The organism is Vibrio lentus (assembly GCF_002875945.1).
Lineage (GTDB): Bacteria > Pseudomonadota > Gammaproteobacteria > Enterobacterales > Vibrionaceae > Vibrio > Vibrio apostichopi.
Genome location: NZ_MCZK01000115.1, coordinates 1 through 46,634, shown reverse-complemented (window position 1 = coordinate 46,634; position 46,634 = coordinate 1). Strand labels below are relative to the sequence as shown.

The 46,634-nt window shown below is 41.7% G+C and carries 51 protein-coding genes; 29 read left to right on the top strand and 22 right to left on the bottom strand.

Annotated features, from left to right (window positions below; translation table 11 throughout):
• Window positions 1–401 precede the first annotated feature (401 nt).
• From BCT49_RS12290 to BCT49_RS12260, 6 genes are all read left to right on the top strand, one after another.
• Window positions 402–2,099, top strand: coding sequence for a DUF3560 domain-containing protein (locus BCT49_RS12290; RefSeq protein ID WP_102435479.1), 1,698 nt, complete (start codon window positions 402–404; stop codon window positions 2,097–2,099).
• Between the two features lie 699 nt (window positions 2,100–2,798).
• The gene (locus tag BCT49_RS12280; protein WP_076678492.1) at window positions 2,799–3,182 is read left to right on the top strand and encodes a hypothetical protein; all 384 of its coding nucleotides are present in this window, start codon (window positions 2,799–2,801) and stop codon (window positions 3,180–3,182) included.
• 40 nt (window positions 3,183–3,222) lie between these two features.
• The gene (locus BCT49_RS12275; protein WP_016799661.1) at window positions 3,223–3,609 is read left to right on the top strand and encodes a DUF7659 family protein; all 387 of its coding nucleotides are present in this window, start codon (window positions 3,223–3,225) and stop codon (window positions 3,607–3,609) included.
• A 78-nt stretch (window positions 3,610–3,687) separates the two neighbouring features.
• Window positions 3,688–4,023, top strand: coding sequence for a hypothetical protein (locus BCT49_RS12270; RefSeq protein WP_016766862.1), 336 nt, complete (start codon window positions 3,688–3,690; stop codon window positions 4,021–4,023).
• Between the two features lie 55 nt (window positions 4,024–4,078).
• On the top strand, window positions 4,079–4,522 hold the full coding sequence (locus tag BCT49_RS12265) for a lytic transglycosylase domain-containing protein (protein WP_372165901.1): 444 nt from the start codon (window positions 4,079–4,081) through the stop codon (window positions 4,520–4,522).
• A gap of 556 nt (window positions 4,523–5,078) precedes the next feature.
• Window positions 5,079–5,438 carry a hypothetical protein gene (locus tag BCT49_RS12260; RefSeq protein ID WP_102383324.1) on the top strand — a complete coding sequence of 120 codons (360 nt, stop codon included), beginning with the start codon at window positions 5,079–5,081 and terminating at the stop codon, window positions 5,436–5,438.
• A gap of 17 nt (window positions 5,439–5,455) precedes the next feature.
• On the opposite strand, the gene traI is transcribed toward BCT49_RS12260, so the two are convergent.
• From traI to BCT49_RS12150, 22 genes are all read right to left on the bottom strand, one after another.
• The gene (gene traI / locus BCT49_RS12255) at window positions 5,456–11,230 is read right to left on the bottom strand and encodes a conjugative transfer relaxase/helicase TraI (protein ID WP_102435475.1); all 5,775 of its coding nucleotides are present in this window, start codon (window positions 11,228–11,230) and stop codon (window positions 5,456–5,458) included.
• Window positions 11,231–11,422: 192 nt separating this feature from the next.
• Window positions 11,423–13,522, bottom strand: a complete 2,100-nt coding sequence (traD, locus tag BCT49_RS12250) for a type IV conjugative transfer system coupling protein TraD (RefSeq protein ID WP_102435473.1) — start codon at window positions 13,520–13,522, stop codon at window positions 11,423–11,425.
• A complete protein-coding gene (locus BCT49_RS12245; protein WP_102435471.1) occupies window positions 13,519–14,136 on the bottom strand; it encodes a PQQ-binding-like beta-propeller repeat protein in 618 nt (205 codons plus the stop codon). Before BCT49_RS12245 ends, traD begins: the two co-directional genes overlap by 4 nt.
• Complete coding sequence (locus BCT49_RS12240; RefSeq protein ID WP_102435469.1) at window positions 14,130–14,618, bottom strand: PadR family transcriptional regulator; 489 nt, start codon at window positions 14,616–14,618, stop codon at window positions 14,130–14,132. Before BCT49_RS12240 ends, BCT49_RS12245 begins: the two co-directional genes overlap by 7 nt.
• A gap of 12 nt (window positions 14,619–14,630) precedes the next feature.
• A complete protein-coding gene (locus tag BCT49_RS12235) occupies window positions 14,631–15,194 on the bottom strand; it encodes a hypothetical protein (RefSeq protein WP_241908066.1) in 564 nt (187 codons plus the stop codon).
• An 88-nt stretch (window positions 15,195–15,282) separates the two neighbouring features.
• Window positions 15,283–18,084 (bottom strand): conjugal transfer protein TraG N-terminal domain-containing protein, encoded by a 2,802-nt coding sequence (locus BCT49_RS12230; RefSeq protein WP_102435467.1) that lies wholly within the window; start codon window positions 18,082–18,084, stop codon window positions 15,283–15,285.
• Entirely contained in the window at window positions 18,084–19,475 is a 1,392-nt protein-coding gene (locus BCT49_RS12225; protein ID WP_102435465.1) for a conjugal transfer protein TraH, read from the bottom strand. Before BCT49_RS12225 ends, BCT49_RS12230 begins: the two co-directional genes overlap by 1 nt.
• Window positions 19,472–19,864 (bottom strand): type-F conjugative transfer system pilin assembly thiol-disulfide isomerase TrbB, encoded by a 393-nt coding sequence (gene trbB / locus BCT49_RS12220; protein WP_241908068.1) that lies wholly within the window; start codon window positions 19,862–19,864, stop codon window positions 19,472–19,474. The genes BCT49_RS12225 and trbB overlap by 4 nt, the downstream gene beginning before the upstream one ends.
• A 119-nt stretch (window positions 19,865–19,983) precedes the next feature.
• Complete coding sequence (gene traF / locus BCT49_RS12215; RefSeq protein WP_102435463.1) at window positions 19,984–20,754, bottom strand: type-F conjugative transfer system pilin assembly protein TraF; 771 nt, start codon at window positions 20,752–20,754, stop codon at window positions 19,984–19,986.
• Window positions 20,755–20,756: 2 nt separating this feature from the next.
• On the bottom strand, window positions 20,757–22,493 hold the full coding sequence (gene traN, locus BCT49_RS12210; RefSeq protein ID WP_102435461.1) for a type-F conjugative transfer system mating-pair stabilization protein TraN: 1,737 nt from the start codon (window positions 22,491–22,493) through the stop codon (window positions 20,757–20,759).
• Window positions 22,493–23,185 carry a type-F conjugative transfer system pilin assembly protein TrbC gene (gene trbC / locus BCT49_RS12205; RefSeq protein ID WP_102435459.1) on the bottom strand — a complete coding sequence of 231 codons (693 nt, stop codon included), beginning with the start codon at window positions 23,183–23,185 and terminating at the stop codon, window positions 22,493–22,495. Before trbC ends, traN begins: the two co-directional genes overlap by 1 nt.
• Before the next feature lie 150 nt (window positions 23,186–23,335).
• Entirely contained in the window at window positions 23,336–24,346 is a 1,011-nt protein-coding gene (gene traU / locus BCT49_RS12200) for a conjugal transfer pilus assembly protein TraU (protein ID WP_102435457.1), read from the bottom strand.
• Between the two features lie 2 nt (window positions 24,347–24,348).
• Window positions 24,349–25,011, bottom strand: coding sequence for a type-F conjugative transfer system protein TraW (traW, locus tag BCT49_RS12195; protein WP_102435455.1), 663 nt, complete (start codon window positions 25,009–25,011; stop codon window positions 24,349–24,351).
• Window positions 25,008–25,364, bottom strand: a complete 357-nt coding sequence (gene trbI / locus BCT49_RS12190) for a type-F conjugative transfer system protein TrbI (RefSeq protein ID WP_102435452.1) — start codon at window positions 25,362–25,364, stop codon at window positions 25,008–25,010. The genes traW and trbI overlap by 4 nt, the downstream gene beginning before the upstream one ends.
• Window positions 25,361–27,937, bottom strand: a complete 2,577-nt coding sequence (gene traC / locus BCT49_RS12185) for a type IV secretion system protein TraC (protein WP_102435450.1) — start codon at window positions 27,935–27,937, stop codon at window positions 25,361–25,363. Before traC ends, trbI begins: the two co-directional genes overlap by 4 nt.
• Window position 27,938: 1 nt before the next feature.
• Window positions 27,939–28,307: a type IV conjugative transfer system lipoprotein TraV gene (gene traV / locus BCT49_RS12180; protein ID WP_241904653.1), complete on the bottom strand. Its 369-nt coding sequence runs from the start codon at window positions 28,305–28,307 to the stop codon at window positions 27,939–27,941.
• Between the two features lie 33 nt (window positions 28,308–28,340).
• Entirely contained in the window at window positions 28,341–29,828 is a 1,488-nt protein-coding gene (locus BCT49_RS12175; protein ID WP_102383339.1) for a TrbI/VirB10 family protein, read from the bottom strand.
• Window positions 29,815–30,561 carry a type-F conjugative transfer system secretin TraK gene (traK, locus tag BCT49_RS12170; RefSeq protein ID WP_102383340.1) on the bottom strand — a complete coding sequence of 249 codons (747 nt, stop codon included), beginning with the start codon at window positions 30,559–30,561 and terminating at the stop codon, window positions 29,815–29,817. Before traK ends, BCT49_RS12175 begins: the two co-directional genes overlap by 14 nt.
• Window positions 30,554–31,126 carry a type IV conjugative transfer system protein TraE gene (gene traE / locus BCT49_RS12165; RefSeq protein ID WP_102435448.1) on the bottom strand — a complete coding sequence of 191 codons (573 nt, stop codon included), beginning with the start codon at window positions 31,124–31,126 and terminating at the stop codon, window positions 30,554–30,556. Before traE ends, traK begins: the two co-directional genes overlap by 8 nt.
• 9 nt (window positions 31,127–31,135) lie before the next feature.
• Window positions 31,136–31,438 carry a type IV conjugative transfer system protein TraL gene (gene traL / locus BCT49_RS12160; RefSeq protein WP_102383342.1) on the bottom strand — a complete coding sequence of 101 codons (303 nt, stop codon included), beginning with the start codon at window positions 31,436–31,438 and terminating at the stop codon, window positions 31,136–31,138.
• Window positions 31,439–31,458: 20 nt separating this feature from the next.
• Window positions 31,459–31,767 (bottom strand): type IV conjugative transfer system pilin TraA, encoded by a 309-nt coding sequence (traA, locus tag BCT49_RS12155; protein WP_102435446.1) that lies wholly within the window; start codon window positions 31,765–31,767, stop codon window positions 31,459–31,461.
• Window positions 31,768–31,815: 48 nt separating this feature from the next.
• Window positions 31,816–31,992, bottom strand: a complete 177-nt coding sequence (locus BCT49_RS12150) for a TraY domain-containing protein (protein ID WP_102435444.1) — start codon at window positions 31,990–31,992, stop codon at window positions 31,816–31,818.
• A gap of 159 nt (window positions 31,993–32,151) precedes the next feature.
• Here BCT49_RS12150 and BCT49_RS12145 point away from each other — a divergent pair, with 159 nt between their 5' ends.
• The 23 genes from BCT49_RS12145 (at window position 32,152) to BCT49_RS12030 (ending at window position 46,319) form a co-directional block, all read left to right on the top strand.
• Window positions 32,152–32,775: an XRE family transcriptional regulator gene (locus BCT49_RS12145; RefSeq protein ID WP_102435442.1), complete on the top strand. Its 624-nt coding sequence runs from the start codon at window positions 32,152–32,154 to the stop codon at window positions 32,773–32,775.
• A gap of 433 nt (window positions 32,776–33,208) precedes the next feature.
• A complete protein-coding gene (locus tag BCT49_RS12140) occupies window positions 33,209–34,033 on the top strand; it encodes a hypothetical protein (RefSeq protein WP_102435440.1) in 825 nt (274 codons plus the stop codon).
• A 1,275-nt stretch (window positions 34,034–35,308) separates the two neighbouring features.
• Window positions 35,309–35,938: a site-specific integrase gene (locus BCT49_RS12135; RefSeq protein ID WP_102435438.1), complete on the top strand. Its 630-nt coding sequence runs from the start codon at window positions 35,309–35,311 to the stop codon at window positions 35,936–35,938.
• Between the two features lie 69 nt (window positions 35,939–36,007).
• Window positions 36,008–36,202, top strand: a complete 195-nt coding sequence (locus tag BCT49_RS12130; protein ID WP_102435436.1) for a hypothetical protein — start codon at window positions 36,008–36,010, stop codon at window positions 36,200–36,202.
• A 76-nt stretch (window positions 36,203–36,278) separates the two neighbouring features.
• Window positions 36,279–36,548 carry a DUF1640 domain-containing protein gene (locus BCT49_RS12125; RefSeq protein ID WP_070965044.1) on the top strand — a complete coding sequence of 90 codons (270 nt, stop codon included), beginning with the start codon at window positions 36,279–36,281 and terminating at the stop codon, window positions 36,546–36,548.
• A 48-nt stretch (window positions 36,549–36,596) separates the two neighbouring features.
• Window positions 36,597–36,902, top strand: coding sequence for a hypothetical protein (locus BCT49_RS12120; protein ID WP_102435434.1), 306 nt, complete (start codon window positions 36,597–36,599; stop codon window positions 36,900–36,902).
• A 218-nt stretch (window positions 36,903–37,120) separates the two neighbouring features.
• Entirely contained in the window at window positions 37,121–37,489 is a 369-nt protein-coding gene (locus tag BCT49_RS12115) for a hypothetical protein (protein WP_102435432.1), read from the top strand.
• Window positions 37,489–37,878: a hypothetical protein gene (locus tag BCT49_RS12110; RefSeq protein ID WP_102435430.1), complete on the top strand. Its 390-nt coding sequence runs from the start codon at window positions 37,489–37,491 to the stop codon at window positions 37,876–37,878. The genes BCT49_RS12115 and BCT49_RS12110 overlap by 1 nt, the downstream gene beginning before the upstream one ends.
• A gap of 22 nt (window positions 37,879–37,900) precedes the next feature.
• Window positions 37,901–38,236 (top strand): hypothetical protein, encoded by a 336-nt coding sequence (locus BCT49_RS12105; protein WP_198595850.1) that lies wholly within the window; start codon window positions 37,901–37,903, stop codon window positions 38,234–38,236.
• Between the two features lie 130 nt (window positions 38,237–38,366).
• A complete protein-coding gene (locus BCT49_RS12100) occupies window positions 38,367–38,564 on the top strand; it encodes a hypothetical protein (RefSeq protein WP_032548257.1) in 198 nt (65 codons plus the stop codon).
• A 12-nt stretch (window positions 38,565–38,576) separates the two neighbouring features.
• Window positions 38,577–38,903 carry a hypothetical protein gene (locus BCT49_RS12095; protein ID WP_102435428.1) on the top strand — a complete coding sequence of 109 codons (327 nt, stop codon included), beginning with the start codon at window positions 38,577–38,579 and terminating at the stop codon, window positions 38,901–38,903.
• Window positions 38,904–39,285: 382 nt separating this feature from the next.
• Entirely contained in the window at window positions 39,286–39,414 is a 129-nt protein-coding gene (locus BCT49_RS26285; RefSeq protein ID WP_277869420.1) for a hypothetical protein, read from the top strand.
• Between the two features lie 12 nt (window positions 39,415–39,426).
• On the top strand, window positions 39,427–39,720 hold the full coding sequence (locus BCT49_RS12080) for a hypothetical protein (protein ID WP_102435422.1): 294 nt from the start codon (window positions 39,427–39,429) through the stop codon (window positions 39,718–39,720).
• Between the two features lie 72 nt (window positions 39,721–39,792).
• Entirely contained in the window at window positions 39,793–39,990 is a 198-nt protein-coding gene (locus tag BCT49_RS12075; RefSeq protein WP_102435420.1) for a hypothetical protein, read from the top strand.
• 182 nt (window positions 39,991–40,172) lie between these two features.
• Window positions 40,173–40,970 (top strand): ParA family protein, encoded by a 798-nt coding sequence (locus tag BCT49_RS12070; protein ID WP_016787194.1) that lies wholly within the window; start codon window positions 40,173–40,175, stop codon window positions 40,968–40,970.
• Window positions 40,967–41,941 (top strand): ParB/RepB/Spo0J family partition protein, encoded by a 975-nt coding sequence (locus BCT49_RS12065; protein WP_102435418.1) that lies wholly within the window; start codon window positions 40,967–40,969, stop codon window positions 41,939–41,941. Before BCT49_RS12070 ends, BCT49_RS12065 begins: the two co-directional genes overlap by 4 nt.
• Window positions 41,942–42,104: 163 nt before the next feature.
• Window positions 42,105–42,335: a hypothetical protein gene (locus BCT49_RS26160; RefSeq protein ID WP_241904656.1), complete on the top strand. Its 231-nt coding sequence runs from the start codon at window positions 42,105–42,107 to the stop codon at window positions 42,333–42,335.
• A complete protein-coding gene (locus BCT49_RS12055) occupies window positions 42,322–42,786 on the top strand; it encodes a hypothetical protein (protein WP_102353092.1) in 465 nt (154 codons plus the stop codon). The genes BCT49_RS26160 and BCT49_RS12055 overlap by 14 nt, the downstream gene beginning before the upstream one ends.
• Entirely contained in the window at window positions 42,783–43,154 is a 372-nt protein-coding gene (locus BCT49_RS12050) for a hypothetical protein (protein WP_102353091.1), read from the top strand. Before BCT49_RS12055 ends, BCT49_RS12050 begins: the two co-directional genes overlap by 4 nt.
• A gap of 22 nt (window positions 43,155–43,176) precedes the next feature.
• Entirely contained in the window at window positions 43,177–43,890 is a 714-nt protein-coding gene (locus tag BCT49_RS26155; RefSeq protein WP_241908064.1) for a hypothetical protein, read from the top strand.
• A gap of 1,105 nt (window positions 43,891–44,995) precedes the next feature.
• Window positions 44,996–45,427 carry a hypothetical protein gene (locus tag BCT49_RS12040; protein ID WP_102435416.1) on the top strand — a complete coding sequence of 144 codons (432 nt, stop codon included), beginning with the start codon at window positions 44,996–44,998 and terminating at the stop codon, window positions 45,425–45,427.
• Window positions 45,428–45,478: 51 nt separating this feature from the next.
• On the top strand, window positions 45,479–45,964 hold the full coding sequence (gene radC / locus BCT49_RS12035) for a RadC family protein (protein ID WP_016799664.1): 486 nt from the start codon (window positions 45,479–45,481) through the stop codon (window positions 45,962–45,964).
• 103 nt (window positions 45,965–46,067) lie between these two features.
• Window positions 46,068–46,319: a hypothetical protein gene (locus BCT49_RS12030; RefSeq protein ID WP_016766833.1), complete on the top strand. Its 252-nt coding sequence runs from the start codon at window positions 46,068–46,070 to the stop codon at window positions 46,317–46,319.
• Window positions 46,320–46,634: the final 315 nt, after the last annotated feature.

Here is a 46,634-nt window from a genome sequence, read left to right as displayed (position 1 = left end):
CCCTTCGGGCAAGGCTCATCTATGGCCTAAGATTGGCATCACCCTGGTGAGTCACTGCGTGCCGCCCCAGGATGTGCCTCTCTACAGCCCCTATCTAAAAGGATATCGCTGCAATCCTGAACGCCTGCGCCTCGTCATTCTTCCTCGTTGCCGCTCGTCGTGCCTCCTCACTCCTTTCACTGACTGAACGAAAGAATCTGTAAGATGGATTTTGTTTTTCGCCTGTCCTTTTTCCTTTGATTTCTCATTACCGTGTCGCGGTCTTCCTGCTTAACGTCCCAAATCAGAACCCCCAAAACAAGGGTATATGAACGCTTCGCGCCCTTGTTTTGATGAACCGTGATTTTGGGTCGAGCAGTCAGGCGACAACGGGAATGAAAAATTAATCAAAGGAAAAACTTATGACAGACTCAATCCTTAATCCATCAACAGCTTCTAACGTTCAATCCGCGACAAACGTATCCCCGTTTGAGCCGTCAGGCTCATCCAAGAATGAATTTTTGAAGCGCTTCTCTGGTCATAAGTTGCGTAAAAATGCGAAGGCTAAAATTACGAAGCTGTTGGAATATGCTGACACGTTGATCTTAAAAACTCAGTCAATGGGGATGGATGATTGCTTTAGAAGTAATGAGCCTGTCACGATGGATAAATCCGAATTTTGGGATTGGTACGAAAAGAACTACAGCGACATGGTTATTTTATTAACCATCCGTGAAGGCGCTCTAGTGAAAGTGCAGGTCTGTGATTGTATCTATCATTTTTCTAATGATGTGGTGATGACATTCTCTTTGGATGGAGAGGAACCGCAAAGCACGATTATTGAGGGGGAATGCTCAGAAGTGGAGGGCACCGAAGAAGTGAAAGAGCCGGTGCAGCTTGCCCCGTTCGACCAATACGTACACCTGGAAAAGACCGCCGTTGTGAAGCAAGTGATTATTGATTGGAGTGAATCCAATTTATTATCTGATGGCAATGCGTACACCCTTGATGATTACAACAAAAAAGCAAGTCAAGAAGCTATGGAAGTGGGCCGCAATAACGGTTACACCAAGACGATGATGTATATCGAGTTTGAGAATGGTGACTTGGAGCGATTTAGACATGATATTGATGCGGATCACCCAACGCTGAACCACTATTACGCTGCTGTGACTGAGACAAAATTGATGGGCTTGTCTAAAGTGCGCTTTACGTTTGAGCAAGTGACAAAGGCATTGATTGACGGTTATCTTTCCCCGCTTAACAGTGATGAGAAAAAGCCAACACCGCCACCACAAGATAACACCCGAAAAGTGGTAGCGCTGGGAGACTATCAAGAGCGACAAGAAGCGAAGCGCGATAGATTAGAAGAGCGTGCCGCTAAAGCTGAAGCGGTCTCTAATGAGCGATTTAATACCGCGAGTACATTAGGGAAAATGTTACCGTTCGGTCAGCCAATCCTGGTTGGTCACCATTCAGAAGCGAAGCACCGTAAACACGCGGAGAGCATCAATACCAACATGCGTAAAAGCGTAGAGGCTCAGGATAAAGCGGAATATCTGAGCCGTCGCGCTGATAGTGTAGGCTCTGCCGGTATCGCGTCAGACGACCCAGAAGCGGTTGAAAAATTGAAGAAAAAGCTCGAGGGTTTGATTAAAAGTCATGAACTCATGAAAGCCGTTAATAAGATCGTTCGCTCTAGTCATATGACCGAGGAAGACAAGATCGAATATTTGGTTAATACACAAGGACAGACAGAAGAAAGAGCAAAAAAATTATTACGCCCGTGTGAGTTTTTTGGAAAGTTTGGCTTTGATGCATACGCACTACAGAATAGTAATGCCAATATCCGAACAACTAGAAAGCGTTTAGAGCACTTGGAAGCGTTGCACAACGAAGCGCCATTACAGGGTAACGGCGAGGCAATGGGGACGGCTTGGGAGCTGTACGAAGAAGAGGGCCGCATTAAGTTTTCATTTGACGGTATTCCAGCCGAAGAGGTGCGCAAAAAATTAAAAAGTAACGGTTTTAAATGGTCACGATACTCTAAAGCGTGGGTGCGTAAACTGACGCCCAACGCGGTCTTTGTGACAAAAAGACTCATTACTTTATTAGCTTAAAACCGAATGAGATGCCTCTTATCCTGGAGGCATTAGTTTCCTTTGTGATTTCCGTGAACGCTGTGGTCGCGCTAAAAGACGTTGAGCCAAAGGCTCGACCGCAAGCGGTCGTCAAGCTGGCTCTCAGTAGGGCTGTAGACCCATTGGCTCGGTGCTTGATTGTATTGCAGTGTATTGATGTCAATTTGTGGTTGCGTGGCTGATAGGGCTTAATTGACGAGTTTTTTATGATGATAGTTTAAAGCGGATTTGAAGCACAGCGTCGTGATAAGGGCTTAACTTGGGCGTTACCCTTCGGGCAAGGCTTTTCGCTTGTATCTTTTATCTATGGCCTAAGAGTGACATCACCCTGGTGAGTCACTGCGTGCCGCCCCAGGATGTGCCTCTCTACAGCCCCTATCTAAAAGGATATCGCTGCAATCCTGAACGCACTCCTCTCACTGCGTTCGCTACGCCTCGTCGTACCTCCTCGTTGCTTTCCCTACCTTTGAATAAGTTCGAGTAAGGCTTGTTTTCTTATGCGCCGATTTCCTTTCACTCGCATCATTTACGGGCTCGCAGGCTGTTAACCGTCTCTCCCCACAACCTGATTTGCAAGGGTAAATGAACGCTGCGCGCCCTTGCAAAGCAGAACGATGGTGAGAGAGCGGACAGCCAAGCGGCTCCGAAAAGTGATACTCAAACAAAAGGAAAATCCTCATGGCGCAACAAAATTCAAACCTAACTCTCTCTAATTCAAATTCAGTGACCAGCGTTTCGCCGCTGGAGCACGAAAGCTCACCAAAAAATGATATCTCTAAGCGCGTGCACCCAGTAGGGCTAAGTCGTGATGTTGTCCTATCAGGAACAACCTCTGTGGAAAATATTATCGTGATTGCCGCTCATGTAAAAGCAAGAGCCAGGCATTCCAGTGTTTGGCTAGAACTGACGGTTTTATTCCCAGAAACAGAACTCAATAAGCCGTACTGGGGGCAAGGCATCGCGAGAGGTCATGTGATTACTGAAACAAATAAGGTAGGGCTGAATAGTCGTGCTGTCGTCATGGGATGGGTGACAGATAGCCATCAATATATCGAAGTATAAAGACTTGATACCCCTTAGTTATAAAATGGAGACTTAAATAATGAAGTATCTCTCACACTATATTCAAGACAAACAAACTCAGGCTTTTAATGATGCTGGGGCGTTCTTTGCTTTTTCTAATCAACAGTTCGATGAGGCAAAAAAAGAGGGCGTGAAATACGCATCACTAGGTATGGGGTTAATTTGCCCAGTTGATAATGCCAAGCAATTAATGACTCGTTTGGATTCCATCGCTCAAGAAGGGATCGCCGAAGATATCAAAGAGAACGGGAAAAAGGCGATCATTCGTCGTGAGTTATTTAATCACGAATGTTTCTACACCAATGATATTTGTGACTGTGTGGAAAAGCTCGAAGGCTATGGCATTTCATACGATGAGATTTATGAAGTGTTTAATCACATTCGTAAAACGGAAGACGTTTATTAAACGTGAAAATTAAAGCGCCTTGATATTTGTTCCATCAAATATCAAGGCATGTTCAAGTCAATTATGGTGAATATTCGAATGAACATTCTGAATGCTACACAAGATAGAGAAGAAACGAAAGCAAAATGTTACGTTTGTACGGCCGTGCCGTTTTCGTTGGGTAAAGTGGTCTATACGCAAGGTATTGAGCAGTTATTAGATAATAATGTCGGTGCTAACTTGTCGATTTATTTGCAGCGTCACCAAAGTGGAGATTGGGGAGAGACTTGCATTGAAGATAAAATCACCAATGACGAAGCAACCAAAACAGGCGAGAGAGTGATATCGAATTATACGATTTGTGATCAATCGGTTTGGATAATAACTGAACGTGACCGCAGCGTGACAACAATTTTATTACCTTGTGAATATTGATATCTCAATGGGATGGCATAAAATGAGAGTCCTATTATTAGGGCTCTTTTTTATGATGAAACCATTACTTTATCTTTCGTTGTTATCGCCGTGTTTCAGTTGGGCTTTTTGCTTTGATGAGGCAGGGCGATTTTATAATGTCGATCCACAGCTTTTAAAATCCATCGCCACGGTAGAAAGTAGCCTAAAGCCGAACGCGTACAATGAAAATAAAAACCAATCCGGTCAAGTCATCAGCCGTGATTTTGGATTGATGCAAATTAATTCCCATTGGTTTGAGCGACTATCCGAGTTTAATGTGAATGAAACAAATATCTATCATCCTTGCTTTAATGTTCATCTTGGCGCGTGGGTATTAAGTTCTAATTTTTCTAGTCATGGTTATAACTGGAACAGTGTCGGCGCGTATAATGCGGGTTTTTCCAAACGCACCGAGAGCGCCAGAAAAATATACATCCAAAAAGTCCAATCGGTTTATTTTAAGATGAACGTTCAATAAAAGGCCTTGCACTATAACGGTGCAAGGTCTTTAGCTTCTCCTCTCGCTTTCTTCCTTCAATTTCCAGATCCCCCGCATCCTTCGTTCGTCAGATTCATTCGCCACCTGGTCGGCTTTTGTCTTTCGCTGTCAGTTTTTCCCGTCGTTTTGATTAAGGAACTCAGATCATTCGTTCTGAGTTGTTGGTTAGTTGAGTTGGTGACCACACCCTACGGCACATTGATTCTCAATGTGAGTGGTTGTCTGTTGATTAAAAAATGCATTTAAAACAATAACTTAAATGTTTGTGGTTGGTTTTTTTTTGTGTTTTAAAATTTTTATATTCTGTACTAATTAGCCGATTTTAGTGTATTTGAAAAAAAGTGAAGTGTATTTGATATACATTTAGCCTAGTTGGGGTATGGCGTGAGAGACGATTAATTGGGAATTAAGTGTGTTTGTATTTGATTTCAATTTAGCCCTTATATACCAGTGTTAATAGACGATATTGAAAAATTAGTGTATTGTGATGGTAATTGATATCAATTCTATTTGTATTGAATAAATGGAGGCTATTTTGGCAAGAAGTCGAGTGTTGCAATCAGCAATCAAAGGGAAATTAGAACAAGATTTTTCAGAGTTTCAACGTCAAACCGGTATGAATGATGCGGATGCCGTTCGCGATCTTCTGACGCTGGCGCTTCGCATTAAACTCAATGACAGTGATGATGACCGACCATCGAATCGAGAGTTGATGGAGGAAATGTATCTTCGTATTAGACAAGTTCAAGGGACAGCTAACCTAACCCATACCCAAACTTTTGATGGTGAATCTTTTTATAAAAACAAAAATGATTCGGCAGAAATGAGGCAATTAGTTATTACTGATGTTGATAAGAAAGTTGAATCTTATCTTGCGGGTGAAAAAAAAGGGTAGCGTATGCTACCCTTTTTTTATCTTTCAAACTCTCTATCGATTTCTCTATCTTCTCTGTGCGGTTCTTTGTTTATATCCAAATCTAATTGCGGTGATATGTCTTTTTGCTCAAAGTATTCTAGAGCTTTACTGTCAATATTGTTCTTCTCGTTGTATGTTGAAGAACTATTTTCTTTCACATCACTAACCTCTAAATGGTCATTGATTTCTTGTGTGCCTGGGCCTTCTTTCCTCTCAATGTCATTCACACATTGGATTATATCGTGTTTCAAGTTTTCGCTTGATATAAACTGAATGTCACGGTTTGAAAAGTTTGCCATGATTTTTTCAATGTTGTTTGGATTTAAATCGTGATTGCCTTGACCAAGTACAATAATTATATTTTGTCTCAATTCATCGATTGATACGTTTTGAATGTCATTTTTATGATTCACATTGATAATATCAATTTGACCTTTTGTTTCCTGATTTATGATGAATGAACTTTCAATGTCAGTGCTAATAATAGTAGTGCTTCGATGTTCACCATTGTTGAATTGAGTTAAGTTTTTCGATTTTGTTCCTAACGTTCTAGGGTTTATATCAAGTGCGCTATCTTTTTCACCTTGACCATCTAAATATGTTACCTCAATAGCTTTTGTTTCTCCTTGCTTGTTGTGAATGTTAGTTACTATTGCAGGATGAAAAGTTCTGTCTTCTGAGGAGTATACTGATGGATGGAATCTAACATTTTTATTCTCCACATCACTAATCCCAAGTTTATTTAAATATTTTTCAGCTAATGTACCAGTCATAGGCTGGCTTTGTTCGATGTACTCTTTTGCTCTTTCTTCAAACTGAGCAATATGTCTCGGGGTGGTTTTTAATAGTTTTTCGTGTTTTTCATTAGCATCAATTTGATGCTTATCTGGTTCGTTTATCATTTCATTAGCATTATTCATTGCTTCTTTGTAGCTAATGTCTTTATGGCTCATGATGAGGTTAATAAGGGAACCTTTCTCGCCTGTAGTGTAGTCTTTGAAGTATCCGCGATATTCACCAGTTAGACTCACTTTAATAGCAGATTTGCCGATTCCAAAAGTTAAGTAATCACGGTCTGATTTGGAAAGATTTGGCTTTCCTAATAATTGCTTAGCTAGACTTTCTGTATATTTTGGTAGTTCGGTGTTGATTCGTTCTTTAAATAAGTTGTAGTCAAATTCACCGCTTTTGTTTTGATAGCGAACGTCCTCATGAGGTAGAGCATTTCGATTAAAGTACGTTGTTGATTGTGGTGGTATTTGATTAACCGTTTCAATGGCACTGTGCTTGTTTGACTCTTTAGATTGCCAGGTCTTTACCATTTGCTTTGGGTTGTCGGTATAGAGGGTTAAGTGTGTACTCGCACGCGTGAGATCGATATATGCGCGTCTCAAATTAGTTAACCCTCCTTTACCTTGAATCGCAGTTATTACATGAGGGTAGGTTGTGCCCTGGGCCATGTCTGCGGTTCGTGTGTATGCGTAATCCCAGTGCGCGTCTTTGAGTTCATTAGGGTTTAGTGTGAGAAGTTTCCCCGACTCTGATAGTGCTGTTATCATCTTTTCATCGGCGCTTTGTACTCGATATTCGACGTTAGCTTTGATATCTCGAGTCTTGTCAGTGAACCGTGTAATTATTTTGTCTTCTTTGGATAACGGTTGATGAGAGAGTGAAAACAACGTGGTAAATGTATGATCACGGTTGCGAGGTAAGAAAGTTTTTTCCCTGCCTGTAGCCTCATTTTTTAGTGTCACGATACCGTGTTCAGAATCGACACCTGTGATGGTAGCGTATTCACCAGGCTTAGTACTTAGAATTAACCCTTTCTGATAAGGCATCATAGTTGATAGCTCTTCCCCTGTAGCGCCAATTGAGCGAAGTCTTGAGGCTACGACGTTCTCTTGTCCTATTTCTTTGGCCCCTATTAAGCCCTCACGAATGTGCTCAGTAATGTTGTCTCTTTCTATATTGGTGTAAGCAATGATAAGGGTACTCTCTCGAGTTTCAGGGGTTCGAGAAAGGTAGTCTTGTGCAACCACATATGGCAGCTTCTCTGTAGCTGTTTGCTGTGCTTGGCGAGGGTCTTTGTTATTAGGTTCTAGAGTTGAAATTACATGCTCGGTTTTTCCTAGGGGATCTGGTGCTTGTTTTTGTAATTTATCTAGTGCGCTATCGGGTTGTTTATCAAGGATGTTATGTACAGCGTTGAGGAGGGTGTCGTTTTGCTGACGAACAATGTCCGTCATTTGAGCTGTGTCGATATTCCCTTGTCTCATGGCGAGCTCAAAAGGTTTACCAGCGCTGAGTGATAATAATTGCTCTTTGTCGCCTAGGAGTACTGCCTTGGACTGACTGTTTATTATTAAGTCCGTGAACTCTTTCGCTTGTTTGTTACTGACCATAGAACTTTCATCGAGAAAGAATAAGCTGCCTTGATAGTCATTGGGTTCTTTGGTTCCTCTTCGAAGATCTGTTAGCAGACTTTCTAAAGTTTGTGCTTCAACGCCCTTTTTTTGAAGTTCACTGACAGCGGCGTGAGTTGGAGCTAATCCTATTATTTGTTTTGGTTTGTTTTGTCCGACTTGGCTAGTGTGTTCAATTAAATCAATGTTGGACTCTAGCATGGTTGATTTACCTGTACCGGCTAACCCCTGTATTGCTACGATACTGTCATGGGTTGTAGATATAAGTGTAATGCTGTCTTTTTGGCCAGCGCTCAAGCGTGGCTTATCATCGAGATAGCTTTCAACCTGTTCAGAGGTAGCAAATGGTAAGTGTTGGTCTTTACCTTTTTCTATGTTGGCCAATATGTGTTTTTCAGTATCTAACGCGGCTTGTGTCGTCCAGCGAGTGCCGTCGCTGTATTCGGCTGATAGGGCGTCCTGGCGCTTATCAAGCGTTTCTTCCACTTGTGCTTTGGTGATTGGTGAACCCGCTTCTTCAAATGCGTATCGTACGGCTTCTACCACCAATTCTTTTTGACTGAAACCGGCTTCTCGCTCTGATAAATGATTTAAAGCAAAACTGACAGCTTTCTCATGGGTAGGGCGTTGCTTATCTTCTGACAACATTGATAAAGCTTGGCTTATATCTTGTCTTACTATGTCTTCGGTTTTTCCTGAAAGATAACGGTCATTAACATGTTGAGTCTGCATTACACGCTCAATGGCTGATGGGGTTATGGTGGTTTTTTCTAATGCACTGCGCGCTTTGTCGGTGTTGTCTGTGAAAATATCCAGACGATCTGTTTTTTCGCTTAGATCATTTAACAGGGCTTTAGAGAGGGTGAAAGCTTTGGCTGATAATAAAGTATGAGTTTTGTCGTCAATATTATGTGCGTTTTGTACATAATCGTATTGTAGCGGTGCGTCTTTGAGTTTTTCTATTGACAGTTTGAGAGTTTGGCCTTGTGTATCTTCTAAGGTAAGAGAATGTTTTGATAAGCCGGTAACTTGATAACTTTGGTGTGCTTCTAGACCTGATGGGAAGTGTTTCCCTACAGTAGCCAACCGCTCTCCTTTCGCTATATTAATGCTTTGTGGTTTACTCAGTTGTACGTTCATTGCTTTAAATGATTTTGAGGCAGGGTCAAGGGTGACAGGTTTTCCATCCTGTTTACTTACAGTAAGAATGGTGTTGTTAGCTTTGTCGGTGCTGGCAACCACAAAGGCTTTAGGTTTACCATTTTCCCATTGAGTGAGCGTCATGCCAACTTTATAGTGCTGTGCAAGTGGTTGTTGTGACTTTGAAAGAAAATGAGGAACTTGAGTAAATAATGTCGTCTCGGTACGTGATAACTCGCCGGTGTTTTTTAATGCATCACGAATATGGCCAGTCAGTTTTCTTTGTTCTACGCTAGATGTTGCTAAGACCTGGGTGTTTGCTTTATCTGGCAAATCAGAATAAATTCGTGCGACTTTTTTTGCGTCGTTATCATGAAGTTTTATTTGGTTTTTACGGGTAGTGTTATTAACCCAATTATGGCTCTCTACGTTCCCTTTGCTATAGAGGTCTATTGCATTGTGAGCCTTAAAGCCCTGGCGACTCGAGGTTCGATTAAGGAGCATGACTTTACTGCCGGTTTGTTTTGCTTTTTCTGTCAGTGTGATCAGCTCGTTCGCACTCATTTTATTAGCGTCATCAACAACTAAAACGTCTTTGTTAGTCAACTCCGCTTTTGAGTTTAATATTCCATTTAAGCTATGACGTTGTTCTGGTTGAAACACTTGCGTGATCCAAGCTTTGAGAGTGTGGCTTTCCCTTTGAATATTTTTCTTGCCTTGATGGGTGGCTTTGGCTCCTTGCGACACAAATTGAACCCGCTTGCCGCTGTGGTTTCCTACATTTAATAACTGTTGTGCGATTTTTTCTGATGAGCCGAACACATTAACTACGTGGAATTGCTTTGTGGAATGGTATAGCTCTGTTAGCTTTTGTTGCTGATTGGTTGGAATATCTAGGCGAGTCAGCGTTGATGGTTCAACGTGTGTACGCATATGATGTGCGCGGCCTTTGGTGATATCCATAAGCGCTTTTTCATTTTGCAACATTGATTTTGAAGTGTATTGCCCTTTTTCTTTCAGACCGACTAACGTCCCGTCTTTAATTAAACTATCGGCGGTTTTTTTCAAGTCAATTGCATTGGGTTGTTCACTTCCCTTCGTAAAATCACTCGCAGCAAGTTCGATCACTTTTTCTAAGTTAAGCGTGGTGGTGTACTGACTTAAATGCTCTATGGCACTCAATAAGGCTTGTTTTGTGTCGGCAGGAGCAAGGGGGCTTTGATTGTTCTTCGCATGCTCTTTTGCTTTTTCAACGAGCTTCGCTGGATCTAGCCCTTGCTCTAGAGTTGTAGATTGCCATTGACCATTTAGGGCCGCTTCACTTTGGTAGGTTTTAGATTGACGAGTATTAAGTGCGGCTGTTTCTCTGGTGGCCTGAGTATTATGGCCAAACTCTAAAGTTTGTTGGTCAATTTGTTGTTTTCTAGTGGAAAATGCATCCATTAGTGTAGAAGGAACTCCTTTTATATCAAACTGACCATTGCCGATACCTTGAGTTTGAAAACCTAACTCTTGGGATTCTTTGGCTAAGTGACTTTGATACAGCGCGGTATAATACTTTTGGAAGTTATAAATACGCTCACCACTTCCGTTAATCACCCCGCCTTTTTGTTTTAGGCTTGAGGCGAGCGTTCGAAGTTCACCTTCTTGGTTTCTAGTCATATTCGCTGCTAGGGCATGAGAATGGACTTGTGGTTCGTTCGCTCTACTGGTCTTATGTCGAACCACGGCAAATAGCATAGATTGGGTGTTTTGGTATTCTCGTTCGCCTTTATCTTTCGTGTGAGTTACTTGAGCAACGTCTTTTTCTAGCTCCGTTAAAGTAAACTTAACGGCGTTATTGTGTGCTTCGATGAGCCGAGTGTCTCCACCGACCAAAGCCAAAATGCTAACGGATTTTGGAGCTGAAAAAGTTAGATCAAAACCAGCCTTGTGATTGTCCCTTTTCCCTTTAATGACCTCTTCTCCTAGATGACCCGAGAGTACAGACTCTAAATTTTTTTCGTCGACCGGCTTTTCATTGAGGCCAGATTCTTTAGCCAGCTCACCAAACCAAAAAGTGTTTTCGTCCTGACTTTTTTCTTTGAGATAGTAATTGTCACTTGAGTCCTTTTCTAAAGAAACGTCAGGTAAGTTTTTGGGGTTTTCTTCGCCTAGGTAGTATTTTGTTGCCGATGACGCTGATTTTAGGGGGCTGATAGAGAGCATGGGTGAAACTCCTTAAGGGCCAGTGTCCTAAGTTTGTAAGGGACAAATGGGATATTAGGTATTGTTACGATGGTCTTGGATTTTTGAACTAAATAAGTGCTTTATCGAAAGGCTTATTAGGGGTTCCCCCCTAATAAGCAATACAAACCAATCTTTTATTTTTGGTTGTTGTTATTGAATCTGGAAATTGGTTTAGCCAGATAAACTATCCATTTCTATGTCTTGAGATATCGCTGACTCTTCAAGTGCTGTTTGAGCTTTCTCTTGAAACTCTTCGTTAGCTTGATTTTTTGAAATATCTTCACTAGCTAAAGATTTGACTGTATCGCTTTGAGTCGCAGCCTTAATTTGGTCGGTCTCTAGTTTCATCTCTTCAGGACTTTCAAACTGTGAAGCTTGTTTGTCAGATAGTGCTTTACGATCTTCTTCGTTTAAAAAGAGCCCTGGAGCAACGCATTCGTAATAGACGGCTTCTTGATAAGCGTTAACCATTGCGATGGAAGGTGTGTATGAACGTTTGAGGAAAGCTGGGCTTACTTCTCTTAGTTTGTCAAAATTCAAATCGAGCTGAGTGATGAAGCTACTACCTGGTACTCGTAAGTAACATTGCAAATCATCAAGCGCTTGAATTTCACTCGGAGAAACTACAGGGCGGGTTACTGTTTGGTGGCCAATTGAAACACCATCACGTAAAGCATTAGCGCCGTAAGATATGTTTTCTTTCGAAATATCAACTTCTTGCTCACCTAAATCTTTTGAAGAAATTTGGGCCATTTGGTTTGATGGGGCTCTGAAATAAAATCGAGAGTTAAGCAAATCGAATATAACGTCTGCCGTATTCTTGCCGTAGGTTTTTACCAATTGCGCATAAGATTGCAGTCCGATGACGTAACATCCTCCAAATTTACGCACCTCAGATATGATGTTATCGAGTTCTGGTAACTTATGTAGGCTTGGCATTTCATCCATGATTACCCAAATGCGTCTATCTTCATCTGGGTCTAACCCTAGAATGGCATTGGAAGCAATCGCGAGCCATGTAGAGATTAACGGTCGTAAAGATGCATGTTGCTGCGCAGCACTAGAGAGAAACAAAAACCCTTTTTGTTCATCGTCTTGAACCCAATTCGTAATAGAAAAAGGTTGGCGCTTTAGGCCGCCTTTCGCGTCTTTTTCATCGAGCCCATCCAAAAATCGTAAGCTCTTAATATAAGTAGCCAAAACAGACTTGATTGAAATGGCGGTTTTTTTTATGTCTTTAGATACCAATGATGCAGATTCAGTACCCTTTAAAAAGTCGCCGAGTGTATCAAGCTCTGAGGTTAAGATAAGCTGTAAGAGGCGAGCAGTTGAGCAGGGGGTTTTCTCTTGGCTCATTCGATAGGCTGTACTGGAAAAAATTGTACGTGCGGAATCTACCCAAAATGGGTCTCCCTCGCCATGCTGAGGAATAAGGGCGTTTGCTATGTTTTCAAAGTCTGGCGCTTCTGATGCGTCACACCAAACATCCCAATTGGCACATCGTTCATCAAATGGGTTCAACAGTACATCTTGGCTAGGATCGAAGAATTTACTCGTAAAGGTACACCCTTTATCGTAAATGATTGCTTTGTCTCCGCGTTTTCGAATCCAAGTTAGCAGTTTTCTTAACATCACCGACTTACCCGCGCCGGTCGTTCCGTCTACAAGTAAATGTTGTACTTCAAATTCATTCTTAAATAAGGCGTGACCGTCTACTTTAAAATCAGAAATGTTGCCATTACCAACACCTTGATGCTTTAGTTTTTTTGCTCGTTGTTTCAGGTCTTTAGTTAGTTGCTTTGGTTCCGCGTATTGAAAGCCTCTAACATGGAAATCTTCACTTTGTTTTTCACCTTGATGCTTGAAGAAACGCAGCGCTAACGAAAACAGAAATAGACCTATAACGATGGCCATTAAAAAGTGAATTTGCGCTAAATACCAAAAGTCGCTGTGGAGATTTAATATCGTTGTATTTTGAAGTTGTGAACCAAGGGTGTCTCTATAGCGCTCGCCTTCCCAAATGGTTAACACATTGGAATCTAATGCTTTACCAAATTTAGCATAGGCTAGGTTACGCCAGTAATAAAACTCCGCATTAAACGCATTGTGAGGGGCTCGAATGTAAGTCAGTAATAATGTTGTGGCCACAATTCCCCAGCCTAAAAATTTAACAAGGGTGTTGTTGACCTGAAAAAACATGCGGATTGCATGAAATGTGATCTGGCCTCCTCGGGTGAAGTGGCTACTTTTGTCGCGAGTTGGTGTATTCATATCCCTTCCTTAGATGAATTAATTAAAAGTCTGTTTGTATAAGGTATTGATATGTAGGAAGGAGATATCCCAGTTTGAGGTGATTTATAGCGCCATAATTGCTTTCCCGTTAAAGGGTCTAAAGCAAAAAAGTATTCACGAGAACTACAAATTAAAGTGTTGTTATGAAGTTGTATGATAACCCTTGGTGGTAGATGGCTTCCTTGATGTTTAGCTATTTCAAATAGTGTTAGTTCTTGTCGTAACGGGTTACTCCATAGCTCTTCCCCAGTTAAAGCATTTAAAGAAAACAAGGTATCATTTGAGTTGCAGATTAATATGTCATGGTAACAAAGGATTTGTATTTGGGTATTAGATACTCGCTTTTGCCACACTTCTGTGCCTGTCGGTAAATGAATCGCGACGATGGTTCCGTTTGTTCCACTAAAAATAAAGTCGTTTAAATATTGGATCTTCGCTGAGTTTTCATTTTCAGCTTCTATATAGTCATGCAATAAACAATGGAAACCTTGCGCTATTAATTGATTAATTTCTTCTTTCATTATTAGAGTATTGTCGTGGTTACTTATAGTGAGAAAGACAGAAGCTTTGTGAAAAAAGAGAAATTTCAGCATAGTTTTTCTTTAACCTCTTGATACCAAGCTAAATTTAGTTGTACCTCCGCAAGACGTTTCTTGAGAGTAAGGGTTTGTATTGTTGTTAAGTGTGGTTGCTTTAAGTGGATTTCATATTGTTTGGCCGCTTTGTATGCGGCCTTGATACTACGCTCTAACTCGTTACTTAATTCTGTTGGGGCAAGTGAGTTATTTGCTAACTTGATGCAGAATGTGTCTCGGTTTTCACTGGTAGATACTGGCGTTGATAACCAGGTAATAAGTGCTTGTTTACCAAGCTCAGTGATAGTAAAAGCATTACCTCTTGGCTGACTGTCAGTTTGCTCTTCAATCCAACCTTCTTTTTGCAAACTCTTTATCTCTCTATAGGTTTGCTGGATGACGGCGCTCCAATAATGGGAGCTATTGATAGCTTTTGTGACACTGTAACCAGTATGGGGTTTTTCATTTAGATACGTAAGGATAACGTAGCGTAGTGACATTCAGCTTCCCCTCTAATACACCCAACCGTTCATACGATGCGCTTCAGGAATGACTTGATGGCATGGGTATTGAGTTTGCAACCCGTATTGCACCAGTGAGTTAGTTGGTGTAAATGCTGCAACGCCGTTGGAGCGTGTAAAGCGATTAGGGTCAACTTTTAATGTGCGTTCCAATGCCTCCCAAATTACGTTCTCGATGAACTGTGTTGGGTCTTCACTGGCAGGTCGAATACCGAGTTGCCCCCCTTTAGGACAAAACCAAGGTCTGATGTTCATTTGAATTTGGTTATAGACACTGCTGGCATACGCTTGTTGTGTACCTAGTAAAAACGCCTTTAATTGCGCCTGCTCAGGTGTTCCTTCTTTATCAATGAAGCGAATGAAGTAAGAGAGATTGTTTACTTGTGTCATCTTTTTTTTAAGGAGCTCATGCGTTGCTTCCTGGTAGGTTTGCTCAAAGTCCACAATCAAGGCTTCCAGTTGCGGACTTTTGTTCCATGGTGGAAGTGAGTTGGCTAATACGTTAAGTGAGATTACCGACATAAGCAGCGCGAGTATTGATGAGGAGAGTTTCATAATTTAGCTTCCTTTATTAACCTTGATGCTGTTTATTATAACAGTATCAAGGTTGATATTCATTCAGTTTTTGTTGGTAATTTGACCGTTATCCATTTTTGTTTGGTTTTTGGGTGGTGTAGTGATAGCCGGTGTCTGGTTGTGGGCTCCCTGCATTTTCTTGGCGCGTTAACTGATCATTGACTTCTTGCTGCACATCACTTGCCGGCAGGTTGGAAGTGAGTGAGGTGTTCGCTTCGTTTTGCATATGCCCTCCCATTACCAAGGCATTGCCTCTGACATTACGGTAGGTATGGTTATCGTAAAGGTCGTCGCTGCCTTTGAGGTTTATCATATCTGCAGTGACTTCTTCAATTTTGCTTTGCGCTACTTCCGCGCCTTGATTGACGACAGCACTTTGCTCTGGATTGAGTGTGGGAGCGCTGCTTAGGTTATTGGGTTGATATAAGTTCTTTAATTCATCAATATTTGAAGAGGACGTGTTCACCCCAAAACTGTTTTTGAAGCTGTCAGATTGGGTGTATAAATCAAAGTGGCTTTTTGCATCGTTGATATCTTCTGGCAATCTCGCTGTCATGAGGCGTTGGACTTCGTTGTTGTCCATTCCCTGATCGACTTCAAGGTAGCGTTGGAAGCCGCTGATGGCACTGCTGGTGAAGCTGGATGAATCGCTCTCCATGCGCGAACGCATATTACTGAGGCTATCTACGGTAGAATTAGCTTCCATAACCGAAGCGCTAAGTGATTGTGTTCTTTGGTAGTTAAGAGAGAAATCATGGGCATATTGCTCCATCTCACTGCGATTATCTTTTGTATCCAGCGTACGTCCCGCTCGCTGCATTGAAGTTGCTCCTTCATTGTACTGCTCACTGGCTTGTTGCATGGCTTGCTTCTGTTCTGCTGTCATACTGCTATAGGCGTTGCGTTCTTCATCGCTCCATCTTGATTCGATACCACCCTGTAGAACACCGCCGGTTAAAGCGCTTGGTAGGCTTACACCACCACTCACGGTCGCAGCATTAGCAAAAGCCCGAGATTGATCTTTTGTCCAACCCATAGTTTGAGACATGTTGTCGATGGCTGATTCCATAGTGGAGCGAGATGTCGAGATCTGTCCTTCGGTTGAGATGTTGTGGCCATCGCCATAAGATTTGTTTTTAGACCAGGCATCATTCCATCGGTCATTTATTTGCATCCCGTTAGAGTAGGCATCATTGAGGTTGTTGGTGGCCTGTTTTTGTGCCGATAGTGCTGTGGAATATTGGTCGTTTACGCTGTTTTGGATGGTGTTTGCTACACTGGCTGACCATAACGGCTTCGATTCTGTTTCTTGCGCATTGTAGGTCTGACGATTAGCGTCATTGTGATAAGTATTGGTCGTTGAACCATCGGATTGTTGTATAGACGACATGCCACTTCTCATAAGTAAGTTGTCATCAAACTTGTTGGCCGAAGTGTTGTTGTAACTGTGGTTTTGCATTTGCAAGTTACCAAAGTCTAAATTACCCGTAGATGCCGCAGCAGAAACGCGGGAATTGGTGCTGTTAATCATACTGGCCATTGAGTAGTTTAAGCTTTGAATAGCAGAGGCTCCACCACTCAATATTTTACCGGCGAGTAACGGAATGCTCATCATGAGAAATCCGGTCATCCAAGCGAAACGCTCATGCAGTTCATTGAGTGGATCTGCATTTTTCAATGACAGTCCGTTAAATAAATTAGCGGTTTCTAAAGAACGTACCTCAAGTGTCCATAACATAATGGCGTTTAAGATAGCGAATAACGCTGGCCATGTGGCCAGGTAAGCAAATGTTTTGACGTAGTTGCTTAAGACCATTTTTGTGAGTGATGGGATAAGAGCGGCGGCGGCTACGAAAAAGCTTAAACACGTAAAGATGAAGAACATCATTGTATGCATCATGGGAATGAACTCTCTGGCTTGCATGCCAAGTGAAGCCCACATTGAGGTTTGTTGCATTTTGTTTTGTGTGTAAGCGTAGTTAAGTGCCTGGCCTTTTGTATTTAATGCATCAATGCTGAACCGAATTGCGTTAATAGCCATGTTTTGCTTTATTACATCCACTGCACCGTTTGATATGCCGACAAATTCTGAGTAGCTTTCGCTGAGAGCATTAGAAAGGTGTGCTTGATTAACGGTCGTACTTTTGCCGTAGAGGTAAGTGCCTAATAGGTTTAAGTCTCGGGTTGCTTCTTGGTTCATTGCCTGCTTTAGCGTTGGGTAATACTCGGCACAGGTTTTGAAGTTCTGGCCTTTTAACATCACTCCACGGATTGGGCTCATGGTCGTCCCATCTAAAAATCCAAAAATATCAGTTGCCGAAAATAAAGCATTCCACGTGTATTTCCCATTAATCTCTACATCATCAATTAAGCAACTTTTAAAAAAATCATTCCACTGTTGTCTTAGTTCAATGTCTTTAATGTCGGCTTGTCGGGATAGTTGGTAAAGCTCTGAACCAAATAACATTCCAGTTCGACCATACCGACGATTGTCACTGGTGTTGAACACTGTTTCGACCGTTTCGGTAACACCCATCATCATGGTAGAAAAAAACCAAGTTGGAATAGCGACAATATAAGGCACGTTATCTACAGCATAGACACCGGTTGGCTCGGTTAAATCAATAATTTGTACGCGCCCTTTTTGGTTAATTAACAAAAGCGGTACAAGTGTGAATATGACCGCAAAGGTATAAATATGTTTGGTATCACGAGTTAAAGTGAAATAAGCAAAAGTGGTCACTGCGCCAAACATAAGTGAAATAGCGATCAATGATGAAAAACTGTCTGACACAAAAAAAGCGGCAACAGCGTCAAGAGCTCGCATAAGCGTAACTCCTTGTGTGTAGGTGTAATATTCAAAAGTCATCAGACACCCTCCCCAAATGTGATGTTTTGCTGCATCTTGTCGTTTAATAGATTCAAATAATCAGCGTCGTTACTTTTATGAGCTTGAATTAATTGTTCTTGCTCGAGAATAAGTTGGATCGCTTTGTCTGACAGACCGTCTGTGTATTTTTTAGCTCGGTCTATGTCCATCGTAATGAGGGATATGTCTTTTTGATCGATTTGAGTGTTAACCATCGACTCTTGAACAACGTTAAGCATGCCTTTCAAATAACGATTTAAGAGCTCGATCGATATCATGCGAGAGTAAGCTGCAAAATTGGGATAGCGGTTAGCCCTGGCTGCACTTCTAAATATGGTGAGAACTGGTGTTTCGGTGTATTCCAAAAATGCTTGCTGAGCATTGGTTAACGCTTGTTCGTTAAGTAACGCGCTATAAAGTTGCTCTAATAAGGTTCGAATTCGACTCTGCAAACCTTTTGCTTTGGTCAGTGTGAGCGTGGTTTTAGTGGGTGCTAAACACTTCTTTGCATCCGTGTCATCGCATTTGTAATAATCAATATCTCCACCTTCTAATAAGGCTTGTACCAGGTTGTTGTTATCCGTCAGTAGGCTTGCATGGTAATTGGGTCTTCCCTGGCTATCGTAAATATAAGTTCCAGAAAGACTCATTAAAAACTCAGCTAAGGCGGTATCGCTGGCTAAGAAGGGGTTTTTTAACGTGGCAGACCAAACGAGATTATGGTTAGTCTTTGTGATGTCTCCTAATGACGCATTATTCCTAGCGTTAGCCAACTGCGTATTAGATTGACCGCCCACACCACATTCATGTTGAGCGGCGACCCAATCAGAAAAGGCGTTGTTTTGAGTTCCCATGGTGGCACAAACGTGTTTTTTTGCTTGAGGGCCAGCGAAGGCGGCTAAGCCCCCTACGGCAGCTTGCGCGGTTTCACAGGAGTTAATTGACTGATTTAGCCATTTATCGGCAATGGATTGTAAGTTGTCGCGTATTTGTTTGATTTGAGGCGCCCAAGTCTGAAGGGCTAAATCAACAGCAAAAGGAACCGCATTTGCAACTACAGCTTTACCAAATTGAACCAATTGGTCAGAGTTTATGTGAGAAAAACCGCCCATGAAGGCATCAATCCCACCACACCCCGCATTGACCGAAGGTATGGTGACGGCTGCAAGCTGTGCGTTTTTTACAGAAGAGCGAACGTATAAAGATCCCCCATTATAAAAGTTAGCGGCTTGGCCTTTGTATGAACTTGGGTTCGATACGTTGGTGTGATACCCCAAACTATTGAAAAATGAATCCAATGAGCCGTTAACACCCGCAGCTTGTGTTATTGGTGACACAAAGAGACTTATTGCCAATGAGAGGTGAAGTACATTACGTTTAGGGACTATCATCGCATCGCCTCCAACACTGCCGAGTCAGATAAAATGCCGTTTACGCTATGTTCGAGCTGTTGGTAAGAGACATTACCAACTGATACGCGAACAAACTTACGAGTATTAACGTTAATTAAAAAAGTGGCAGGAACAGTAATGCTTCTAGGATTATCAAAAAAGAGTTGGCTGACTTCTGGCGTAGCAGGGATTGGTACAGGAAATTGATCCATGGATTTCCCATCGAGTGTAAATGCATACGTTGGTAGCGAATTGGCTTGTGTAAATTGCTTGAGAGTAGGTGCAAAAGCGTGGCAATACGCGCAGTCACTTCGGAAAAAGAACACCATCGCGTATTGATCGTTCATGGCTGCGTTGGTTGTGGCTGATGGAGCCAACAGTAAAAGCATTAGAGGTATGAAACGCTTAAGCTCTGTTCCAAATAAAGCGGCTTTAACCTGCAAAGAACGCAGAATGATATTCATGAAATAAATAGTTAATAAGTTGGTTGTTTTTTCAATTTTCATAATTAAAAGTCCGGTGTTTGGTAGTCATTAGCGACGTTGTAAAAGCGGCCTAATAACTCATTTTGCGAAATAAAGCCGTAAGCAAGAGGTTTGAACTCGCCTGTTTTTGGGTTTACTAATAGAAGGGCTGGTGTGAACGGCACTACTACTTTCTTATCATTGTTACGGTTGTTTTTGACGGTATCGATGAACACGCCATCTTCACTAATACCGAGCAATTCCATACTATGCGTGTCAGCAAAGGCTTGTACTGACGGTGCTAAGGTTTGACTTAGAGCATCTTCACCTTGATAGACAAAGAAAAACCCCCACCCTTGTGCTTTCATCTTTTCTACAGCTTCATCTTTGGCATTGCGTTCCTGGGCGTAATAGGTGCTGCGAGCCGCTTGTTCTACTGGCCTATCTTTGATGTAAGAATATTCAGGGTTCTCTAAAAGTAACTTCTTAAATGTCATGCCGGTTTGAGAGGTCTTTTGACTAATAAAGTGCTTTAACTGCATCACTTTTAGGTTCTTTTGAGTATCGGTAGGGTTGATTGTTGCGTCAGCTACCGCCTCTTGAAATACCTCATGAAACCACTGCATTTGCTTGGTTGCGCTCATCACCGTAGTTGTTGAGTTTGGTGGCGGCGCACTCACTTTTTTAGAGGGGGCTTGGCGTTTAATCTGAGGTTCGTTGTACCATTTCCATCCCGCAGGAATATCTTTCGCTATGAGGCTTTGGCTGCTCAGCGCGTTCAATAGAATGATGAGAACAAAGGGCTTCATTTTCATGGCTAATCCTGTTTTAACGAGCTTTCTAGACGATTTTTGATCTCATCTGTATTAGGCAGATCCATATCCGCATGCATATCTTCATAGAAATCAGTGAAATCAATATGTTCGAAATTAATGCTTTGTAACTGCTCTGGGGTTATTGGGTCGCATATTGGATTTTTTGCCGAACCAAAGTTGCTACCTAATTGGTTTTTATTACCTTGCTCTTGAATGATGCGTGCCATTTTGCTGTCGTAGACGCAGTAGGTTTTCTTTTTACGGGTACAAGCTCCTAATACCTTGCTTGCGCAATAAGAGCCTAAACTAATAGTGAGTTTCTTCTCTTTTGCTTGACCGAGCGCCTTTTCATCTTCATTGCATTGTGCAAGTCCTAGGTCGGTTCCCCACCCTCCGTCTTTGCAGCAGTCGGCGAACCCGAAAACACCGTCAGTACATTTCATTGCTTTACCAGTAAACATTGTTGGTGGATTCCCTAGGGATTCCCCCGCAGCATTTAAACCAGCGAGCGCAGCAGCAGATTCGTCGAACTCTGAATTTTGAGTTGGCATTTCGCCATAGCAATCCCCGTCAAGACAGAAAGAGGTTTCTCCACAAATGAGGTTAGTAGCGCTACAGTTTTGCTCAGGACACGATTTTTTTAATTCTTGTTCGATGCAAACGCCATTTTGCATCAGGGTGCATGCGCTTGATGTAGTCGTGCAGTTAGTTGGTAATGAAGCGCAGGTATCAGGTCGGTCACAGATGTGGTTGACCTGATATTTCCAGCAGTTAAGCGTGGTAGGAATACCATTGATAGTGCGAGTAGCACGCCCTTCAATGCAAGTTTGAGACATTACTTTACACTCCTTTAATAGAGTGCATTGTGTTTGCCATGTGACCGAGTTTTTAATGCAGTTACCACCAGAGAGGGTGAATCCACTTGAGCAGCTTAATGAAGCTTTTATGGTCTCCTGAACAGGACCGCAAATCTCGTAACTTTTGCTCCAGTTTGATCCCTTACAGGCTCCCCAACTCGAAGAACTTTTCAAGGCTCCTTTGGTAAATCCTTGATTTGGCGTTACATATTTTCCGTCCCATATATAAGTAGTCCTATTTGAAGAGCAATTACTGTTACCGCCTGATTGGGTGACAGCGTTCGAGCCGTTATATCGGCATTGCTTTATCGTACGCTTGCAATTGTAACCTTGCCGAGTCCAACCTGATGGGCAACTGTAAATGACAGGGGAAAGGCTGGCGGTAAATGTTGGTGTTTTAGTGCAAGGAACTGAACTATTGGTTGGTTTTCTGCATAGTTTAGGGATGTACTCTGTGATGCATTGAGTACCACTGTCACAATCTACATATTCGTTAGAAATGCCATGTGTTATGTCATAAGCATTCTCTTGGCCAAGAAGAGCAAACTCAAACGCGGGATCATTTTTAATGTCAGGTCTGCCTTTGTCGAAACTTTCTTGAATCGCACCGGCTTTATCGTTTGAATAATACTCACTGGTCTTTTGGCTTTCGATTGCTGCGTCATTTAAGGACTTTTGAGGTGGATTATTAACTTGATTTACACATTGAGCATCGGCGCATAAATCTTCGATAGTTAGAGCGCCGTTGGCTTTGTTCGGAATATTTTGTTGCGCACTTTGAGCCCAAGAAACATTATTATTATATTGCTGTTCTTGGTTTGCGGCTTGAACGCCGTGTATCCAAAGAAGAAGGATAATAATAGGAAGGCGGCAAGAGAACATTATCGTTGCCCTCTTGTTAGCAAAGCATTTACCACGCTTTTGGCGTCACCTTCTTGTAAAAAACTTATTGCGTCATTAAAGGAGACATTGCCTTTTACTCGATCATAATCGCTTTCAGTGCAAGGTTGTTTAGGAAGACATTTACCTGGTTTAACGACAACAAATGTTGGTACTTCCGTAACATTGAATGTTCTAAACCATTCCGGTGAAATCGCAAAGCCGCTTTGAATCGGTGGTTTACCTGGCTCTTGGATAAGTGATTTGATTTTTTTTGCCGTTGCTGCAAAGCCTTGAGGTAGCACACCTCGAATAACTAAAGGCACTTGCCACGCTTCACTTTGTTTCAGTAATGCCTTTAATGCTGGCTTCGGCATGGTAAGAGAGACAAATATCATCATGCCGGTCGGGGCCGCATTAGGGTTTTCCGTTGGCTGTGGAATATCAACAGCCCCTTTAAGATATCGGGGATCAAGCTTTTCTTGCCAGTGAGCAGCATCGGCGCGTATTTGCTCTTGAAACTGAATGCTTTTCGCTTGTTGAGTTTGGATAGCATGTTGAGATGTAGAGTCTATCCCTTGCTCTTTTACATTAAGCTCTAGGTTTGATAATGATTTCAACTCTTCTTCTGTGTAACCAATTGAAGCAAAAGAATAAGTGCTCCAAAGTGTGAGTAATAAAATAGTAATTTTCATTATTGTTATCCTTTGAGAATAAGCCTATCCACTCTTTGAGTGGTGCTCCTTTTCGTTCAACAAGGGCTACGCCCGTTATCGCAACGAAAAGCGAGCTTAAATTTTATATTTGAGGATGGCCTAGCCAGCGGTCATCCGAATATTTGTCTATTACAAAAAGACGCAATTACGTTTACGCCACTGCACAAAACCAAAGTTGTCCCCCGTTGTTGGGTTATCATGCCCCATCTCCCAAATTGCCGTTGTGGTTGTATAGGGGTGGCACCATCCAGCATCTGGGATTGGGGCGCTCATCTGATAGCGATAGCGGGATTTAGGTAGAATTGGCGTTGGGTATTGGTAGCAAATTGCTCCGTCTTCACCACTCGTTTCCCAAACGATGCCCTGACGGTGCAACTTGTAATTCAACCTTTCCATAATTAGCGTTCCTGCTTGGATCGGTGTATCTCTATAATTGGTTGTGCCTGTTAAGGGGTAGGCACTTCCTTGTGATCCTAAACACCAAAAAAGTGCGTCAAATGGTAGAGCGTGGTTACTTGTTGTGGCTATGGCTTCGGGGATACAGGCTAGTTGTGCTATGGGGTTCCCAAACAGAATTGCTTCTGGGTTTAAAATAAAGGAAAGTTCGTCGTCGTCCCAAAGCGGATCTATTTCTGTTAGATACGCGATGTCGAACACATCAGTAGCCATACAAGCAGTCGATTGAATGATTTGCAGCCAATAAATAAGTGGGTACTTATACCAATGAGCATGATAAAAACCGCCATCACTGCTGTCATTATCACGCGCAGTTGTTCTCCCCCCAATACGTTGCATGTTTGCACCGCCGAGCTCCATTCCCATGTTAACCATGCAATAAGGGACGCGTGTAACGTCTGTTAATGCGTAAGGTTCCCAATAGCCAATGTTTAGTCCAATTTGTACAAAAATAGGGGGTGGTTTGGGACAATAAGAAATTGGCATCGATGGGTTTGATGTGTCTGGATAGCTGGACGGAATTAGCGGTACTGAACCTACAGTCATCGGAAACATACAACTCCAACAAATATCACTGATAGGGTTGATAAATCGTGATGAGCAAGCGGCTGACGCTGCATTGACTTGAGCGCTCATACTAAGGCTCAAGAGAATAAGACTGAATAATGAAAGAAGGCGATTCATGGTTACTTCTCCGGCTCAATTTGACTTACATCGAACTCAGTGACCTTCCAATGAATACCGGATTGCTCGACCACACTTGGAACGTGCTTAATGTGAAGCTTTGTGATCAACAATCCTTGTTGATCAAAATAGATACGTGAGTCTAGGGTTTGTGCTACTTGATTTGGGCTGCCGCCGGTTAATACCCATTTGATAGGCTTTGTTGAGGCGAAATTCTTCGCCCACGCTAATTGCTGAGGGTCTTGAGCATTAAAGAAAACTAACGCTTTTTTATATTCAAACTTCGGGTACTGGCTACCCATCGGCCATGTTTTAGGGTCGAATGGGTTGATTGTTGTGCCAGCTTTCGCAAAAATTTTTCCTGTTGTTGGATCGACTAGGTCTTGAGGTACTGTCAAACTCGGATCTACATAAAACACATGCGGTGAAAGAGTGGTTGATATGTCTACAGGCTTTGGTGTTTCAACACTTTGCCTAACCTTTTCTGAAAATTCCTTTTTCATATCGTCTAATCGTCCAGAGGCTTCAAACCCTTTCAGACGATTTTCAATCCAGGTCAGCATATCCACTTCACCTATTGGAAATGTAGGCCCGATACGACCTAAATCTTTAGCATTGATGGTTACGCTAAGGGTTAAGCACAATAGTATGAATATGATTTTCATTGGCTTACCTCATTATCTTTATAGCGATCAATGATCGCTTGTTGGATATGAGGAGTGATATCGATGGTGCCATCAACAACGGCAGCGCTGATCAGCACAACTGCATTATTCTCTTGTTGATATTGGCCAACTTCGTCATTCATTATTTCAACAAATTGACTCAATCTCTGCGTTTGTGCTTCTAGGCTTATTTCTTTTTGAATCAGGCTTTGATGGTATGCATCAATCGTACTTTTAACGTCAAAGCTAACGAGTTTTTGAGTGTGTGTGGTGCTTAATATAAAAAAAGTACTGAGTGATACCAGAATCGAGATACTAAGAGTCAGTGCAACCAATGGGAATAATCGTATCATGCTGTTTTTCCTTCTCTTTTTTCTTTCAATGCAGCTTCAAATACTTTTATGTCTTGACCGTAGAAGTGTTCTGCTGTGACTTCGATTGCGTCCATTAAAGGCATTCCTTCATCCATTAGCTTTTCACAAAACTCATATTCATGAGGCTCTGTGCTTAAACAAGCTCGTGAGAATGGGTCGGAAAAAATGCGGTGATAAGAAATGTGTCCACCGGCTTTGATACGAATACAGCTGTATCCAGCTTCGCTGGCTCGAGGAAAGCTTTTGATGACGCTTTGTTCTATGGGGCTGAATGCTTCTGGATGATCGGCTAAGAACTTATCAAACCCTTCCCCTTGTCTTAGTGTCATATGAATATCAGAGTTGTCGTAACTTGCTTTTGCTTCGGCATTAGCAAAAAAGTCAATGATGCCTTGCGTAACGGTAGTAAAAGACCCTCCAAATTTACGGGCGGTGCGGTATCCAGTATTAATGAACATTTTTGCTTGAGCATTAGCGCCGCTGAGCAAGCTCCATGCCTCTTCAATGATGCACATCTTTTCTGTTGAACGAGATCCCGATAAATACATTTGCTGATTTATCGAAACGATTAATGCAAAGATAACAGGGCGTAACACATCTTCGTTGAACCCGTCGAGTTCAAGCGTAGTAATATCAGTGTTGGGGTCGAGCATGGACGGCTTATTAAAGGTGTCGCCATAAATTCCGTTTGTGCAGTACTTATTAAGCTGAACGCCAATGTCTTTGATACGTCGGTCGTTATCGTACTCATCGGCCATTTCAAATAAGGCTTTCTGCACATCATCGACTAAGGTTTTGGTTTTCTTACGATCCCAAGCGCGAACAATGGCATCTCCTAATATCGCCAATTGGTAGTTGTCTAACTCTTGGTAGGGTGATGCGATGGTGGCAAATAACGCAGTGATGTTACTGAGCGCTTCTTTCATTGGGTCAACGTTTTCGCCGTCCTCATCAGCAAAGGCTTGAGCTTGAGAAAATTGCCCTAAGTGAGTGAATGGGTTAAGGAAAATGCTTTTGTGATCAAGGTACGCTCCCCCTAACATCAAAGTGAGTTTTTTATAACTAGCGCCTTTATCGATAATCCAAACTTTACCGCCTTTGGCGTATACCGCTTTTGCGAGATTTTCGACAAAGAAACTTTTCCCCGCACCTGAGCCGCCTGTGAGAGCTATGTTTTTGTTATCACTGCCACAGTTGAAGGGGTCAAAGAAGGATATTTGACCGCGCATCGTTGGTAACAGTAAGCCACCACTTAACGTCTTAAAGTCCAGTACCATAGGAAAGAAATTGACGGCATTTGAACTCTTCAATGTACGAACGCGCCCTGCCACTAAACAATCTTTCCAAAACCCCTCACTCATCATAAACGGCAGCGAGCACAAGAAGCTCTGAGCTTGCAACATGTGTTGTGGGATCAAGTCGAGACTGGTTGCTGAAAAAGCTTCCTTTGCTGCTTGTGTATCACGTCGACGGTTTTCATCATCAGTAAAAAGGGTTAGGCCGAGTACCATTGATGTTAACGTAAACTCTTTATCACTAAGTCCCTTTTGTATTTGCTTTCTTTCTTCCAATTCGTCAGCGGCGGTTGGCATGATTAGTGCCAATTTAGAACCGACAGTTTTTGTCAGGTCATTGATTTTTTTGTTGTTGTCGTGTTCAACCTTACCGTTAACTTCTTGTCTAAAGTTAAGTGTTAATAGATGAGGGCATGTTAGATGACGAGCAATATTTCGAATTGAAGCGAAACATTCCGGTAGAGCATAAAGACGATAATCGGCGGGTAAACGTGAAAGCCCTAACCCTACTATTTGAGTATGGATATCTCGACCAAAGTGATTCGTGTGTCGTGTATCGATGAAGCTGCGGTTAACCATCAGTTCTGTGTCTGGCGATAACACTTGCTGATTAATTGGATCAAATGGGTTGTAATCTCGTTGAATTGGACGATCTTGTTGGCGGTCAAAGTTAGTGATATCACCGATGTAGGTGATGAACAGCTCGGGTGTCATTCGAATGGTTTGAATGCCTAATTGATGTAAGGTTGTCTCAACGGAATCTCTTATTTCAACTAAAGCCTCATCATCTTTTGTACTGGTCGAAATGAAGAAATACGCTTCATAATCTCTCAGGTCAAAGTGATGGCGTTGTTTATGAAAAAATCCTTCTGTCGCTGCAAATTGAGCGTACTCGCTTTCTTGCCTTGCCAGCCTTTCGCAAATGCCACCTCGACGAGCCAATATTTCCGCATTGGCTTCAATGTAATGTGCAACCTTGTTGTGACCAAACAAACTGAGTTGATAGTCCCACTTGTCGCCTTGTGGAAACTCGCAAATGAGCTTATTCAAAGATTGAATAAGCTCGTCGTTCGCACCACCAAGGACTGCTAATTTAAAACCTAACCCATGAGATTGCTTGTTCTGGAAAAGTTCTTGTTTGCTATCATAAGTGCGATAAGGTAACTCACTGTGAAAGTGATTTTGGTGCTTTCTTGCATCTTGAAAAAAAGCGCCTAAAGTCCCTTTCTTCCAACGGTCTGCTGTATTGGAAAACATCTTAATCCCTCCAAATTGAAGGCGCAGGACGGCCTGTCCAGCGGCTATCATCTAAAATGATGTAAATATCGGTAGTGTCGATATAGTTTCCTTGCACATCGACAAATGGGAAGATAGTGACCTTCTTAACAACATCGTCAGTGCGGGACGGTGTGCCGTGTTTATCTCTTCTTGGTAAGTCAAGAAAGCTACTTGGTAACGTTGATGCTGAGATTAAGTTTCCGGTGACTCCTGAACCCTGTTGTGTGGTATAGCTATGTAAGTTATTGCGTACTTCATCCATAGATGTACAACCAGAAACCCCCCCGACTTTTGTACAGCTATAATCTTCTCCTAAGCCAGCGGCGCAACCTGATAGAATAAGTGACATTGTAACTATAAGTATGACTTTCATTGTCTTTCCTTATTGTTTTAAACCAAATGGAGTAGGAGGAACTGCAATCCCTTGTTGTGTCATGTCTTTGGCCAACGGATTGAGTGGTGTGTTTGTAATGATGTCTAAGATTTGATTAGAGTTTGTCGATTGCATGGCTTCTTCTGATAATTGCTGTTCGTACTCTTCTGCTTTTACAGGGTCGAGTGGGAAACCCTCGAGAAAAACGATATTGACGACGGCCCCAGGATTGATTTCAACAATAGGGTGATACAATTCAGCAAGTTTTATGTAGTAATCAGCAAGCTTACTGCCAACACTAGAGGTGGCGTTTCCGAGTAGGTTAACTAGAGCATCTTCACTGTTGATACTTTGTGTTGAACCAAGTGCTGATGTAGAGGTGGTTTGAGATAGAGCTTGTCCAGTTTCACCTAATCCCGTTAAAATCCCCGCGATACCGGCCATTTGGACAATTTTTCCATTTTTCAAAATAGTGGTACCACGAATACCATTACGACCGAAGTTAAAGGCTGTCCCTTTAATTGGAAGGTCTAAAATTTCATTATTCTCTAAAATACAGCTCATGCGATTGGTGCGTACGATGCCACGACTCGATGAAATCTCACCATAAGCGGATGCTGTGATCGTACAGTCGTTGAGGTGCGATTTTTTTCCGTTAGGTAAAACGCCTTTGTTGACGGTTTGAAATACCACAGGAGTCGTGTCTCCCTGACCTAACACGCCAGCATTTGCGTCAGCTCCTCCTGTTACCACAGCGGTAACAAAGGTGCCTGTTGGTACGTAGTTCTCGGTTGTTTTTCGGTCGCGTTCGCTTTCTGTCTCTTCCCAATGAAAATCGTGGCTATCAAAAGCATCGTTAGCAAAAGCCGCTTGTTCTGGGCCTTTATATTGCATTTCTTCGATGTCTGGATTGTCGTTAGAATAGGCTGTTGGTCTTGGCGGTAGTGTTCTAGCACCAAAAGTGGTTGGTGTATTGACCGTTGAACCGTATTGTTCGTTTGGGTTGGCTTGAGGCGCCCCCGTCATTGATTGCGCTTCCAATTCTTTAATTCTATTTTTTAGACGTTCCTCAGTTTCTTGGCTTTCCTTACGAACCTCTTGTTCGACCAATCTCTGCGTCTCGATTTTAGCTTTCTCTATCTTTCTTTCTGTTTCGTCAGATAAAGACGTCAATAGAGACATTGTTTCTTCTAATTTTTTTTCTAAATTAGACAAAGAGTTTTGTTGTAAAGACAGTGCTGATTGGTTGTCTTTTTCAGTAAAATCAGGTTCTACAATTGTGCCAAATTCCACAGGTGGAGCCGTTTCAACAGCATTGTTAGATGTGTCTGGTCTTGTTGCTCTATACACAGCAAACGCGGCAAGCGCGAGCAAAATGAAGGAGATGATCGTGATGTTTTTATTGCGGTTTTGGGTTTGTTCATTGACTTCCCCACCCTGCTCAAATTCACCTTGAGCATCACGAAATAGTTTCTTTCTCAAGTTATCTAATATCATTAGCGCCTCCACCAGTGACAACGTATAAATGTGTCGATTCGTTAGGCTTGAGATCAAACTTATCTAGTGCTGCACTTCTAGCTGCGTAACTGTAGAACTGAGCGGTTGTAAGAGTGATTGTTTTGCTAGATCTGTTAGTTACTACATAGATGATGCCTGAATAGTCCTTTCCCACAAATATCACTTGCGGGATAACGGGTAGTGAACTTTTATCTTTAGGTAAGGTTTCAGGGTCAACGTGATGGATGCTAAAGCCAGAAATTGGCCCTTTAGTGCTTCGCCATTGCATCATTGATTTACTAAAAGCGGCAATAGCTGTTGGATAATCAAAATTTCGCTGAAATACCGATTTTTCATCGGAATAACGCTGAGAAGAGACAAATTCTGTGACAATAGCTGGCGTAGCTTTTGGAGTAATGAACAAGGCAAAAAGTCTACCTTTGGTGGTCGTGATATGCGCTGTAAACGGTAAAGCGATATTGATTTTGACTGAAATCGAGCCAGTTTTATCTTTTTGGTTGCCTGTTGTAGTACAAAAGCCTCTAGGGCAAGTCATGTTTGCGATTTTGTCTGATTTTACAATCAATCGGTTAATGTTGATTGAAGACAATTGGATCGGGATGGTGTCGCCATCGTTAAATGTAAATGATGCTTTAGGCACATTATCTTTGTTGGCCAATGCTGGCTGAACAATGAAGAGCGTAGAAAGTAAAACTATAAATAACTTAGTCATTGGGTTGACCCTCTTTCATGATGCCATGCAGTTCTAACAAACCGTTGTCGTACGCCATTTGCACGATATAGGTTACTTCTTCTGCTGGAAGTTCTCTGTCACCTACCGTTTTGATGAGCTGTCCTTTTTGCTTTATTTGCATGGATTCAAGGGAAACATGCGTTTGACCTGGAAGCGGGTCAAAGCGGCTGCTGATATTGCTCTTTTGTATTTGAGTTGCGTCAGTAAGCAATAATGGTTGGATACCAGCCCATTTTTCAGGCGGTACATAGTCGAGTAGACGGCCATATTGACGAGAAACATTCGCGGGTGTGACATTGAGTTTAAGGAAGAGAAAGTACTCCCCCATCATTTGCAAGTAGGGTGCGTCAACGCTCGCCCCTGAAATAGTAAAAGCTTGAGATATTGTCGGCGGTACTAAAGTTCGTTCTTGGTGATTCATGGTGCGATTGAGAGCTAACCCTAAAACAATGCTCACTGTGGCCATAACAACAAAACCGACAAGCAATAGAACGTTCAACAACTTACTAAGAGCTATTAGATTTTTTTCGTGATGCAGTTCCATGTTCGTTCCTTAAAATAGCCAGTAGCGTTTTTGTGAAGGGGGAGTACTCTTGAAAATCTGTTGACTTACAACTCGACTCCCCCACCAATAACTGGCAAGAGCGATGATGTTTTCTCCATATTGAACTTTGATGGATCGCAATCCTAAGAACCACGCAATGGCAAAAGCCAATCCTATTGCTTGATGCTTCGCAAAAAAGAACAGCAAAAAAAGTAGCAATGCCGGTAGCACTTCATCTCTAGGTAGTCCCATCATGCGCTTGCCATGGTTGAGGTGTTTAGGGATAGAGTAAAAAAGGGGTTCATTATTCATGCTCATCATCTCTCTTTGTTTTAAGCGAGTCCGACTAAAGGCTTTACGACTTCCCAAAAAATCATACCGCCAGCGAAGCCTCCGACTGCACCTAGCCAGTTACGACTCATGAAACCACCTGCTGCGGCCCCGATAGCCCCCGCCGCTAAGATGGCGTTTTCCACTGCTGAACCATCACCAGCCGTTTCTTTGATGGTGGTTTTTCCTGCCGCAAACAGATCTGCGGCTAATGTTGGTTGGGTTGATAGGACGACAAGTGATGTAAGCACTAGCGCCTTGCTTGTGTGTTTCTTCCATTGCTGAGTAATAGCCGTTCGTTTGTTTAACATGACGTTTCCTTTTTTAGATCCACAATTTGGATCGGTTAACACCTAAAATTACGCTTTGGGTTCATCGATAGGTTTCTCCCATCGCTCTCCAAAGCGCTCTAAATGGTCAGCAAGCCTTTTAGCCGCTTCCTTACGTTTAGTTCTACCGCTCTCTTTTTTTGAGCGTTCAAGCATTTTGTTGTGTTCTTCGGCGAGCACAATATTGACGGATGTGCCTGTTTTCATATGTGCACTTAGTTGATGTGAGTTCACATATGCTAGCTATTCTATACATACATGTAAAGTTTAACTTTAAATTTAAAGTGGGATATTGAGATTTAAACTCTTACTTTTTTCAATAGGTAGGAAAATTAAGGAAGTGAATACAAATGTAGGTAAGAGTTGATGTCATTAGGACATAGGATAAAAAAAGCTAGAGAAAATAATTTAGGTATATCTAAGAAAGAGTTAGCTCTGCGTTTAGGGGTTAGTCAATCAGCTGTAAATCAATGGGAAAATGATGTTAATTTACCCTCTCAAAAAAGATTGATAGAGTTGTGTGAGGTTTTCAAGGAAAGTTATGAGTGGTTAATTAATGGCGCAAAAAACACAAATGATGATGACTTATTTGAAGTGCCATTCTATGAAGAGATTCATTGTAGTGCCGGTGTTGGCTACTACAATGGTCATTCTGATATTTTAATGATAAGTGGTCATTTGATTCCTATTCCGCCAGAAGATATAGCGAAACACACTATTGCGCTTCGTATACATGGTGATTCAATGGAACCTGCGATATCCGATAATGGTGTGGTATTTGTAGACACTTCAGATACTAAAATCATAGATGGTAAGATATATGTTTATAAAACCGATGATGTGTTAAGAGTAAAGCGCTTTGAGCATAGTGTGAGTGGCTTAATTATAAAAAGTTTAAATCCAGAATATGCGGATGAAAAAGTGTCACATAAAGAGTTTAGCCAATCTTGTATTATTGGCCGCGTACTATACAGTATTAATAAATTTTAAAGTAAAACTTTATTTGAAAAATGAGTAGGAACAGCTTAAAATGTCTTTATGTTCTTGGAGCGAAAGTGCATTACATAGCACATTACTACATAGTTTTCTATGTAGTGTATTTTTCAAGAATTAGAATGTGTCAGGTGTGAGAACCTAACTACATAGCATTCGCAAAAAAGCCGTCTTACCCCAGAGAGTAGACGGCTTTTTTGTGCCTTAAATTTAGAAGTTTGATCTTTCAGTAGATCTTGTGTAAATTGATATTTCATTGTTTGGCTTCTCAATCCAAATAACCTCAAAACTCTCTGGAATCAGATTATGAATCAACTACAATTCTCGCGCTCTAGGTGCGATCTATCTATACATACTCTCAGTCCAAGCTATTACTATGCCAGTGAACCTGTTTCACTGTACGAGTGCTTGCGTTCTGTTGGGGTGTGTTATGCAATTATCTGAGCAAAATCCCCCACTAACTAAATCTCAATACGACAAAGAGTATCGTGCGAAACGTAAAGCTCGTAAGCATGAGCTTATCGCGCTTCATCATGATATTGTCAACCGGGAACAGGAAACCAACTCTAACTTTTGCTTTGGTTTTTCTAAACGCCGTTTACTACGTTCTGGTGAGTGGGTTGATCTTCCCCATGAATACGCTTTTATCTTAAAGGGCTGTGAAGAGTTCATTGATAACCCTCAACGTTTCCCTGGTTTGTTTGCTTGGGGTGGCGCTGCAATTAATAATATCCAATGCCGAACATTAATCGCCAAAGGGCTAGCATGTATCTTGACTAATGCGGACCTTATTGGGGGGCGAGTTGGTCAACCGACTGAGGCTGGCTTGAAGCCCATTAGTTACGACCAGTTACAAGAAGATTACGCTTTGCGTTTTGGGGAGTTTATTTCACCTAAATCTTTTGCCAAAGTGATTAGATACTTACAAAGGGCTTCTTACCTGGCGACTGAACGTATTAATGTCTGTGTGGATGCTGAAGAGGGAACAGTACGAAGTGCTGCTTCCTATAAACAATTCTCAGCGACTTTCTTTAAAGACTTAAAGGTTGTGAGTTACAGCAATATTTGTGAGCTTATTATTGCTTCTCGTAAGCGTATGGAGCAAAAAGGCTTACGTTTTGAATGGTTGAGCTTCCGAACGATAGCTTCGGGTCTACAAGAGATCTTTAATGCGTCTAAGTTAAACCAAACGGCATCTTTTGTTTCAAGTTTATTCACGACTTCAAAGCACGAGCCACAACCCTCTCCCCATTAAATAACAGTGTGTATCCGCTTAACGGCGGAGGCTGACTCACGCCTGTTCTATAGATATCCATCAAATTAGCGGCTAAATCAATGTAAATCTAAGATTTAGCTGTCCTCTTCTGTTGTTTTTAACCTGGGAAAAGTGGGTTAAGTAGAGAAATTGCGTTTTTTTATAAAAGGTAGTGCAATAAGTTACCGATAGAAAGTAGGTCAAAAATACGGATGTAAAGGCTACTGCGGTTATGAGAACTTCGTAGTTAAATAAATATATAAATGAATATATAGATGAATATTAGAAATTAAGGTTCATGCTGGCTGCTATATGCTTGCATGTAGAGTCAGTATGAAGCCGACAGAGCGAAGCGGCGTCAGCCCTATCACCCACGTTAGATTGATCGATCCAAGTAAAAGACTAGAAGTACCTCCCATCAAAAGCATTCGATATCATCAAACCAAAAAAGAACAAAGAAAGCTTTTGACGGGCCCCACAGCCAGCACAGAGTCAGTAATCATAATAAGTTCAACAAAATAGCTGGCTGCGCTGTTACTTTCTTTTGTCATACGACAGGAAGCTATCTCACATATACTCTTGATTTAGTGGAACGGCCACAAAAAGCTCGAGTATTATTCAACCAACAACACATTACAGATTCTAGCAGGGCTAAGGCTTATTTTTTCTTAAGCATTAGTGATCGTTTCAAAGTCTTAAGTCCATTTATGACCCCTAATTTTATAGGCGTGTTATGTACAATATGTTAAATAGGCTACTTTAGTACAACTTTTGCAAGCTTCACTTGCAAAATCGAGAAAAGAGATAAAAACCTACCCTCTTCTTTCACTTTACCCCCTAAAAGCATTCTGAAAGTTAATTACATAATTTCACCAAATGTTAATGATTTGTAAGTCGATTTTGTTTCGCCTAGTTTTTTGATCTTAATCCTCAAAATGATCAGTTTTCTCTATATTAGTGATACTGACGCCGCTTCGCTCTGTCGGCTTCATACTGACTCTACATGCAAGCATATAGCAGCCAGCATGAACCATACGTAAACAAGGACTCATTAAACTATTCATGAAGGTGGTTGTTGTGTTGAGCATTGGTAAACTTTTGGCAAAAATTTACCACCACTATATCTAGTGGCTTTTGCACGAACCGGTTACACCACATCTTATGCTTTATCCGTTTTCCCCCAATGCTAATCAATTCAACAGCCTGATCACTGTTTTCAGCTTTCAATCTTGTTAACGTGTATGTTTATTCTTTTTATTAATAGGATTTGCATACATGGCTTTACCAACATTAATCGAAGATAAAGACCGATCTTGGATTTTTAAAGTGATCTCACAAACGCCTGAGCCAGATCTTAATGCTTGTCTGTTTGGTTTTTGGTTGGGTTCGGGTATGACTACCCTTGAGTTATGCAGGGTTCAGGTAAAGGACATACTTACTAAAAGTGGACAGTTAACGAAATGCTTTGCAATTAAGGGAGACGTTGAACGCGATTTCTATTTGTCTAATGTGAAGTTACAAAATCTAATTAAAACGTATCTCGATAAGCGAATGCAGGATGGTGATCACCCTGATTTATACAATGGCCATGATCCAGATGAACCGTTTTTCAAAAGGGCTAACGGGGCTTATTTCAAGATTAAACGCAGGGAAACCGACTCAGGTAACGTTACGTTTCACTGTAACGCTCTAAACAACCACATCAAACGGATATTAGCTGATAGTGGAATTGAGCGCCCCAGTATTCTTTCGGGGCGAAGGACGTTTGCAGTACGCTTGAAACGGCAAGGCGTTGATACACCAACTATTCACTTGATGCTAGGCAACAAAACACTAGATACCACACTCAGACTGATCGATACGGATACGGCTAGCATGTTAGCGATTGCTAATATGGCGTTTTAAATTGATTTTTATGTGCAGATAACGCACACTTTAACTAATTATGAGTGACATACGCGCATTGAGGAAGTAATGACACAAACCACAGAGAAAGAAGCCTTTTCCGCTTATTGCCGTCAGAGCGTAGGGCTTGACGCTAAAGAAGTGGCAGACATGGCGAATGTTCCCCGTCGAACTTTTTATGATTGGTGGCGAACTAGACGCACAGCCGTAGAGCTAATTATTGAAGGTATTAAACACCGACAAGAACAAAAAAGTGTGCAGTAATCGCACATTTATTTATTGACTTGTGAGCGGTATACGCACATAATAAAGTCATAGGTTAATCAATGAGGGTTACGAAATGACCGCAATTCCACTAGATACACATAAGGCAATCAAGCGTTTACAAAGCGCGGGTATGAATGAAAAGCAAGCCGAAGAAATGGTAAACCTTTTCGGTGAAATGTATGGCAATGAGGCAGCAACTAAAAGTGATCTTGAAGTGCTTCACAAGGACTTAAAAGCTGACTTAAGCGAAATCAAAACAGACTTGTCATGGATTAAAAAATTCATGTTCGGTGTTGGCGTGGCGGTACTTATCGCAGCCCTTAAATACATCTTCTTAGGCTAACCATAGTCGCCCTACGGGGCGACTCTCAGAGAGGGAATATACAGCGTTATGAAAAAGTTAATTATAACAATGGGTTGTATGTTGGTTGCATCGAGCGCAAACGCGACAACGACTGAAATAGTAGCTAAAGAGTTTGGTTTGGCTATGGTCGATTCCTTAGTTGAGCTTCAATTACAGACCGCTTGCGGTACACATATTTCTAATGCTGGTAAGCAAATAGTAACTGTCGATTCAGACTGCATTTCTAATGTGAATGAACTACTCAAAACGTTAGAAGCTGAACCAAGTGCAACCGACTTGGTAAGCAAGGTCAGTTCGTTTATGGATGCTAACAACATCCCAAAAACTCTTTAATGGGGAAAATATGACTCAATGCAGCACAAATTGTGGCAATTTCGCTGTTACTGGCGGCAAGTGTCACGACTGTTTAGAAGATACTAACGAGCCAGTAGCGTTTAAATGTAAGCGCTGCGGAACTCCTGTCATCGAGTATCGGATTCCATACTGCCCGACTTGTAAAAGTCACAGTGATTTCGAAGATACACCAATTAAAGGTTAACCAGAGGGAAAATATGGAAGTCAAAGAGTTAGGCCAACTTACAAACTTCACTGTATCGGCAATAGATGAAATTACAGGTGAAGAAATGCCCGTTTTAGTGTCAGTTTTAAATGATTTAAGCCGTGTGGTGGTTTCGTTTAAAGCCATACAGATTGGCGCAACTTTCACGCGCTTATCTTTAAGAAAACTAGCAGCGTTTGGTGATTATTCTCTGGTTATCAGTGAAAAAGAATACATGCCAGAAATTACATTTTCGGTAACGCTTATAGAAGATGATTTTTTCGCCCTAAGCGAGCACCCTTTGTTATCAGAACACTTATCAGTTAACGATCTTGATAATCTTGATAGCCCGATGATGCAAAAGTTAGAAGAGGGACTTTGATGCACCAATCAAATGAAAATTGGCATGAAGAGTGGCTTAAAAGCGAAGAGGCCGAACGTCTAGCATTTAATGACTGGTGTAAAAGCGAAGAGGCACAACAGTTAGCGGCTAAAAAATGGCAAACAGACAGTTTCGATGGTGTTTATATAGGCGTGTCGAATGTTAATGATGATCTACCGGAACAATCATGCGCAGAATCAGCTATTCAAGCGGTTCAGTCCGAGCGCAATGTTTCTGTGAAAATGTTGTTTGTTGATGTCCATAACAAATCAGAAGGCTTTGAATATAACGCGAAGAACGTGGAAATGTTCTTGATATGTCAGAAAGAAATACTATGTCGCGTTTACGGTAATTCTGTGCCTAATAACGCATACATATCATGTTATTAGCTTAATGGGGGAAATTGAAAACATGAAACGTGCGGCACTTTTAGAGCGTTTGACGCCTTTTAAATCCCAAAGGGATATTGAGCTAGCTATCGAAACTCTTAATGAATCTGATAGCGACGATTTGACCAATGATGAAATTGGTAGCGTTTGGGAGTGGGTTAGTAAGTCACTAGATCACGAATTTTCGGACGATGAAAATCATCCCACTTGGCAGCTTGAGTTAGAGCTATCGCAAGCATACAAGCGAGAGCAATTTGTTAAGTCTGACGTATCTCAATTGAAAGATGCGTCTATTGGTGAATCAGTGGCTAGCAATGCAGCGTTCAAGTTCGACTTAAAGCAAGATAACGAAGCGTAGAGGGAAAATCGTGAAAAGAATTATATATTTGTCTGGATTGGCTCTATTAGCGTTTTTGTTCGTGCTTTGGTTTGCAGGTTATAAAGATAGCACTTTGTTTTATTCACCATTTAAGTAATGAGGGGAGTTTGTGACTCGCAAGCATGCTGCATTCATCTTTGTATGCCAAAGCGGAACGCTATCTATTGTCACCTATCTGTATATGACGGGTTTTTTCGATACTGAGGGTGGTAAGTATGTTGATTTGTTTTTGAGCTACGGGGTTTTACCTGTTGCTTGGTTGCTAATTGCAGTTCAAGCATGGCAAGTCTACAAAAATCGCAATTAAGAGGGAAAATAGATGAACCAAGAAATTCTAACAGTTGAGATTGTATCCCAACGTTTAAAAGAAGTTGTTAGCCCTGACTACGTTTGGCCTGAAATGCCGACAGGGTGGCAACTAGAGTTCATTGTCTATCCAGATGGTGAAGTGAATATGGATTTTCTTCATCCCGTATCTTGTGCTTTTTGGTCGGAAGATAATGGATTCTTAGAGACTCCTTATACTCAAGATAAAAAGCCCGTCACAAGGCACTTGCTTGATAAGTGTGGCGTTCCTTACATGACGACTTTTGGACACGCAACAGTAAGCGACAAGCCAAAAGAAAGTCACTTAAAAACGGTTTAACGACTCTCAGGGGGAAAATTTGTTTTTTACTTCTTTGATTGGAAAATCAAGTTAGGGATTATTCTCACTGTAGTTCTTGGCCTAAGTGGTGTCGTTAGCTTTATTTACGCATGGACAGCACCAGTCCCAACTGATGCTTGGTCGGCAGTGTCCAAATATCTAAATTATCGTTGGTTTGCTTTCTTTGTTGTCAGCACATTGTCTATTGGTGCGGCAACAATGAAGTATCACGATAGAACACTAAGACGTTTACAAGTTCATTGACGCCAAACTATCTAAAGATGGTCGCATTACGTCTGTAGACGTTTCTAAAGCGTTCGGTCTTGGCCGTCAAAAGGTTAGCGGGGTCTTTACTAAGTACCGCAATGACTATCCTCAAAACATGCGCCATGACGTACATGAAAAGTGCTACGTTCGAGGTGATGACTTTGAAGCGGTACTACTTATTAACGTATCACCAGAAGAATACCTAAACGCTGTCAGTGTTGTTTTCTGTGAACAGCAAAACTAAGAGGAAAAATCGATGTTTAATCAGACGGTTACAGTTGAAACTACAGAGTTGGCCAAAGCCATAAGTTTATTAGCAACTAACAATTTAAAACCTGAAAATGTAAGAGCGATAAAAGACAGCGAAGGTAATGTTCATTGTGTGCAGTTGGGGTTATTTTCTTATACACAAAAGTGCAATGCTATGGGTATAACGAATACGCAAGTACTAGACCACACCAGAATCAATTTAATTAGTGGTCAATACCTGGTGGTCGCCTTAAAACCAAGTGAGGTCGCTAAGGCATTAGGTTTTCAATTAGATGAATGATTTTTCTAATGATGATTTAGACTTATTGAATAAAATTAGTGCATTACCAGTAATCGATTAGTGGAGAAATCTATGCCTGTATTAAAATTTTTGGCTTTAGTTGGGATTGTTACGTTAGTTTGGTTTGGTCTTGTCGACCTTTTTCATAACTATGGAGCAATGGTAGGGATACCGAGCCTGATTTTCGTTGTGTTGGTTGGTAGGTATCTCTCAAGAATTACCCTGGCCAAACTAAAAGAGAAAAAAGTTAAACAAGAACGAGAATGTTGATTTAGTAAGATATACCAGAAAGCAAGCAGTTATCCGCTAGTTATCCCCTGAAATTGTGTATAAATTATAACCGTTCACTTTTGCATGCAAAATCCTGTTTTTTCTTATTGACTTTTTATGTCGTTATCCGTAGTATGAACCTTGTAATCAGGCGTTAACGCCAGTCTCAAAGGAGTAATACAATGGGTAAAATCGTCGCAATCGGTAATGAAAAAGGTGGAGTCGGTAAAACGACTTCTGTTGTGAATTTAGCTTACTACTTTTCTCATGTGCGCAATAAAAAAGTGTTGGTTGTAGATATGGACCCGCAATGTAATTTGACGGATAAGTATTTTGATCAAGATGATGAGAGTAAAGCGAAACCCGCCTCTATCACTCGAAAAGTCGGTGAGGCTAATGTCATTTCATTCTTCGATGAAGAGTTCTATGGTAAGCCTGTCGAACTCAATTCTAATCTTCATATCTTTGGTGCTACTTTCAACATCAGCAGTCTTAACAACTGTACAAACGATGAAATTGGCTTCTTTGCTGACAACATCAATAAATTGTCTGAACAATACGACTACGTATTTATCGATACCGCCCCTTCTGTTGGAAACCTGCAATACTCGGCCCTTATCGCGTGTGATGGTTTATTAATTCCTACCACAGCAGAAGAAGACAGTTTTCAAGGTGTATCGAAAATTCTTAAGTCTGTAGCGCGTATCAAAAACACTTATGGTTTGGATGTATCTGTATTAGGTATGTACCTAAACATGGTGAAAAAAGTCCCAACTCAATTGCAAGATTACTTCGCTACTAAGTTATCTGAGGATTATGGCGACCTGGTATTCAAGACTCAGGTGATCCATACAACTAGAGTTTCAGAAGCCTCAGCGTTCAAGCAAAGCATTATTGAGTATGACGCGAAGAAAGCTGAATACATCAATATCGATGCTTTGATGCAAGAGTTTGAGTTGAAAGCGGAGGCGTTGTCATGAGTAATAAAAAAGACTTTAAAGCCTTAATGAAAAACAAGTCCAAATCGTTGCTCGATGAAGAGATCAACGAAGTAAAGCCTGGTGAGAGCGTTGTTCTGATCCCTAAAGAGGACATCTATTCATCTGAACAGGTACGCAAATTCTTTGATGAAGAGTACATTGCCGAACTGTCTAAAAACATGGACGATATCGGCCAGCTTCAACCCATCGTTGTGACTCACAAAGATATTCGTGGCTACAAAATACAAGTGGGTGAGCGTCGTTGGAGAGCGGCCAACCTGAGTGACAAAATTACTCACGTAGAATGTTTGGTGCGTGACGCGGGAACCGTGTTAGCGCAACTATCAGAAAACCTTCATAGAAACGACCTTACTCCTTTTGAAACGGGCCGCGCTTTAGAGCTGATAATGGAAGAGCAAGGGATTGTTGAGAACAAAGATCTAGCCAATGTTGTGAGCTTGTCTGAATCTCGTATTAGCGCTTTTCGAAAGGCGGCTCAATGCCCTCCTTATATTGAGCTTGCTTATCACAATGGCATTATCCGTGATGTTGATACCGTCAACTCTCTACGTATTGCAGGAGAACTCAGTGAGGCAGAAACAAAGAAACTTCTTGAATCCCCTGTTTCACGTAAAGAAGCTAAAGAGCTCGTAAAAAGCTTAAAGGCTTCTAAGAAAGAGGCTAAATCAAAACCAGTTGATGAAGAACAACCCTCCCCTGAACATCAAGAAGTTACGAATGAGGCGCCTTTAAATGAAGTCACTCAAACGAAAGTATCTGGTGCTACCCCTACCCCGCAAAATAATGGAATAAGAATATCGTTTGAGGGGGAGCAAGGCTTCATTGATCTCAATGGCCAAGCTGAAAGTGGCCAAATCGTTATTGTACTTGATGCTAGTCCAGGGAAATTGACTGTACCAGCCAGAGATATCTCAGTGATTGGGTATCACTTGATAGAACATGGCCACTAATAAAAAGAAGCTGGCTCGAGTCGTGAATACACATCGAGCCAACCTAATTAAGTTGTACTCACTAAACTTTGAAGGCAGTGCTACTCAAGCCATTGAACAAATAACGACTAGAGCGGTTGAACGGGCCTATGTTGCTCATAGGCCCCCACCCCCAGGTGAAGTAATGAAAGCTTGGGTTATTGAAAGTCGTGCTCCTCAATGGGCTTGTAGGGCCACTTTTGATTTGTTGATTGAACTTGATTGGTTGCCAAATACTGATATTGAAAAAGCTATTGCAGCTCGCTTTCTCCTCTTGAATGACTACCCAATCAGTGAAAGTTGGAAAGCGTTATTAGGCGAGTGGTTAGAACTTGCCAAGCAAGCACAAAAAGAGAACTCAGATGAATACGAATAACTACAATGAAACTCTTAAAGATGAATACCGTACATTAGTTGTGGCGTTTTTTAACACCGTTGAAGAGCAACGCGAAGACCGCGAACTTAGCGCTCGTATGCTGTTTGAAATGGCTAAATCCAAATCGCTCACTGATAAAGAATCAATGAGCGCGGATTGGTTGCGCAATCGTGTTTACCAACCTCAAAAATATAAGCACCTTCCCCAATGGATCGCTAAATCTGCATACTATTGCCTTATGGCTAGAAACTGGACTCCTACGAAAAACAGTGAATGGTTTGTAATGTTGGCCTTTTACGTTCGTGAGTTTGGTGGTGATACACCAAGTTATGAGGCTCTGAGTCAAAGCCTCCCTGCTAACCTAGAAGGTGAATTAGGTTTTCAGTGGCTTAAGGTTTGCGTCAATGCAGTGAATGACATCAAAAAACAAAAACAAGAGAATCCGTCATGAGTTTTTCATATGAACAAAGAATTAAGCACTTACATGAGCTCTCTCAATTGCCTAGACAATCGCTTTGCTTTCAGCTTTTAACGATCATGAATCTTTGTCATCTAGACTTGGATAATGGCAAGGTTGAACGATTGAAATCAGATGATGAAACCTGTTTCTATGAGGCTAATTCGCTTAAAGAACAACTACTGAATGTACCGAGTCTTAGTAACTCTCATAAGGTGCTCTATCTCCTACTCGATGCGGGTTTTATTGAGCGCAGAGTGTTGGACAAAGATGGCCAGGTTGTTATTGGTGATAACTATCAAAGAAATACGGCAAAGATTTTTTGGCGTATGTCTACAAAAGGGTTAAGCGTTTTCAGATAAGTACAGATTCAAGGGATTTATTATGGATGAAGAACTATTTAAATATTGGGATTCAGATAAGGCCAAGAAAAAGCAAACCGCGCTCACGCGTTTAAGTAATGGTTTAGCTAAGGAGCTTTTAGGAGACCGAAATACTAAGTCGCTGTTTAGTGATGAAGAAGTTGAAGCTATCGAAAAAGCTAGAGAAGCCCTGGATAGTGTTAAATATAAATTCACTCACCTTAAAGAGAAACGACTTAGAGACGAGCAAGAAAGAAAACGAGCTAAAGACGCTAGACAGGCTTTAGCTAAGAAGCTTTCTATTGCATACATTAAAGGCTCAGGCTCGTACCCTCTCACGACTTTTTCTAGAAATCACTTCTACCTATTATGTATGTTGAATGACTTACGAATCGGTTACACGCTTAGTTTCAACGATTTAGATGTTGAGGATTCCAGTGGTGTGGTAACTCATGATGAAGAGCATTTTCGACGAATGAGAGATTACAATGTTGATACTCTTAAACGAGAGCTAGAAGAACGTGTGATTACTTGGGTTCTCGGTGCCTGGACGTATTCTGGAGAGTTAATAAATAAACCTGAAGCGAGACTAGCTGATCTGACTTCAAAGCTCGATGCGGCTTTTGTAGGTACAGTCGATGAAAGATACAAGGGGCAAATAGAGCGTCTTGAAAAATATAATCGGGCCATTGATGCAAAAGTTAAACGATCTGAATTTAAGATTGTTCAAGATTGATTTGAGCGATATCCCTTCTTTACTTCTTTTAACGTTCTTTTCTATCAAACTCAAAGAGCTTTAAAGCGACACTCGATTTTGCATGCAAAATTGCTCATGATTAATTTAGAGAGTATGAGAATACTTCTGTTAGGCCTAACTCAAAGGTCATTGGACGCGTGGAGAGTGACTTTCAATTTCGCATTGTGACTTTTGCATGCAAAATTGGACTAGCACAAACCTTACGCGGGTATGGAAGGATTATGTGTCTATTCTTCAGAGTTAGTATCGATATATGACTACAACGTATTTTGGTGATTTCTTACCGGACGAGTGTTTACGGCGAAATTGCTAAATGTTTAGCTGAATACATCAATGTTGATGCTAATCATGAATGATTTTCCTATCCAAGTTCGATTCAATGCCAGTAAAAGCGTTGATATGGAAATGTGTAAACGATATGAATAGTCTGGTAGCCGTGCCGGCACATTAAGAACTGATGTGCTTTATCAAATGGTACTCGCTATGGTATAGGCCAATTATAACGGTTCGATTAAGAGCGATGAGTTGTAGAAAATCATTGAATTAGTTGATGGTTCATCGTCCCAGGATGAAAATAAAGAGCTAGTTTAAAGGATATGAATGATCTTGGGGGATAGGAGAGTTAGTCTCTCCCTAGAACAATTAAGCCCTGCCTTGGGCGTTACCCTTCGGGCAAGGCTTTTCGCTTGTATCTTTCACCTATGGCCTAAGAGTGGCATCACCCTGATGAGTCACTGCGTGCCGCCCCAGAATGTGCCTCTCTACAGTCCCTATCTAAAAGGATATCGCTGCAATCCTGAACGCCTGCGCCTCGTCATTCTTCCTCGTTGCCGCTTGTCGTGCCTCCTCACTCCTTTCACTGACATCCATTAAGTTCGAGTAAGGGCTTGTTGCCTTATGTGCCGATTTTCCTTTCGACTCGCATCATTTTATGGGGCTCGCAGGCTGTTAACCCTCCTAAATCAGAACCTTCTCTGCAAGGGTAAATGAACGCTTCGCGCCCCTGCAGAGAAGAACCCTGTTTGAGGTAGGGACAGCCAAGCGGCTCCATAAAAGTGATACTCAAACAGAAAGGAAACTCCTCATGGCACAACGACATTCAAGCCCAACTCTCTCTAAATTGATGTTCAGCGACCAGCGTTTCGCCGCTGGGCACGAAAGCTCACCAAAAAATGATATCTCTAGTCCGATCGTTGAACGTGCAGTTCGTTCGACTGTTTCAGCTACGGTTTCAAAAGGACTTATCTGGGTGAATTCCACTGACTTTAATTCGAGCGTTCGAGCGGTCAAAGTGCATGAGATTTTACTTAAGGAGTTTGGTTATACCGATTCTTTGATCTTGGAGGAAAGCCAGAAAGGAAAAGGGGTGAGCATTAGCGTATGTGACCGAGTGACGACTGTGAAACAGATGCGAGAAGATTATGCCTACGCGAAAAAAGAAGAGAGAAACGTTGAAACGACCGCTAAGCATCAAGAAATAGCGAAAGACCTTCTGACTAGCTTGTATGGCCAATAACACGGACTGAGCGCCGCCCATCACGACTTTAAATATTAAAAGGGATCTATTATGTCTGTACTTGCTAACTACTCTAATCACAGCCTTTTCTCTGTAGAAGAAAAAGATATCTTGAACCATGCCGCGAGCATTTTAAAATCTAAGTTGTTTGTGTCAGAGCAGACGCCACTCAACTCCCCTGAATTGGTGAAGTCATTTTGTCAGACTTCACTCGCCTCCAATGAAAGCGAAGTGTTTGGGGTGATCTTTCTTGATAGTCAGCATCGAGTTTTACGCACAAAAGAGATGTTTAACGGCACCATTGACGCCGCATCCGTTTACCCGCGTGAAGTGGTCAAGGAGTCACTGGCCACAAATGCAAGCGCGGTCATTTTTTATCATAACCATCCCAGCGGTGATGCCACACCCAGCCAAGCCGATCGACGTATTACTCGACGACTGACCGACGCGTTAGCCTTGGTTGATATTCGAGTACTCGATCACTTCGTGGTGTCTTTTGAAGATGTGGTGTCGTTTGCGGAGCGTGGTTGGATATAACCATTAGTTAGTGAAAAATGTCTCTCATTCACGCCTATTCTGGCGTGAATGACTTCGGTAACGTAATGCAGTAAACTAAAGACAATTAAATAAGGTTTCTATTATGTCTGAATCAAGCAAAGTCACATTAAGCGTTGAAGAGCTGATCAACCTAACCGCTCATGCTGCCACTCAAGAGCAGTTAAATGATACGCGTAAAGAACTCGATCAGAAGATCGAAGCGGTTCGGAATGAGGTCCTGGGGGTTCGTAATGAAGTGAGTTCCCTTAAAAACCTCATTATTGCAACAGCCTTCGCGATGATTGCGACGGTAGCCGGTGCCGCGTTTTGGGTTGGTAGTCATATCAACGTTTAATGTTCAAATATGTTTTCTGAAATGCCTCTTATCCTAGAGGCATTTTTTTTTCCTTGTGATTGCTGTGTACGTTTGGGTTTCTGCGCTAAAAGAGGTTGAGCCAAAGGCTCGACCGCAAGCGGTCGTCAAACCGGCTCTCAGTACCACAGTACGCCCATTTGCTCTGTGCTTGATTATATTGCTTTGTCATGGTGCCACTTTGTGGATTTATGCCTTATAGGGCTTGATAGGCGGCTTTTTTATTATGACGGTTTAAGGCTGATTTGAAGCACAGTGTCATGGTAAGGGCTTCGATTGGGCGTTACCCTTCGGGCA

Excerpts from the sequence above, each read along its gene's own strand:
- BCT49_RS12290 (WP_102435479.1), top strand. The coding sequence starts at position 402 with ATGACAGACTCAATCCTTAATCCATCAACAGCTTCTAACGTTCAATCC.
- BCT49_RS12280 (WP_076678492.1), top strand. The coding sequence starts at position 2,799 with ATGGCGCAACAAAATTCAAACCTAACTCTCTCTAATTCAAATTCAGTG.
- BCT49_RS12275 (WP_016799661.1), top strand. The coding sequence starts at position 3,223 with ATGAAGTATCTCTCACACTATATTCAAGACAAACAAACTCAGGCTTTT.
- BCT49_RS12270 (WP_016766862.1), top strand. The coding sequence starts at position 3,688 with ATGAACATTCTGAATGCTACACAAGATAGAGAAGAAACGAAAGCAAAA.
- BCT49_RS12265 (WP_372165901.1), top strand. The coding sequence starts at position 4,079 with ATGAAACCATTACTTTATCTTTCGTTGTTATCGCCGTGTTTCAGTTGG.
- traI (WP_102435475.1), bottom strand. The coding sequence starts at position 11,230 with ATGCTCTCTATCAGCCCCCTAAAATCAGCGTCATCGGCAACAAAATAC.
- traD (WP_102435473.1), bottom strand. The coding sequence starts at position 13,522 with ATGAATACACCAACTCGCGACAAAAGTAGCCACTTCACCCGAGGAGGC.
- BCT49_RS12245 (WP_102435471.1), bottom strand. The coding sequence starts at position 14,136 with ATGCTGAAATTTCTCTTTTTTCACAAAGCTTCTGTCTTTCTCACTATA.
- BCT49_RS12240 (WP_102435469.1), bottom strand. The coding sequence starts at position 14,618 with ATGTCACTACGCTACGTTATCCTTACGTATCTAAATGAAAAACCCCAT.
- BCT49_RS12235 (WP_241908066.1), bottom strand. The coding sequence starts at position 15,194 with ATGAAACTCTCCTCATCAATACTCGCGCTGCTTATGTCGGTAATCTCA.
- BCT49_RS12230 (WP_102435467.1), bottom strand. The coding sequence starts at position 18,084 with ATGACTTTTGAATATTACACCTACACACAAGGAGTTACGCTTATGCGA.
- BCT49_RS12225 (WP_102435465.1), bottom strand. The coding sequence starts at position 19,475 with ATGATAGTCCCTAAACGTAATGTACTTCACCTCTCATTGGCAATAAGT.
- trbB (WP_241908068.1), bottom strand. The coding sequence starts at position 19,864 with ATGCTTTTACTGTTGGCTCCATCAGCCACAACCAACGCAGCCATGAAC.
- traF (WP_102435463.1), bottom strand. The coding sequence starts at position 20,754 with ATGAAAATGAAGCCCTTTGTTCTCATCATTCTATTGAACGCGCTGAGC.
- traN (WP_102435461.1), bottom strand. The coding sequence starts at position 22,493 with ATGTTCTCTTGCCGCCTTCCTATTATTATCCTTCTTCTTTGGATACAC.
- trbC (WP_102435459.1), bottom strand. The coding sequence starts at position 23,185 with ATGAAAATTACTATTTTATTACTCACACTTTGGAGCACTTATTCTTTT.
- traU (WP_102435457.1), bottom strand. The coding sequence starts at position 24,346 with ATGAATCGCCTTCTTTCATTATTCAGTCTTATTCTCTTGAGCCTTAGT.
- traW (WP_102435455.1), bottom strand. The coding sequence starts at position 25,011 with ATGAAAATCATATTCATACTATTGTGCTTAACCCTTAGCGTAACCATC.
- trbI (WP_102435452.1), bottom strand. The coding sequence starts at position 25,364 with ATGATACGATTATTCCCATTGGTTGCACTGACTCTTAGTATCTCGATT.
- traC (WP_102435450.1), bottom strand. The coding sequence starts at position 27,937 with ATGTTTTCCAATACAGCAGACCGTTGGAAGAAAGGGACTTTAGGCGCT.
- traV (WP_241904653.1), bottom strand. The coding sequence starts at position 28,307 with ATGTCACTTATTCTATCAGGTTGCGCCGCTGGCTTAGGAGAAGATTAT.
- BCT49_RS12175 (WP_102383339.1), bottom strand. The coding sequence starts at position 29,828 with ATGATATTAGATAACTTGAGAAAGAAACTATTTCGTGATGCTCAAGGT.
- traK (WP_102383340.1), bottom strand. The coding sequence starts at position 30,561 with ATGACTAAGTTATTTATAGTTTTACTTTCTACGCTCTTCATTGTTCAG.
- traE (WP_102435448.1), bottom strand. The coding sequence starts at position 31,126 with ATGGAACTGCATCACGAAAAAAATCTAATAGCTCTTAGTAAGTTGTTG.
- traL (WP_102383342.1), bottom strand. The coding sequence starts at position 31,438 with ATGAATAATGAACCCCTTTTTTACTCTATCCCTAAACACCTCAACCAT.
- traA (WP_102435446.1), bottom strand. The coding sequence starts at position 31,767 with ATGTTAAACAAACGAACGGCTATTACTCAGCAATGGAAGAAACACACA.
- BCT49_RS12150 (WP_102435444.1), bottom strand. The coding sequence starts at position 31,992 with ATGAAAACAGGCACATCCGTCAATATTGTGCTCGCCGAAGAACACAAC.
- BCT49_RS12145 (WP_102435442.1), top strand. The coding sequence starts at position 32,152 with ATGTCATTAGGACATAGGATAAAAAAAGCTAGAGAAAATAATTTAGGT.
- BCT49_RS12140 (WP_102435440.1), top strand. The coding sequence starts at position 33,209 with ATGCAATTATCTGAGCAAAATCCCCCACTAACTAAATCTCAATACGAC.
- BCT49_RS12135 (WP_102435438.1), top strand. The coding sequence starts at position 35,309 with ATGGCTTTACCAACATTAATCGAAGATAAAGACCGATCTTGGATTTTT.
- BCT49_RS12130 (WP_102435436.1), top strand. The coding sequence starts at position 36,008 with ATGACACAAACCACAGAGAAAGAAGCCTTTTCCGCTTATTGCCGTCAG.
- BCT49_RS12125 (WP_070965044.1), top strand. The coding sequence starts at position 36,279 with ATGACCGCAATTCCACTAGATACACATAAGGCAATCAAGCGTTTACAA.
- BCT49_RS12120 (WP_102435434.1), top strand. The coding sequence starts at position 36,597 with ATGAAAAAGTTAATTATAACAATGGGTTGTATGTTGGTTGCATCGAGC.
- BCT49_RS12115 (WP_102435432.1), top strand. The coding sequence starts at position 37,121 with ATGGAAGTCAAAGAGTTAGGCCAACTTACAAACTTCACTGTATCGGCA.
- BCT49_RS12110 (WP_102435430.1), top strand. The coding sequence starts at position 37,489 with ATGCACCAATCAAATGAAAATTGGCATGAAGAGTGGCTTAAAAGCGAA.
- BCT49_RS12105 (WP_198595850.1), top strand. The coding sequence starts at position 37,901 with ATGAAACGTGCGGCACTTTTAGAGCGTTTGACGCCTTTTAAATCCCAA.
- BCT49_RS12095 (WP_102435428.1), top strand. The coding sequence starts at position 38,577 with ATGAACCAAGAAATTCTAACAGTTGAGATTGTATCCCAACGTTTAAAA.
- BCT49_RS26285 (WP_277869420.1), top strand. The coding sequence starts at position 39,286 with ATGCGCCATGACGTACATGAAAAGTGCTACGTTCGAGGTGATGACTTT.
- BCT49_RS12080 (WP_102435422.1), top strand. The coding sequence starts at position 39,427 with ATGTTTAATCAGACGGTTACAGTTGAAACTACAGAGTTGGCCAAAGCC.
- BCT49_RS12075 (WP_102435420.1), top strand. The coding sequence starts at position 39,793 with ATGCCTGTATTAAAATTTTTGGCTTTAGTTGGGATTGTTACGTTAGTT.
- BCT49_RS12070 (WP_016787194.1), top strand. The coding sequence starts at position 40,173 with ATGGGTAAAATCGTCGCAATCGGTAATGAAAAAGGTGGAGTCGGTAAA.
- BCT49_RS12065 (WP_102435418.1), top strand. The coding sequence starts at position 40,967 with ATGAGTAATAAAAAAGACTTTAAAGCCTTAATGAAAAACAAGTCCAAA.
- BCT49_RS26160 (WP_241904656.1), top strand. The coding sequence starts at position 42,105 with ATGAAAGCTTGGGTTATTGAAAGTCGTGCTCCTCAATGGGCTTGTAGG.
- BCT49_RS12055 (WP_102353092.1), top strand. The coding sequence starts at position 42,322 with ATGAATACGAATAACTACAATGAAACTCTTAAAGATGAATACCGTACA.
- BCT49_RS12050 (WP_102353091.1), top strand. The coding sequence starts at position 42,783 with ATGAGTTTTTCATATGAACAAAGAATTAAGCACTTACATGAGCTCTCT.
- BCT49_RS26155 (WP_241908064.1), top strand. The coding sequence starts at position 43,177 with ATGGATGAAGAACTATTTAAATATTGGGATTCAGATAAGGCCAAGAAA.
- BCT49_RS12040 (WP_102435416.1), top strand. The coding sequence starts at position 44,996 with ATGGCACAACGACATTCAAGCCCAACTCTCTCTAAATTGATGTTCAGC.
- radC (WP_016799664.1), top strand. The coding sequence starts at position 45,479 with ATGTCTGTACTTGCTAACTACTCTAATCACAGCCTTTTCTCTGTAGAA.
- BCT49_RS12030 (WP_016766833.1), top strand. The coding sequence starts at position 46,068 with ATGTCTGAATCAAGCAAAGTCACATTAAGCGTTGAAGAGCTGATCAAC.